Genomic DNA, 56258 nt, shown 5'->3' on the forward strand with positions numbered 1-56258 from the left:
CAGGCCGAGCCGGAGCACCGGTTCGTCCAGGCCGGCGGCCCGGCGCGTGTCCTTCAGCGCCAGGCCGGCCGCCTGGATGGTCTCCCGGGCGCGGGCCAGGAAGACCTGCCCGGCCGGGGTCAGTTCGACGCCGCGGCTGTGCCTGATCAGCAGGCTGGTGCCGACCTCGCGCTCGAGCTGCTTGATCTGCTGGCTGAGGGTCGGGGTGGAGATGTACAGCCGCTCGGCGGCCCGGCCGAAATGCAGCTCCTCGGCGACGCCGACGAAGTACCGCAGCTGCCGAAGCTCCACCGGACGATTCTAATCAGGGGGTCGCGACGAGCCGACCGAGATTGGCCCGGGCGTCGAGGGTTTCGTGGATCCGGGCGACGTCGGCGAGCGGGTGGGTCGCGTGCACGACCGGGCGGAGTTCGCCGGTCTGCCAGCGCCGGGTGGCCTCGGCGATGTCGGCACGCGCCTCGTCCGGCCGCGCCTGCTGCCAGCCGTAGAGGGAGACCCCGGTCACCGATCGCGACCGCAGGCCGAGCGCCGGGATCATCGGGACCTCGGTGCTGATCGCGCCGTACGACACCATCGTGCCGAGGGGTTTGACCAGGTCGAGGCCCTGCGCGAAGACGGTGCCGCCGATCGCGTCGAGGACCGTGTCGAGGCCGTCGGGGGCGATCGCGCGGACCCGGTCCGGCCACGCGGGGTCGGTCAGGTCGACGGGCTCGGCGCCGAGGTCGCGGATGAAGTCGAGGCGGGCGGGGGAGGACGCCGTACCGATGATCGTCTTCGGGTCGTAGGAGCGGGCGAGCTGGGCCGCGAGGTGGCCGACGGTGCCGGCGGCCGAATGGACCAGGACAGTGCCTCCGGCCGGGAGGCGGCCCGCTTCGAGGAGCCGGAGAGCGAGCGGGGCGGTCATCGACATCATCGTCGCCTCGGCCGCGTCGGCGTTGTCGGGGATCTGCGCGAGGAAGGCGGCGTCGGCAACCGCGTAGTCGCCGAACGCATCCTCTGACAGGGCGCTGACCCGTTGGCCGAGGAGGGCGGGCGGCGTGCCGGGCCCGAGCTTGACGACGCGGCCGACGACGTCGCCGGTCAGCGTGCCGGGGAGCGGCCGGTCCCAGGGGGAGTTGCCGCGGCGGAGCACGGTGTCGATCGCGTTCGCCCCGATCGCCTCGGCCTGGATCAGCACCTGACCGGCGGCGGGCGCGGGGACGGCGACCTCGTCGAGCTGAAGGACGTCGGGACCGCCGTGGTGGTGGAAGCGCACTGCGCGCATGGTGGGTACTCCATATCGTGGGAGTTATAAATAATGGGAAAGTCCCACGATAACGCCGCGCGTCGCCGCTGCCAATAGAGTTGGTGCGGTGAAGAAGTCGCCGAGCCACCGGCTGTCCGACCACGCGCTCTGGGCGTTGGGGCGGGCGAGTCAGCACGCGCAACGGCTGGTCCGGCAGCACATGACCGACGCCGGCGTCCGGACGCAGCACTACCACGTGCTGGCGAGCTTGGCCGACGACGGCGAGGCCGCGCAGGCGACGCTCGCGGACCGGATCGGGCTGGACCGCAGCGATCTGGTCACACTGCTCGACGAGCTCGAGGAGCTGGAGTTCCTGGCGCGGCGGGTCGACCCCGCCGACCGGCGACGCAAGATCGTCGCGATCACCCCGGCGGGCGAGCGGCAGCTCACCACGATGGACGAGCTCATCCACGCCGCCGAGACGGACCTGCTGAAGCCGCTCACCGCGGCGGAGCGCAAGACGCTGCTCGCCCTGCTCCGCCGCGTGTCAGGCGATTAGTGTGCCTCGGTCTTCAGGCGCTCGAAGGAGGCGGTGATCTCGGCCTCGGCGTCGGCGCGGCCGACCCAGGTGGCGCCCTCGACGGACTTGCCGGGCTCCAGGTCCTTGTAGACCTCGAAGAAGTGCTGGATCTCGAGGCGGTCGAACTCCGGCACGTGGTGGATGTCGCGCAGGTGCTCCTGGCGCGGGTCGCCGGCCGGGACGCAGAGGACCTTGTCGTCCGGGCCCTTCTCGTCGGTCATCCGGAACATGCCGATCGCGCGCGAGCGGATCAGGCAGCCCGGGAAGGTCGGCTCGGGGAGCAGGACGAGGGCGTCGAGCGGGTCGCCGTCCTGTCCGAGGGTGTCCTCGATGAACCCGTAGTCGGACGGATACTGGGTCGCGGTGAACAGCGTCCGGTCCAGCCGCAGACGGTTCGTCTTGTGGTCCAGCTCGTACTTGTTGCGAGTGCCCTTGGGGATCTCGATGAAGACGTCGAACTCCATACGGCAGATACTGTCACGGTTCCGACCGACCGAATGACAGGAGCAGCCCGGTGGCCCGACCTGCCCGTGCGGCATTCGTCACGCTGCTCGCCACGGCGCTCTGCGCCGGCCTGGTGAGCAGCGCGCGCGCCGTCCCCGGATCAGCGCAGACCACGCGGCAGGCCGCAGCGCAGGCACCGGCCGTTCTGGTGCCGGCGACCACCGAAGGCGCCGCACCGACCGCGGCCGGCGTCGGCACGGCGCTCGCGGCGGTCCTCAAGGACCCGTCGCTCGGCCCGCACCACGGCATCTACGTGTACGACGCGTCGCGCGGCAAGCCGGTGTTCTCGGTCGGGGCCGCCACGCCGTACACACCGGCCTCCACGCTCAAGCTGCTGACCACGGTCTCGGCGCTGGCGAACCTCGGACCGGAGCACACCTTCACGACCAAGGTGGTGAGCACGGGCCAGGGCTCGATCGTCCTGGTCGGCGGCGGCGACCCGCTGCTGGCCGCGAAGCCCTCCGCCAGCGACGGCTTCCCGGCCCGCGCCACCCTCCAGGCCTTGGCTGCGAGCACGGCGAAGGCCCTGAAGGCTCAGGGCGTCGCCTCGGTGACTCTCGGGTACGACGCGTCGCTGTTCTCCGGGCCGGCGATCAACGCGAACTGGGAGGCGAACTACGTCCCCGAGGGCATCGCTGCCCCGACTTCGGCGCTCTGGGTCAACGAGGGACGCCTGTCGCCGGGCATGGCCAAGCGGTCGACCTCCCCGGCGCAGACCGCCGCCACCTCCTTCCAGAAGCTCCTGCAGCAGTACGGCATCAAGGTCGCGGCGACCACCAAGGCCACGAAGGCACCCGCCGCTGCCAAGCCGCTCGCGCAGGTCAAGTCGCCCACGCTCGGCCAGATCGTCGAGTACGTGAACCTGCACAGCGACAACGACGGCGCCGAGGTCCTGCTGCGGCAGGTCGGCATCGCGACCGGCAACGGCGGCTCGTACGCCGGTGGCGTCCAGGGCCTCCGCGCCACGCTGACCAAGCTCGGTCTGGACGTCAGTAAGGCCCGGATCTACGACGGCAGCGGGCTGACGCGCGCCAACAAGGTCCCGCTCGACCTGCTCGCCGGTGCGGTCCGGGTAGCCGTGTCCAAGGACCACCCGGAGCTGCGGCACCTCCTGAGCGGTCTACCGGTGGCCGGCTTCAACGGGAGCCTCCGGGAGCGATTCACCACCGCGGGGACGGGCACTGGGACCGGTATGGTCCGCGCGAAGACAGGAACGCTCACAGGGGTCCACAGCCTGGCTGGTTACGCCCGTGACCGTTCCGGCACGCTCTTGGTGTTTGCGATCGCCAGTGACAGCGTGCCGGTCCCGAAGACGCTGGACGCCCGCGCCGCACTGGACCGTGCGACCGCCGCGCTGGCCAATTGCGGCTGCTGATCGGGGGCGCATGTTGGGACATACCACTAGGGTCTTTGTATGAGTACGGCGGAAGGCGGGACCACGGCCGAGATGGTCGACTGGCAGCTGGCGACCGGCGTGGCGCGGAAGTTGCTGCGCCCGGGCCCGGCGGTCAGCCGCGCGGAGGCGGACCAGGTGGTCGCCGAGCTGCGTCAGTTCGCGGCCGAGTCCGAGGGTCATGTCCGCGAGTTCACCGGGCTGCAGGCCACCTCGGCCACGGCCCCGGTGATGATCGTCGACCGGCCCGGCTGGGTGCAGGCGAACGCGGACGGTTTCCGGACCGTGCTGCAGCCGCTCGCGGACAAGCTGCGCGAGAAGGCGGACCGGACGCCCGGCCTGTCGTCTGCGGTCGGTTCCCGGGTAACGGGGATCGAGGCCGGCGCGCTGCTGGCCTTCCTGTCGTCGCGAGTGCTCGGCCAGTTCGACCCGTTCTACCCGGCGCAGCCCGACCCGGACCGTCCCGGTCTGACCGGTCGGCTGCTGCTGGTCGCGCCGAACGTGATGCACGTGGAGTCCGAGCTGGGCGTCGTACCACGGGACTTCCGGTTGTGGGTGTGTCTGCACGAGGAGACGCACCGGGTGCAGTTCACGGCGGTGCCCTGGCTGCGGGATCACCTGCGCTCGGAGATCGCCCTGTTCCTGGACCAAGCCGAGCTGGACGCCTCGGCGTACGCCGCCATGTTCCGGGAGGCGGTGCAGCGGCTGGGCAGATCGGTGCGTGGTGAGGCCGAGCTCAGCCTGGTGGACCTGATGCAGTCGCCGGAGCAGCGCGCCGTGCTCGACCGGCTGACCGCCGTCATGTCGTTGCTCGAGGGCCACGCCGACTTCGTGATGGACGGGGTCGGGCCGTCGGTCATCCCGACCGTGGACACCATCCGGTCCAAGTTCTCGTCGCGGCGCGCGAGCGGCAACCCGGTGGACCAGCTGCTGAAGCGGCTGCTCGGGCTGGACGCGAAGCTCCGGCAGTACAAGGACGGCGCCGCGTTCGTCCGCCGGGTGGTCGACCGGGTCGGGATGGAGGGCTTCAACCGGGTCTGGACCGGCCCGAACACGTTGCCGACCAAGAACGAGATCGCGAACCCCGATGCCTGGGTCGCCCGACTTCACGGCTGAGCACCTGGTCGAGCAGCGGCGGGGGAAACTGCACCCGGCCGTTGCCCGTTCCAGGGAAGCCGTCCGCGCCACGCTGGCCGAGCTGCCGCAAGGTACGACGGTCCTGGTCGCCTGCTCCGGCGGGACGGACTCGCTCGCGCTGGCGGCCGCTACCGCCTTCGAGGCGCCCAAGCTCGGTCTGAGAGCCGGGGCGGTCATCGTGGACCACGGGCTGCAGCCGGACTCGTCGCACGTCGCTGAGACGGCTGCTGAGCAGTGCCGTGGGCTCGGGCTCGACCCTGTTCTCGTCCGCGAGGTCGAGGTGGGTACCGAGGGCGGACCGGAGGGCGCGGCTCGCACGGCTCGGTACGACGCTCTGCGGGATGTGGCGGACGAGCTGGCCGCAGATGTCGTGCTGCTGGCCCACACGCGTGACGATCAGGCTGAGACCGTGCTGCTCGGGCTGGGCCGCGGGTCAGGGGCGCGGTCCTTGGCGGGGATGGCCCCGGCGGTGGGATTGTTGCGGCGGCCGTTCCTGGAGGTGCCGCGGGCCACTACGGCTGCTGCGTGTATCGCCTCGGGGCTGCGGCCGTGGCACGATCCGCACAACGACGACCCGCAGTACACGCGGGTCCGGGTGCGTCACGAGGTGCTGCCCGTGCTGGAGGAGGCGCTGGGGCCCGGTGTGGTCGAGGCGCTGGCCCGTACGGCGGGACTGCTCCGGGCGGACGCGGATGCGCTCGATCAGCTCGCCGCGGACGTGGCCGAGACCGCGCTGAGCCGGGCCGAGGGAGAGGTCCGCAGCGACGTCGGCGTACTCGAGGACCAACCCGCCGCGATCCGGACGCGGGTCCTGCGGCAGGCCGCGCTCGAAGCCGGTTGCCGCGCCACCGACCTGACCGCCGGCCATGTGGCGTCGGTCGACGCGCTGGTGACCGACTGGCGCGGCCAGCGCTGGATCGATCTGCCCCAGGGCGTCCGGGCGATCCGCAAGGGCGGATTCATCATCCTCGGCCCGGATGTGACAGGCTGAGCCGCGTGGATGCGGCGGACATCGAGAAGGACCTGACCAAGATCCATTACACCGAGGAGCAGATCCTCGCGAAGCTGCGCGAGCTGGCAGCGCGGATCGAGGCGGACTACGAGGGCAAGGACCTGCTGCTGGTCGGCGTCCTGCGCGGCGCGGTGATGGTGATGGCCGACCTGGCCCGGTCGTTCAGCCGGCACGTGGAGATGGACTGGATGGCCATCTCGTCGTACGGCTCCGGGACCAAGTCGTCGGGCGTGGTGCGGATCCAGAAGGACCTGGACACCGACATCACCAACCGGCACGTGCTGATCGTCGAGGACATCATCGACACCGGTCTCACGCTGAGCTGGCTGGTCAGCAACCTGGAGTCACGCAAGCCGGCCTCGCTGGAGCTGTGCACGGCGTTCGTGAAGCCGGACGCGGCGAAGATGCGGGTCCCGGTGAAGTACGTCGGCCTGGAGCTGCCGGACGAGTTCGTCGTCGGCTACGGGCTGGACTACGCCGAGAAGTACCGGAACCTGCGCTGCGTGGGCACACTCGCCCCGCACGTCTATTCCTGAGCTCCCCAGATACCTTCCCCACCCCACCGCCCCGGTCTAGGCTTCTGGGCAGACTTGGTGACGGCCTGTACAACGGGTCGTACTGTCCTTTGGTGACCCTAGTGCTGTGTTGTCTTGTGCGGCACGAGACACTTGGACTGGTATTACCGTCACAAGCCCGCGACACCCGGGCCTGCCGAGCTAGGAGGGACGGGGCCTAGGCCCCGATCATGGACGTGAAGCGCATCTTCCGCGGACCCCTGTTCTGGATCGTCGTCGCCTTCCTCGGCGTGCTGGTGATCGGGCAGCTCCTGACCGGCTCGACCGGGTACAAGACCGAGCCGACCGGCCAGGTCGTGCAGCTGATCCAGCAGGCCAAGTCGTCGAGCGACAAGACGATCAAGACGGTGACGCTGATCGACCCGGACCAGGAGATCCGGGTCGAGAAGACCGACGGCACCAAGCTCCGGGCGCACTGGGTCGACGGCCAGGGCAACTCGCTCGGGAACGACCTGCAGACGCTGTTCCAGGACGGCAAGATCGAGCGGTACGACGTCGAGAACCCGAAGCCGAGCTTCATCGGCCAGGTGTTCTCCACGCTGATCCCGTTCCTGTTGATCGCGGTCGTGTTCATCTTCTTGATGAACTCGATGCAGGGCGGCGGCTCGCGGGTGATGAGCTTCGCCAAGTCGAAGGCCAAGCTGGTCACCAAGGACACCCCGAAGACCACGTTCGCCGACGTCGCGGGCGTCGACGAGGCGATCGAGGAGCTCCAGGAGATCAAGGAGTTCCTGCAGGAGCCGGGCAAGTTCCAGGCCGTCGGCGCCAAGATCCCGAAGGGCGTGCTGCTCTACGGCCAGCCCGGTACCGGTAAGACCCTGCTGGCCCGTGCGGTCGCGGGCGAGGCCGGCGTGCCGTTCTACTCGATCTCCGGTTCGGACTTCGTCGAGATGTTCGTCGGTGTCGGCGCCTCCCGGGTCCGGGACCTGTTCGAGCAGGCCAAGACCAACGCGCCGGCGATCGTGTTCATCGACGAGATCGACGCCGTCGGCCGGCACCGCGGCGCGGGCCTCGGCGGCGGTCACGACGAGCGCGAGCAGACGCTGAACCAGCTGCTGGTCGAGATGGACGGCTTCGACGTCCGCGGCGGTGTGATCCTGATCGCGGCCACCAACCGGCCCGACGTGCTCGACCCGGCGCTGCTGCGGCCCGGCCGGTTCGACCGGCAGATCGCCGTCGACGCGCCGGACCTGCCCGGCCGGCAGAAGATCCTCAAGGTGCACGCCCGCGGCAAGCCGATGGCGCAGGACGTCGACCTCACCGCGGTCGCCCGCCGGACGCCCGGTATGACCGGCGCCGACCTGGCCAACGTGCTGAACGAAGCGGCCCTGCTGACCGCCCGCTCGAACGCGCAGATGATCGACAACCGCGCGCTGGACGAGGCCATCGACCGGGTCATCGCCGGCCCGCAGCGCCGGACCCGCCTGATGTCGGACAAGGAGAAGGTGCTCACCGCGTACCACGAGGGCGGTCACGCCCTGGTCGCCGCGGCGCTGCCGCACTCCGACCCGGTGCAGAAGGTGACGATCCTGCCGCGCGGCCGCGCGCTCGGCTACACGATGGTGATGCCGGACGAGGACAAGTACTCGACCACCCGCTCCGAGATGCTCGACAAGCTGGCCTACATGCTCGGCGGCCGGGCGGCCGAGGAGATGGTCTTCCACGACCCGACCACGGGCGCCAGCAACGACATCGAGAAGGCCACTGCGCTGGCCCGGGCGATGGTCACGCAGTACGGCATGACCGAGCGGCTCGGCGCGATCAAGTTCGGTCAGGAGAGCAGCGAGCCGTTCCTTGGCCGCGACCTGGGCAGCCAGCGGAACTACTCCGAGGAGATCGCGGCCGCGGTCGACGAGGAGGTCGGCAAGCTGATCCTGAACGCGCACCAGGAGGCCTTCGACATCCTGGTCGAGAACCGGGCGGTCCTGGACCACCTGGTCGAGGAGCTGCTGGAGAAGGAGACCCTGGACAAGCACCAGATCGCCCGCGTGTTCGAGCCGGTGATCAAGCGGGAGCGGCGGCCGGCCTGGACCGGCTCGTCCACCCGGGTGCCGTCCGACCAGCCGCCGGTGATGCCGGTCAACGGGTCGCGCGCCGAGCAGAACGGTTCGCTGTCCGACGTGCTGCCGGGCGGTTCGGTCGGCCCCGACGAGGCGATCCGCCCGCCGGAGTACGGCAGCGGCCCGACCCCGCCGTCCAGCAAGTGACCAGCAAGCAGTGAGCTGAACGCCGCCACCCGTCCGGGTGGCGGCGTTCGCCGTTCGCGGTGCCGGTAGCGTTCCAGGGATGACGTCACCGAAGTTCGACCACCAGCGGGCGGAACGAGCCGTGCGCGAGCTGCTGCTCGCGATCGGCGAGGACCCGGACCGCGAGGGTCTGCAGGACACACCGGCCCGGGTGGCCCGCTCGTACGCCGAGATCACGGCCGGCCTCGGGCAGGGCGCCGAGGACGTGCTGACGACCACGTTCGCGCTCGAGCACGACGAGATGATCCTGGTGAAGGACATCGAGGTCTGGAGCCTGTGCGAGCACCACCTGGTGCCGTTCACCGGGGTCGCGCACGTCGGGTACATCCCGAGCCGGGACGGCCGGGTGACCGGGTTGTCGAAGCTCGCCCGGCTGGTCGACGTGTACGCGAAACGGCCGCAGGTCCAGGAACGGCTGACCACGCAGATCGCCGAGTCCCTGGTCGAGATCCTGCAGCCGCGCGGCGTGATCGTCGTGATCGAGTGCGAGCACCTGTGCATGACGATGCGCGGCGTCCGGAAACCGGGCGCGAAGACGATCACGTCGGCCGTCCGCGGCCAGCTCCGCAACCCGGTCACCCGCGCCGAGGCGATGAGCCTGATCGTCGGCTGACGCCCGTCGGCCCGTAGCCCCGCGACCCGGGACTTCGTTGAAGTTTGAGAGTCCGGCACTATGGACATTCTGTTGCTGAGCGTTTACTTTCCGTAGTGGCATCGTGGCCAACGGGGACCAGGTGCCGGTGTGAGGAGGACAGGATGTCGGGGCGTTTCCGGGTCGGCGCCGCATTGGCCGGGGTCGCAGTCCTGACGGCAGGCGGACTGGTCGCGGCGAACTGGGCCACCGCGGACACGCGGGCCAAGGCCGACCATCAGGCCGCGAAGCCGACCGTGGACCCGCTGATCGCCGAGACCCTGCAGTCCGAGCTCGGCTCCGACGCGGGCTTCGTGGGCAGCTACTACGACGACGGCGGCGAGCTGGTCGTCGCGGTCTCGGACCTGTCGACGGCCGAGCTGGTCCGGCAGATCGGCGCGATCCCGCGCCTGGTGAAGTACACGGCCCGCCAGCTGAACGCCGTCCAGGGCGAGCTGAACCAGCTCGCCACCAGGTCCAGCGCCGGCAAGGTCCGGTCCTGGTACGTCGATCCGGTCTCCGGGACCGTGGTGGTGTCGGTGCCGCGGACCGCGCACGACTCGATCACCAACCGCTTCCTGGCCCGCGCCGAGTCGAACGGCGATCGGGTCACGGTCCGCCGGGTGTCCGGCTCGGTCCGGCCGACCGCGGACGACTTCGGCCTGCGCGGCGGCGTCCAGGTCGACAAGAACACCGGGTACGTGTGCTCGCTCGGGTTCAACGCCAAGACCCGCAAGGGCAACCGGATCTTCCTGACCGCGGGGCACTGCACGTCCGGCCGGCCGTCGTTCTCCCGCAACGGGTACATCCTCGGCAACACCTCCACCTCGAGCTTCCCGGGCCACGACTTCGGGTCCGTCGGCGTGATCGAGGGCTGGGACCAGCAGGGGTACGTCGAGGGCTGGGGGAACGGCAACGTCGCGGTCAAGGGGATCGCGGACGCCACCGTCGGCTCGACGCTGTGCAAGTCGGGTAAGAGCACCGGGTGGACCTGCGGGCGGATCGTCGCGCGGAACGTGACGGTCAACTACGGCAACAACCGCGTGGTCCGCGGGCTGTTCCAGCACACCGCCTGCGTCGAGGCGGGCGACTCCGGCGGCGCCAGCATGACCGGGAACTACGCGCAGGGCATCACCAGCGGCGCGGCCCTGATCGACGGCAAGTGCCTGGAGAAGTATGGCCAGACCAACGAGTCGTACGCACAACCCATCACGCCCGTCCTGCAAGCAACGAAGTCCCGCCTGATCCTCGCCGACTGACGCATCCCCATTTGGCTGGCTACCCAGCGAAGTGGGGGGTTTGTCACCCGGAATGAGGGTGCAGAACCCACCAGGTGGCTGGGTAGCCAGCCAAATGGGTTGGGGAGGGGAAACGCGGCTGGTTGTCCGGTTGGGGGCGGGGGCTACTACGGTGTGTGGGTGAGAACTGAGCCGTGGGGTCACGTCGACGGGTTGCCGGTCCTGGACCGGTGCCTCGTCATGGGTGTGGTGAACGTGACACCGGACTCGTTCTCGGACGGCGGCGAGTGGTTCGAGCCGAGTGCCGCGATCAAGCACGGCCGGGAGTTGCTGGCCGAGGGCGCCGACCTGCTGGACGTGGGTGGTGAGTCCACCCGGCCGGGCGCCGTCCGGCCGTCGCCGGAGGAGGAGATCCGCCGGGTGATCCCGGTCGTGGAGACCCTCGCCGCGGAAGGCGCGATCATCTCGGTCGACACCATGCGGGCGAACGTCGCCGAGTTGGCCCTCGACGCCGGCGCCACGATGATCAACGACGTGTCCGGCGGGCAGGCCGATCCGGACATGCTCCCGCTGGTCGCCGAGCGCCGCACGCCGTACCTGTGCATGCACTGGCGCGGGCACTCGATCGACATGCAGAACAAGGCCGAGTACGCCGACGTGGTCGCGGAGGTGATCGCCGAGCTGGGTGAACGCCTCGACGTGATCAGCCGCGCGGGCATCGACCTGAACCGGGTCGCCCTCGACCCCGGCCTCGGTTTCGCGAAGAACGCGGAGCACAACTGGGAGATTCTTCGCCGGTTGCGGGAATTCGCCGTCCTGGAAAGACCGTTGCTGATCGGTGCGTCCCGGAAGACGTTCCTCGGTAGGCTGCTCGCCGACGAGCAGACCGGTGAACCCAGACCGGCCGTACGACGAGACGACGCGAGCGTGGCCGTATCCGCCCTGGCCGCCGCCGCGGGTGCCTGGTGTGTCCGGGCCCACGCGGTGGCACCGAGCGCGGACGCGGTCCGGGTGGCGAAGAGATGGGGAACGGTATGACGGACGGACCGCGGCAGGACGGCGCGCCCAAGGGGCCGGCCGGCGCCACGGTGGAGGACGTCGTGCTGCAGGCCAACACCGCCTTCTACAACGCGTTCGAGGCCGGTGACCTGGACCTGATGGCGGCCGTCTGGCTGCCGGAGCCGGACCCGGTGTGCATCCATCCCGGAAACGCGGCCATTTCCGGGTACGCCGAGATGATGCGGGCCTGGGCGATGATCTTCGCGAACACGCCGTATATCCAGTTCTTCCTCACCGACGTGCAGGTGCGGGTGGACGGCGACGTGGCCTACGTCACGTGTACGGAGAACGTGCTGTCCTCCGGCGAGGGCGCCCCGGAGGAGGGGTTCGCGGGCGGGAAGGCGCTCGCGACCAACGTTTTCCGCAGAACTTCCAGCGGCTGGCGGTTGTGGATCCACCATGCCTCACCGGTACTGTCGTCTGGGGGCCCACAGGAGGAGGCGGAATGAGCGGTCCCGTAAGCCCTCCTGACGTGATCGAGATCCGTGGCATCCGAGGGTTCGGGCGCCACGGGGTGTTCGACCACGAGCGGGCCGACGGGCAGGAGTTCGTCGTGGACGTCCGGCTGGAGCTGGACACCCGGCCCGCGGCGGCTTCCGACGACCTGGCCGACACCGTGAACTACGGGGTGGTGGCCGAGCGGGTGCACCAGGCGATCGAGACCGACCCGGTGGACCTGATCGAGACCCTCGCCCAGCGGATCGCCGATCTCTGTCTCGCCGACGAGCGGGTGACAGCGACGGCGGTCACCATCCACAAACCCTCGGCGCCGATCACGGTGCCGTTCGACGACGTTGTCCTGACCGTGCAGCGCAGAGCCGGAGAATCCTCGTGACTGAGACCCCTAGTCCCCACGTCATCGACGCGGACACCCTGAGCGGCGGCCTGAAGCCGATCCGCCAGGTGATCCTGTCGCTCGGCAGCAATCTCGGCGACCGTGAGGCGAACCTGCAGGGCGCGGTCGACGCGCTGCGGGACACCCCGGACGTCGTGGTGGTCGAGGTCTCGCCGGTGTACGAGACCGAACCCGTGGGCGGCCCGGACGAGTCCGGTTCGTACCTGAACATCGTCCTGCTCGCGGACACCACGCTGGCCGTCGACCTGCTGCTGGAGCGCGCACACGCGGTCGAGCAGGCGTTCGGCCGGGAGCGCAGCGTCCCGGGCGCGCCGCGGACCCTCGACGTCGACCTGATCACCTACGGGCAGAAGACGATCGAGACCGAGGAACTGACCATCCCGCACCCGCGGGCGCACGAGCGTGCGTTCGTGCTGGCGCCCTGGCTCGACATCGAGCGGGACGCCGTCCTGCCGGGCCACGGCCCGGTCGCGGACCTGCTCGCCAAGGTCGGAACCGACGGCGTGACCAAGCTCGACATCGAGCTGCAGTAGTGGTGTCCGGCGGTACCGAGCCCGGCCGGGCGCCCCGGGACGACAGTCAGGGCCCGCCTCCGGGTTCGGTGCGGCCGACGTCACGGCGGCTGCTGGTCGCGATCGCCGTTCTCGGCGTCGCGGTCGGCGTCACGCTGGTGAAGGCGATCGAGTCCGGCGGCGGGGTCGCGCCCGCGGTGTCGTGGCTGACGCTGATCGCCTGGGCGTTCCTGGCCGCGTTGCTGTTCGCCGCTGCGCGCAACACGCATCAGCGGATCCAGGTGCGCCGGGAGCGGATCGAACCGTCGCGTGCGGTCTTCCTGTTGATGATCGGCAAGGCGAGCGCGTTTGTCGGCGCGTTGTGCACCGGTGTGTACGCAGGGTTCGCGTTAAGCTTCCTGCAAGCGATGGGCTCTTCGGGGCCTCGTAACCGGGTGATCATGGCCGGAGCGGCGGCGGTGATCTCGGTGTTGGTCGTCACGGCCGGATTGTTGCTCGAACGCGCGTGTCGGATTCCCGAGGACCCCGACGAGACCCCTTAACATGACGACCCATGGGGTCAAGGGGTAGCCGCCGTCGAACCAGGACCACAGTTCTCACCGTTGCCAACGCATCGCTGATCGTTGTCTGCCTGGGCGTGAGTATCGCGCTCTTCTCGCAGAATGCCTGGATCCTCCGGGCCGCCGCAGTCGGTGCAGCTCTGGTCGCGATCGCTGCTGCTTTCCTGTTCCGCCACCAGTTGCTGGTCGAGCGGCTGGCCCACTCCGACGAGCGCGCACAGGTCGCGCAGGAGTACTCGCGGATCACCAGCGCGCGCGTGGTCGAGAACGCGGAGTTCGTCGACCTGATGCAGCGCCGGCTGGACAAGATCGACCAGCGGCTGGACAAGATCGACCAGGAGGTCGCGACCGTTGTGGCCGCGGGCGACAAGCACTCGCAGGCCGACGCGCCGACCGTCGTGGACCTCAAGCTCCGAGGCCTGGCCGCGTCCTGAGTCCGCCCCCATACTGCGGTGTATGGGGCTGGACGCACGCTATCCCGCTGTGACGATGAACGACCCGAACGGGCACGTCACGGTCTACAACGAGGACCATCTGCCGATCGGCCAGCTGGGGCCGACGCCGTACGAGTCGCCGTCGGTGAACGTGACGTGCCGGCGCAAGGCCTGGGACGACCTGTACTGGTACCGGCTGCTGAACCCCGAGGGCTTCCCGTTCCCGGCCGACGAGGCGTACGTCTCCGCCGACGAGACCCACGAGCTGAACCCCGGCCAGCCGTACGAAATCCCGGACTGCGCGTCCGGCTGCCCGATCCAGTTCGGCAAGGCAGCCGCTGTGGGCGCACTGGCCATCGGCGGCGCAGCGGCAGCCGCCGCCTGGCGCCGCAGGCGCCGCGCCCTCGGAATCGCCTGACCCATGACCGCGCGGTGAGTAGGCGCACGTCGCGTAGGTTCGTGGGTGTGGATCTTGCGAAGCTGTTGAAGGTTGCCCAAGCCGCCGTCGAGCGTGGGCGGGAGGTGACCGAGCGGATGGCGCCGGGAGAGCTGACGGTCAAGGGGGACCGGGACATGGCCTCCGAGGTGGATTTCGCGGTGGAGCGGGAGGTGCGGGCCTTCCTCGAGCGGGAGACGCCGGAGATCGGCGTCCTGGGCGAGGAGGAGGGCGGCGCCACCGACGGCACCCGCTGGGTGCTGGACCCGGTCGACGGCACGGTGAACTTCATCCACGGCGTGCCGCTGTGGGCGATCTCGCTCGGGCTGATCCACGAGGGCCGCGCCGTCGCGGGCGTCATCGACCACCCGGCGCTCGGTACGACGTACGCGGCCGCCGAGGGGCTGGGCGCGACCCGCGACGGGAAGCCGATCCGGGGCAGCGAGTGCGCCGATTTGTCCGACGCGTTGGTTGCCGTCGGCGACTATGCCGTCGGTCCGGACGCGGACCAGGTGAACGCTGACCGGATCGCCCTCACCCAGCGGCTGTACCCGCGCGTGCAGCGCCTCCGGATGATCGGTACGGCGGCCACCGCGCTGACCTGGACGGCGAACGGGTACTTCGACGCGCTGATCATGTTCTCCAACAAGCCCTGGGACACGATGGCGGGCGTGGCGATCTGCCGCGAGGCCGGCGTCACCGTCCTGGACCTCGACGGCACCGGCCACTCGCCCGAGTCCCGCGGCGTCTTCGCGGTCGCCGACGGCATCCGCGAACCGCTGCAGGAGCTGCTCGCCGCGCCGCGAGGTCAGTGAGGCACCGTGGCGACGCTCGGGGTCATCGGCAGCGGCAACATCGGGTCGGTGGTGGCGTGGCTCGCCGTCGGCGCGGGCCTCGACGTGGTGATGGCGAACTCGCGCGGTCCGGAGAGCCTGGCGGACAAGGCACGCAGCCTCGGCATCCGGGCCGGGACCGTCGACGAGGCCGCGCGGGCAGGGGACTGGGTCCTGGTGAGCATCCCGCTCGGACGGTACGCCGAGCTGCCGGTGGCGCCGTTCGCGGGCAAGGTCGTGCTGGACACGATGAACTACTACCCGCGGCGTGACGGCCGGATCGACCGGCTCGACCGCGAGGTGGTGACGACGGCACAGCTCCTGCAGGAACGGTTGCCCGCAGCCCACACGGTAAAGGCGTTCAACAACATCGCCGCGCGGAACATCGTGACACTGGCCAGGCCCGCCGACGCGCCGGATCGCAGCGCGTTGCCGATCGCCGGCGACGACGCGGACGCGAAGGCCGCGGCCACGGAGCTGATCCGGACGCTCGGGTTCGACGTGGTCGACGTCGGTCCGCTGAGCGAGAGCTGGCGGTTCGAGCCGGAGACGGCCGCGTACGTGACGCCGTACCTGTCCAAGGCGAAGCAGCACCCCGATCCGGGGAAGCCGCTGCCGGTGGCCCGGCTCGTGCAGTTGATCGCCGCCGCCCATCGCCCGCCGGTGGCCCGGCGCGACGTCTGACGCGCGTTACTTGTCGATGTCGCCGACGACGAAGAACATGCTGCCGAGGATCGCGATCATGTCGGGGATCATCGTGCCGGGGAGCAGGGCGGGCAGTGCGGAGATGTTGTTGAAGCTGGCCGAGCGGAGCTTCAGCCGCCACGGGGTCTTGTCGCCGCGGGAGACCAGGTAGTAGCCGTTGATGCCGAGCGGGCTCTCGGTCCAGGCGTACGTCTGGCCCTCGGGGACCTTCAGGATCTTCGGCAGCCGGACGTTGACCGGTCCGGCGGGCAGCGTCGACAGCTTGTCGAGGCAGGCGTCGACCAGGTCGAGCGAGGCCTTCACCTGGTCGAGCAGGACGGCGAAGCGCGCGAAGCAGTCGCCCTCGGGGCGGGTCACGACGCGCAGCACGTCCTGCAGTTCGCCGTACGCCAGGTAGGGCTCGTCGCGGCGCAGGTCGGCGTCCACGCCGGAGGCGCGGGCGATCGGGCCGGAGACGCCGTACTGCGCGACGAGTTCCGGCGAGAGCTTGCCGACGCCGACGGTGCGGGCGCGGAAGATCTCGTTGCCGAGGATGATCTCCTCGATGTCGGGCAGCCGGGTGCGGACCGCGGCGGAGGCGGCGGCCGCGCGGCCGAGCCAGCCGTACGGCAGGTCCTCCTTGAGGCCGCCGACCCGGTTGAACATGTAGTGCATCCGGCCGCCGGACAGCTCCTCCATCACCGCCTGGATCGTCTCCCGCTCGCGGAACGCGTAGAACACCGGCGTGATCGCGCCGAGCTCCAGCGGGTACGAGCCGAGGAACATCAGGTGGTTCAGGATCCGGTTCAGCTCGGCCAGCAGGGTCCGCAGCCAGACGGCCCGGACGGGAACTTCGAGGCCCATCATCCGCTCGACCGCGTGCACCACGCCGAGCTCGTTCGCGAACGCCGACAGCCAGTCGTGCCGGTTCGCCAGGACGATGATCTGCCGGTAGTCGCGGACCTCGAACAGCTTCTCCGCGCCGCGGTGCATGTAGCCGATGATCGGCTCGCAGCCGACGATCCGCTCACCGTCGAGGGTCAGCCGCAGGCGCAGCACGCCGTGCGTCGCCGGGTGCTGGGGCCCGATGTTGAGCACCATGTCGGTGGTGGCCAGCTCCGAACCGCTCCCGGTCCCGCCCCGCTCGTAAACAGGGTCGAATCCGGCGGCTCCCGCCCCGACTCCCACGACTCTTTCCGTACTCATGACCACTATCGTGACAGGCTTTACCTGTGGACGACCTCTTCGCACCCTCCGATGTCAGCTGGACGCCGGTCTCGCCGAAGCTGGCCACGCTGCGGCGGCTGAACGCGGCGATCGTCGCCGGGCTGACCGCGATCGCGGCACTGCTCGCGCTCGGACTGACGGTGGGCTGGCAGTACGGCCTGCTCGCGGTCGTGGTGATCGTGCTGGCCCTCGGCTGGTCGTGGGTGCTGATCGGCCGGAACCAGCGGTCCTGGAGGTACGCCGAACGCGAGGACGAGCTGCTGGTCAGCCACGGGGTGATGTTCCGCGAGCTGGTCGTCGTACCGTACGGCCGGATGCAGTTCGTGGACGTGACCGCCGGGCCGCTGGAGCGTGCGTACGGGATGGCCACCGTGGAGCTGCACACGGCGACGCCGGCGACCGACGCGAAGATCCCCGGGCTGCACCCGGACGAGGCCGGCCGGCTGCGTGACCGCTTGTCCGCCCTCGGCCAGGCGCAGGCGTGGGGCCTGTGACCGAGCAGACCGCCGAGGTCGTCGGACAACGGCTTCACCCGCTCACCCCCTTCGTCAAGGGCTGGGGGTACTTCGTCGTCGCGGCCTTCGCGCTGGTCAACAACGAGGGCCTGCGGACCAACCTGACGATCGCGGGCATCGGCCTGGCAGCGGTCCTCGTCGGCGGCATCCTGCTCGGCGCACTGTCCTGGTGGTTCACCAAGTGGCAGCTGACCGCCGACGCGATCCGGGTCGACAGCGGGTTCCTGTTCCGCCGGACCCGGATCATCCGCTTCGACCGGATCCAGGCGATCGACGTGGCGCAGCCGTTCGTCGCCCGGTTGTTCGGCATGGCCGAGCTGCGGATGGACGTGGCCGGCGGCGGCAAGAGCGACGGGAAGCTGAGCTTCTTCCGGTACGAGGAGGCGCAGCAGCTCCGCACGATCCTGCTGGTCCGGGCCAAGGGCGAGCAGGCCGCCGAGCAGCAGGCCCACGAGCAGCAGGCCGAGGCGGTGGCTCCGCCGCTGCTGACCGTTCCGACGAGCCGCCTGCTCGGTGCGACGCTGTTGTCGTCCACGGTCGTCGCCAGTGCCGGTGCACTGATCTGGCTGATCGTCGCGACGATGGTGCTGGACTTCCACATCGGTCTGTGGGCCGGTCTACCGCTGCTGCTGGGTGTCGTGCAGCCGATCTGGAAGCAGGTCGTGGGGAACCACGGGTTCACGCTGTCGGAGTCCAGCCACGGACTGCGGACCAAGCGCGGCCTGTTCGACGTCCAGCGGCAGACCGTTCCGCCTGGCCGGGTGCAGGGCCTGCTGATCACCGAGCCGCTGATCTGGCGGTTGCTCGGCTGGTCGCGCGTCGAGCTGGACATCGCCGGCGTCGCCGGCCAGCGGGAGGACGGCGACGACCTGCTCGAGGGCGCACAGTTGCTGCCGGTGGGTGAGCGCGCCGAGGTGGCGTACGTGCTCGCCCGCGTACTGCCTGGCCTCGATCTGAGCCGCATCCAGATGCACCCGGCTCCGGAGCGCGCAAAATGGCTGCGGCCGATCGGCTGGCGGTTCTTGGCGTACGGCGTCGACGGGCAGGTCATGGTCACCACGCGTGGCTGGGTGAGCCGCCGTACGTCGATCGTGCTGCACCACAAGACGCAGTCGGTCCGGCTGGAGCAGGGGCCGCTGCAGCGGCGTCTTGGACTCGCCAACGTTCACGTCGACACGCCGGTGGGGCCGACCGACGCCACGGCGCTGCACCGCGATCAGGTGGAAGCTGCGGCGCTTGTGGAGGCTCAGGCGGACAGGGCGCGCGAGGCACGCCGTACGGTGGCCGCGTCCGCCGCGGTCCAGACCCAGCCGAACCCGCCGAGTCCAGACGGGTCGAGCAACTCGGCCGCCTCACCTGCTGACGACAGCTCGGACAGGTAGCGCCTGGCATCCGTCTGAGCCAGCTCCAGGCTCGGGCGGGCCCCGCTGACACCCAGCGCGCGCAGGGCGTCACGCTGGCTCAGGATGGTGCCGCCGAGCGAGTCGAGCGCCACGTGCGCGGTGATGTCGCAGGTCCCGTCGGGTGCCGGGTCGCATTCCCGTCCGTCGCGGAAGCCGGTCAGGGTCCCATACGGCGGTCTGGACGCCTTGACGTGCCCGTAGTCGATGGCGATCGCGAGACTTCCCGCAGTGAGGCGACTGACCACGTCGGCCCAGGACCGATCGCGACGGACCCCGACCTCGGCCCGATCACCAGGCTCGCCTGGCCACCACTTCTCGAGCCAGCGGAGATCGTTGCCTTCTACAACCGGCCCTGGGGTCAGGTCGGGGAGGAGGTAGCGGGGACGGCCCTCGTCATCCCACTCGACGACCTCGCACGGGACGTTGTCGAGCCACTCGTTCGCGACCACCAGGCCGTGCAGGCGGTCGGGCAGCGCGTCGTCGAGCTCGATGTCCAGGACCTTCAGGCCCTGGGCACGCAGGACCTGGCCCAGTTCGCCGGAGCCGGCGCCGATGTCGACGACCGTGGTGACCTCCAGCTGACGGGCCAGCCGTGCGATCGCCTGTCCGAAGAGCGCGGACGCGTGCACCGACGTACGGAAATGGGCGGACGGGCGCTCCCGGCGGTAGAAGCCGTCAGGTCCGTAGAGCGCCCGTTCCCAGGCCGCGCGGTACGTCTCGGTCATCAGGAACCCAGCGGCACGGCACCGATCTGGCCCCACACACCGGCAGCGTCCTCCCGCCACAGCCCCAGCTCCGTCAACTGCACGGTCGGCGCCGGGGCCGCGGCCAGCGCGGCGTTCGCCTCGGCGACCACGGCCGGGCCGCCCTGGGCGGACGACGAGATCGTCAGGTGCGGATGCGGGTCCGGGAACTCACCGCCGTACGGCGGGCACTCGGGGAACGCGGCGACCACGGACAGCAGGATCGAGCGCACCGTGTCGAACGGCTCCGGCCGCAGCCACGCCGTACCGTTCGGGAACTGGCCGGCCGTCGGGAAGCTGAGCTCGAACGGTTCGATGGCCGCCACGGCCGACCGGAGCCGGTCCACATCGGTGTCGGTGGGCTCGGCGACCCACGGCACCAGCACGGTCACGTGCGGCGGGATGAGCTCGGTCAGCGGGACCTGCGGCCGCGCCGTCGACCGGGACACCGAGCGCCAGCGGTCCGTGGCCGCCGCGAGCTCCGGGACTGTGATCAGAATCGCCGTCAATTCGGTGCCAGCTGCCCATGCATCACTCACCGCGCCATGCTCTCATCACCTACGCTGACAAGTAGATCGTCTGGTACCCCGCCGCGGGACTGGAACGAGAAGAGAGTGAGTGATGGAACGGATCGGCTTGATCGGAGCCGGCCGGGCCGGGACCGCCCTGGGAGCAGCCATGGCGGCAGCCGGACATCGGTTGGTCGGAGTCACCGCGCGGTCGGACGCGTCCAGGGAACGCGCCGCCCGCCTTCTGCCCGCTGTGCCCGTGCTGACCCCTGACGAGGTCACCAGGAGCGCGGACGTCGTCTTGGTCGCCGTACCGGACGACCTGATCCGCGACGTGGCGCAGACACTGCCGCTGACCAGCGCGCAGTACGTCGTTCATCTGTCCGGGGCGCACGGTCTGGCCCCACTGGCCGGCCTCGCCGCGACACCGGTCGCGCTGCACCCCTCGATGACCTTTCCGGGCGGCCCGGTGCAGCTGGACGGGGTCATGTTCACCGCGACCGCCCCGGACGCCGCCCGGTCGCTCGTCGAGCGACTGGTGAAGGCGCTGGGCGCGCAGGTGCAGTGGGTCGCCGACGAGCAGCGTGCGCGGTACCACGCGGGTCTCGTCCACGGCGCGAACCACCTGACCACGCTGGTCACGCAGGCGGTCGCCGTACTGCGGGAGGCGGGCGTGTCGGATCCGGCGGCGACACTGCGCCCGCTGCTGGCCGCAACCCTCGACAACACGCTGCGATCCGGTCATCATGCGCTCACCGGGCCGATCGCCCGGGGCGATGCCGACACGGTGGCAGCACATCTGGAAGCACTGCGAGGCAGTACCGGGAGCAGCACGCAGCGCAGGATCGCCAGCACGTACGCCGAGCTGGCCCGCGCGACGGTCGAGCTGGCCGCGGCGGACGGCCGGCTGGACGCGGACACAGTCCGCCGATTGACCGAGGTACTGGACGGGCACCAGGCAGATCCGACAGGGGAGGCACCTCGATGAGACTCACCCAGACCAAGGCCGAGCTGCGGGCGGCAGCCGCGATCCGGCCGCGCGCGGTCGTGATGACCATGGGGGCTCTGCACGACGGCCATGCCGCGTTGCTGGCCGAGGCACGCGAACGGGTCGGACCGGACGGCAGCGTGGTCCTGACGATCTTCGTGAACCCGTTGCAGTTCGGGCCGACCGAGGACTTCGACCGGTACCCGCGGACGCTGGCCAGCGACCTGGCGATCGCGAAGAACGAGGGCGTCGACCTGGTCTTCAACCCGTCCCGCGACGAGCTGTACCCGAACGAGCCGTCGATCACCGTGCACCCCGGTCCGTTGGCGGACGAGCTGGAAGGCGTGTTCCGGCCCGGTCACTTCTCCGGCGTACTGACCGTGGTGTCGAAGCTGCTGCACCTCACGGCACCGGACCTGGCGCTGTTCGGCGAGAAGGACTACCAGCAGCTGACGCTGATCCGCGAGATGGTCTGCGACCTCGACATGGACGTGGACATCGTGCCGGTGCCGACCGTGCGGGAGGCGGACGGTCTCGCGCTGTCCTCACGCAACCGGTACCTGAGCGAGACCGAGCGTGACGAGGCCCTGGTGCTGTACCGGGCGCTGAGCGCCGGCGCGAAGGCCGGGATGAACGGGCCGGACGCGGTGATGGCCGCCGCACAGGCCGAGCTCGAGGCGGTGCCGTCGGTGAAGATCGACTATCTCGCGTTGCGAGCCCCCGATCTCGGCCCGGTGATCGGCCCCGGCGAGGCCCGGATGCTGATCGCCGCCCGCGTCGGCCTGACCCGTCTCATCGACAACATTTCCATCACCCTGCGATGAAATCGATTGATACCGTCGCGGGATGACTGTGCTGATGCCACGCCTCCGGCGCGGCGGGTCACGGGGCCGTAACTCCCGCCCTTCCCTCGTCGCTTCGGTCGCTGTGCTGAATGTCGCGACTCCGTCGCGACGGGCCCTGGGGCTGGAACTCCCGGTCTTCCCTCGTCGCTCCGGTCGCTGCGCTCCCTCCGCTCCTCAGTCCAGACCGGGAGGCCCCAGGACCGGGCTCCCTGCGCTCCTCAGTCCAGGGCGGGAGGCCCCGTGACCGGACCCGCGGTCCCGCAACGGCTCGCCGCGCCCGAACCTGGCTGGACGGACACCGTCGACGTGGTGGTGATCGGTTCCGGGGTCGCCGGACTGACCGCCGCGCTCAAGGCTCGCGAGCTGGGTTCCGTGCTGGTGGTGACGAAGGACGTCGTCGCCTCCGGCTCCACGCAGTGGGCGCAGGGCGGCATCGCCGCCGCCCTCGACCCGGAGGACTCACCCGAGGAGCACTTGCAGGACACGCTCGTGGCGGGCGCCGGGCTGAGCGACCCGGAGGCCGTCCGGGTGCTCGTCACCGAGGGACCGGACGCCGTCCGCGACCTGATCGAGCTGGGCGCGCGCTTCGACACGATGGCCGACGGCGAGATCTCGCTCGGTCGCGAGGGCGGCCACCACCGCAACCGGATCGCGCACGCCGGCGGCGACGCGACCGGCGCCGAGATCGAGCGCGCCCTGGTCGCCGCGGTCAAGCGCGCCAAGGACATCCGGCTGATCGAGCACGCCCTCGTCCTCGACCTGCTGACCGCGGCCGACGGAGCGATCGCCGGCGTCACGTTGCACGTGATGGGCGAAGGCCAGCTCGACGGTGTCGGCGCGATCCGGACCAGAGTGGTCATCCTCGCCTCCGGCGGACTCGGGCAGTTGTACGCGGCAACGACCAATCCGAGCGTGTCCACCGGCGACGGCATGGCACTCGCGCTGCGGGCCGGCGCGAAGGTGCGGGACCTGGAGTTCGTGCAGTTCCACCCGACCGTGCTCTGGCTGGGCAAGAGCGCGAAAGGCCAGCAGCCGCTGGTGTCCGAGGCGGTCCGCGGTGAAGGCGCGTTCCTCGTCGACCACACCGGCAAGCGGTTCATGCAGGGCCAGCACGAGCTCGCCGACCTCGCGCCGCGCGACATCGTGGCGAAGGCGATCATGCGCCAGATGCTTGCCACCGGCAAGGATCATGTGTACCTGGACGCCCGGCACTTCGGCGACGAGAAGTGGCGGGTGCGGTTCCCGACCATTCTCGCGTCCTGCCGGTCGCACGGTATCGACCCGGTCCGCGAACTGATCCCGGTCGCGCCCGCCTGCCACTACTCGTCCGGCGGCGTGTGGACCGACCTGAACGGCCTGACCTCGGTGCCCGGCCTGTACGCCTGCGGTGAGGTCGCTTGCACCGGCGTCCACGGCGCCAACCGGCTGGCCTCGAACTCGTTGCTCGAAGGGCTCGTCTTCGCCCGCCGGATCGCCGCGCACCTCGCCGACGGCCTGCCCGCGCGGCGCGAGCCGGTCGTGGACCGCCGTACGGCGGGGCTCGTCGACGCGGACGCCGTCCCCGAGGTGCAGCGGGCGATGACCGTCGGCGCCGGCGTGATCCGGAGCGCGTCCGGCCTCTCCGAGGCGGGTGCGGTGATCGGCAAGCTGATCGAGCAGCCGGCCGGCGAGCCCGGGACCCCGGGCTGGGAGGCGACGAACCTGGTGACGGTCGCCTCCGCCCTGATCGCCGCCGCGACCGCGCGCGAAGAAAGCCGCGGCGCGCACTGGCGGGAGGACCACCCGGACCGCGATGATCTGCACTGGTCCGGAAGCCTGGACCTGACCCTGCCGGCGGTGGCCGAGCAGGCTGTGCCGCGGACCACGTTTGTTCCGCGCGAATCCGAGGAGAATGACCGGCATGGATGAGACAGTCGACCGCCAGTGGGTCGGTGACCTCGTGCGGGCCACCATCGAGGAGGACCTGGCCGGAGGCGTCGACGTGACGACCACCGCCACGGTCGACCCGGATCAGGTCTCGGTCGCCGAGCTGGTCGCCCGTGCCGACGGTGTGGTGGCCGGTCTGGAGATCGCGGAGCTGGTGCTGCGTCAGGTCGCCGCGCCGGACGAGATCGAGCTCGAGTTCACGGTCCGCGACGGCGCCTCGGTACGGCGCGGTGACGTGCTGATGACGGTGCGTGGCAAGACCCGGCAGCTGCTCACCGCCGAGCGCACCACGCTGAACCTGCTCTGCCACCTGAGCGGCGTCGCGACGCTGACCCGGCGCTGGGTGGACGAGGTCGACGGCACCGGCGCGGTGATCCGCGACACCCGCAAGACGATGCCGCTGCTGCGGTCCCTGGAGAAGTACGCCGTCCGCTGCGGCGGCGGGAAGAACCACCGGATGGGCCTGTCCGACGCCGCGCTGATCAAGGACAACCACGTGATCGCGGCCGGCGGCGTCGCGGAGGCGTTCCGGCTGGTCCGCAAGGCGTACCCGGAGATCTCGATCGAGGTCGAGGTGGACTCGGTCGAGGACGCCCTGATCGCGGTCGAGTCCGGCGCCGAGCTGATCCTGCTGGACAACATGGACGTCCCGCTGCTGCGGGAGGCGGTCGAGAAGGTGGCCGGCCGGTCGAAGCTCGAGGCCTCCGGCGGGCTGACGCTGGACAAGGCGCGCGCGGTCGCCGGGACCGGCGTCGACTACCTCGCGATCGGCGCGCTGACGCACTCCGCGCCGGTGCTCGACATCGCGTTGGACCTGAAGGAGTCCTGATGTTGCTGGCCGTGGCCGTCGAGAACACCAGGACGCTGGTCGGCCTGGTGTTCGAGGGCACGGTCAAGCGGCACTGGTGGGTCGGGACCGATCCGCGGCGGACGGCGGACGAGTGGGCCGTGCTGCTGCAGGGCCTGCTCACGGGTGAGTTGCCGGTGTCCGGGATCGCCGTGTCCTCCGCCGTACCGCACGTGTTGCACGAACTACGCGACGTCGTGGCGCGCTACTACCAGGGGGTGCCGAGCGTCGTCGTCGAGCCCGGCGTGAAGACCGGGCTGCCGGTGCTGGTGGACAACCCGCGCGAGGTCGGCACGGACCGGATCGCGAACGCGCTGGCGGCGGTGACGCTGTACGGCGCGCCCTGCCTGGTCGTCGACGTCGGTACGGCGATCACGATCGACGTGGTCAACCCGGCTGGCGCCTTCGTCGGCGGAGTGATTGCCCCGGGCATCGAAACCGCGACCGACGCGCTCGGCGAGGCGGCCGCGCAGTTGCGCCGCGTCGAGCTGGTCCGGCCGCGCTCGGTGGTCGCGAAGAACACCGTGGAGGCCCTGCAGTCCGGCGCGATCCACGGTTTCGCCGCGCTGGTCGACGGCCTGGTCGCGCGGATCCGGACCGAGCAGTCGCTCGACGAAGACCTCCCGGTCGTCCTCACCGGTGCGCTCGCGCCGCTGCTCGCCGGCCAACTCGGGACGCCGGTCCGCGACGAACCGTTGCTGACCCTGCGCGGCCTGTATCAGGCCTTCGCCCGCAACCACGGCTGACCCCGACAACCTCTTGTGCCCTTGACGTGACCTGGCTCACTATGAGCCCAGGGTGAGTTCAGGGGGATGGGGGAAGTATGAGGTCTGTTTACCGTGTCTTGGCCGGGCTCGTGGCGATCGGTGTGGTGGTCCAGGCGATGGCGATCGCCCTCGCGTGGTTCACGGTCATCAAGGACGTCGACGACGGCCTGGTGTTCACGAAGGACTCCGACGCCAACGCGGGGCACATGATCCACACCATCGTCGGCAGCGCGGTGATCCCGTTGCTCGCGATCCTGTTGCTGATCGTCTCGTTCTTCGCGAAGGTCGACGGCGGCGTCCGGTGGGCGCTCTACGTCTTCGGCCTGGTCGCGTTGCAGTTCGGGCTGGCCGCCGCCTCCTTCGGCGCACCGGTCATCGGCGCGCTGCACGGGCTGAACGCGTTCGCCCTGCTCGCGGTCGCGGGGCTGGCCTCGCGGCGCGCGGCCGGACCGGCCCCGGTGGCCGCCGAGGCTCCGGCCACGACCACCGAGACCACGCCGTAGATGCCGTTGGCAACTGACGGGCGGCGGCCGTGACCCTGCGGCCGCCGCCTCGGCGTGCGCTGATCGCGATCGTCGCGACGATCGTCGTGCTCGCGCCGCTCGGGTTCTTCTGGCAGCGGAGCCTGATCCCGAACGACCTCTCACCGATGGCGATGGGGTACGCCGACTACGGCGGCGGGCCGGCGACCGCGCGCGACCATCACGGCACGGACGTCCGTCAGCTGACGGGTCCCGTGGACCAGAAGCCCGACGTCGTCGTGGATCTGGTGGCGCGCCAGGAGCGCTTCGACATCCCAGGTCGCGGGTCCACGGACGGGTACACGCTGAACCACACATCGCCCGGTCCCCGGATCGTCGCGAAACAAGGCGATCTGGTGCAGGTCACGCTGCGCAACGAGAACGTTGCCGACGGCATCACCTTGCACTGGCACGGTGTCGACGTACCGAACGCCGAGGACGGTGTCGCGGGTGTCACGCAGGACGCCGTCAGACCCGGCCAGTCGTTCGTGTACCGCTTCGTGGCGAAGGACACCGGCACGTACTGGTACCACTCGCACCAGGTGTCGCACGAGCAGGTGCGGAAGGGCCTGTACGGCGTCCTGGTCGTACAGCCGACGCCGACGGACGTGGTCGCCGCGGTCCACACCTACGACAAGGTTCGCACGGTCAACGGCGAGTACGGCGAACGGCGGATGCAGGCGCCGGGCCCGATCGCACGCGTCCGGCTGATCAACACCGACAACGGGCCGCTGGCGGTCTGGGTCGATGGCGCGCCGTACAAGGTGGTCGCGGTCGACGGGACCGACGTGAACGGACCGACCGAGGTGAGCGGGAAGTCGGTGCTAGTCACGGCGGGCGGCCGGATCGACCTCGAGGTGCCGACGGCGAAAGCGGTCCGGATCGGCCTCGGCGGAGGACCGACGACGCTGGTGATCGGGGACGGCGACGCACCGGCCGGGACCGAGCCGCGCGAACGGGTCGACCTGCTGAGCTACGGATCGCCGCGACCACTCGGGTTCGATCCGGCGAAGGCCACCCGCTCGTTCCGGTACGGCATCGGCCGGCGGATCGGGTTCTTCGACGGCAAGCCCGGGCTGTGGTGGACGATCAACGGGCATCAGTTCCCGGACGTGCCGATGTTCGTGGTCAGCGAGGGCGACGTGGTCCGGATGACGATCGCGAACACCTCCGGTCAGGTCCATCCGATGCACCTGCACGGCCATCACGTCGTCGTCCTGAGCCGTGACGGGGTGCGCGCGACCGGGAGTCCGTGGTGGACGGACTCCCTCAACGTCGAGGACAAGGAGACCTACGAGGTCGCGTTCGTGGCCGACAACCCGGGGATCTGGATGGACCACTGCCACAACCTCCCGCACGCCGCGCAAGGCCTGGTGACGCACCTGATGTACGCCGGTGTCACGACCGGGTACCACCTCGGCGGCGCGCCGGACAATCAGCCCGAGTAGATCGGGCGGCCGACCGTCAGCGCCGCACGCAGCGTGTCGGGCAGGCCTTTGAAGGCCGAGTCCGGCTGGGTGCCGGTGGCGTCGAGGGTCTTGGAGAAGAAGGACCGCGCCGCGGCGGCCAGGACGACGTCGAGCACGTCGGCGTCCGACAGGCCGAGCGCCCGCAGCTCGTCGACATCGGCCTGCGTGACCGTGTCGGCGGCGAGCGCGACCTTCCGCGCGAACGCCATCACCGCGCGGTCGACCGGGTCGTTCGGAGGCTCCTCCACCAGCGCCACGACTTCCTCGGCGGTGTAGAACTTGTCGGCCAGCACCTGCCCGTGCGCGAGGCTGCAGTAGCTCGACTTCAGCGCGGTCGCGGCGGCCAGCGTGGCGAGCTCGTAGCGGCGCAGGTCCATGGACTCCTTGATCGCGCCGTTGAGCTGTTTCCAGGCCTCGTAGACCGCGGGCCGTGCCGCGAACGCGTGGACGTAGTTGGGCACGTGCCCGGCCGGCGCCCGGTTCGCCTCGAACAGCTCCGGATCGCTCGGCGTCTCGATGAATGCCATCGTGGTTCCCCCTCAGTGGCTCACCTCACGGTAAATGGGGGGTACCGATCCGGCAACGGTCCTGGGGAAAGGGCACCTGGGACTGGGTATGGTTCACCCGGTCGGTCGTGAGGAGACGAGGGATGGGCGGAATGCGGCGGGTGCTCGCCGTGGCGCTGGCGATGGTGGCCGGGGCCGTCTCGCTGACGGCCTGCGCCTCGGACCCGGCGCCGACCGACGTCGCCGTCGCCTGGGCGCCGAACGGGCGGCCGGCGGTGGTGGTGACCTGGAAGGACACCGCCCAGCCGAACCGGATCACGATCGAGGGCGTGCTCAGCGAGAGCCCGTCGTACGTGAAGTACATCCCGGCCGGCGATCCGAACCGGTGGGAGATCCCGACCTCGGCGTTCCCGCCGGACGGGAACTACAAGATCGCCGTGGCGACCGGGACGTCGCAGGGCGGGGTGACGAGCGATCTGACCAGGTCGCCGGTGTTCGACACCGACGGGCCGGTGCTGCCGACCGCGGCCGCGGTGGCGCCGCAGGGTCGCGGGATCCTGGTCAGGTGGTCGGTGCCGGCCGCGCCGCAGGACTTCACCCCGAACGATCCGCTGGACGTGAAGGGCAACAAGACCCAGCGGTACGTGCCGATGATCGGGCGGCCCGGTCAGATGCTCAAGGTGATCGGCCCGGCGACGACCTCGAACCGGCAGGTGGTCAAGAGCGTCAAACCGCCGTACGTCTTCCAGCTGCGCACCCAGAACGAGTGGAGCACCCGGGCCGGCGGGCAGGTGCTCGGGCTGACCAGTTCGATCAACGCGGCCGTCCCGGCGCTGGCCCAGTTCAGTGTGCCGATCCGGATCCGCGGGCGGGTCATCCTGCACCAGGTCGGCTGCGACCTCGAGTCGCCGTGCACGAGCAAGCGCGCGACGCCGGCCGGCGTACCGGTCGTGGTGCTGACCCAGGTCGCGCCCGGTGCCCGGTGGACGCCGGCCGCGCGCGGGTCGACGACGGGCGGCGGGTACTACGACATCGCGGTGCCGACCGGCGGCAGCCGCCCGTACAAGATCATCGTTCCGGAGTACGTCAAGGGCGGGATGCTGACCGGGACGTCGACCAGCAGGCCGGCGTACACGAAGAGCGTCGTCCGGGTCGCGTCGGCCGGTTTCGCCGGCGGCGACACCGCGGTCGCGCGCGGCTCGACGGTGACCGTGTCGGTGGCGGTGAAGCCGGCCATGAACACGACCGTGATGCTCCAGGCGTGGAACCGGCAGACCCGGCGGTGGGTGGACTCCAAGGCGCTGCCGATGCGCCGCGGCCAGGCGGCGCTGGCGTTCAAGGCGGCGCAGCCGGGCGACTTCGTCTACCGGTTCGTGATTCCCGGCGCGATGATGTTCGGCCGGCCGATGGACGGGACCACCACGCCGCAGCTGGCGCTACACGTCCGCTGACTCGACCGCCGGGGCGACGTCGAGCGCCTCGGTCTGCTCCCGGCGGCGCTTGCGGACCTTGCGGACGACGTACAGCACGACCACCGCGACGCCGACCGCGATCAGCGCGGCGACCGAGACCCGGCCGAAGATCCGGTCGGCGTTGTCGCCGATCTTGTACGCGACGACGCCGATCGTGGTCGCCCAGACGATGCCGCCGGCGGCGTTCGCGGCCAGGAACCGCGGGTAGTGCATCCGCAGCATGCCGGCCATCGGGCCCGCGAAGATCCGCAGCAGGGCGACGAAGCGGCCGAAGAACACCGTCCAGACGCCGTACTTGTGGAAGTACTTCTCGGCCCGCACGATCCGGTCCTCGGAGAAGTGGTGGAAGCGGCGGCCGAGCCGTTCGAACAGCCGGCGGCCGGCCTTGCGCCCGATGAAGTAGCCGATCGAGTCGCCGACGATCGCGCCCACCGCCGCGGCCAGGATCACGAACTCGATCTTCAGATGGTGCTGCTGCGACGCGAGCAGCGCGGCGGCGATCAGCGTGGTCTCACCGGGCAGCGGCACCCCCATGCTCTCCACGCCGATGACAAGTCCGACCACCAGGTACGCCAGGACGGCCACCCCGGACGGGATGGCGATCGCCTGCGCGATCAGCAGAGGTTCCCCCATGCACCCATAGTGACATCGTGGGACAACCGATTTGGTGACCGGGCAACTATCCCCGGGAGATTTCAGGGTTGTGGCCGTTGTCCGACGGCACCTCGGACGGCACCTGGGGCGGCACCTGGGGCGGCACCTGCGGCGCCACCATGGGGACCTCGCCGTTGAACGCCTTGGTGACGTTCTGCAGTGCGGTCGTGACCTCGGAGGGGATCACCCAGAACGTGTTGCCGGGCCCCTTGGCGAGTTCGGGGAGCATCTGCAGGTACTGGTACGCGAGCAGCTTCGGGTCCGGGTCGTTGCGGTGGATCGCCTCGAACACCGTGTCGATCGCCTTTGCCTGCCCCTCTGCGCGCAGGATCGCGGCCTGCCGCTCGCCCTCCGCGGTGAGGATCTTGGACTGCCGCTGGCCTTCGGCGGCCAGGATCGCGGCCCGCTTCTCGCGCTCGGCCCGCATCTGCTTCTCCATCGACTCCTTGATCGACGCCGGCGGCTCGATGCCCTTCAGCTCGACCCGGTTCACCCGGATGCCCCACTTGCCGGACGCCTCGTCGAGGACGCCGCGCAGTGTCGAGTTGATGTGCTCGCGCGAGGTCAGCACCTTCTCCAGGTCCAGCGACCCGATGACGTTGCGCAACGTGGTCACGGTGAGCTGCTCGATCGCCTGGATGTAGTCGAAGATCTCGTACGCCGCCGCGCGCGGATCGGTCACCTGGAAGTACAGCACCGTGTCGATGTGGACGACCAGGTTGTCCTCGGTGATCACCGACCGCGGCTCGAACGAGACCACCTGCTCGCGCAGATCGATCAGATGCCGGGGGCGGTCGACGAACGGGATCACGATGTTCAGCCCGGGTTCGAGCGTGCGCAGGTACCGGCCGAGGCGCTCGACGTTGCTGGCCCGGGCCTGCGGCACGATCCGTACCGTCCGCAGGACCAGGACGACGGCGAGCAGCGCGGCGACCAGTCCGATGATCAGTTCGGCCATGGTTCCTCCTGGGGATGCACGAGGGCGGTGGCCCCCTCGATCGCGAAGACGTCGACCCGGGTGCCCGCGGGGATGTGCAGGTGCGGGTCGTAGGAGCGTGCGCTCCACTCCTCGCCGCCGATCCGGACCAGCCCGGCGTCCCGGTCGCAGGCGGCGAGCACGACGGCCTCCCGGCCGATCAGCGCGGCGACGCCGGTGCGCAGCTTCGGGTGACCGGTCAGGTGCCGGCGCGCGATCGGGCGGACCAGCGTGACCATCGCGGCGGCGGTGACGGTGAACGCCAGCACCTGGAAGCCGATGCCGAGTCCGAGCGCCCCGATTCCGGCCGCGGCGAGCGCGGCGATCGCGAGCAGGAGCAGGTCGAAGGTCGCTGTCATCAACTCGGCCGAGCCGAGGACGGCGGCGACGATCAACCACAGGACCCAGGACTGCATGACGACCACCCGGCGGAGATAACCCTCTGCTTCGAAGGTACTCCTGGATACGCCCGGAGGCAGCTAACGGTTCAGTCGCCCTTCGGGGCCTTCCCGATCGGTACGACGGCGATCAGCGAGCTGACCTGGCGCGCACCGGCCGGATGATCGGCCTGCGTCCGGTTCTCCTTGTACCGGTCGACCAGGTCGTTGAGTTCCTTGCCGAACCGCTGGGCTTCCTCGTGGGTCAGCCACAACCGGGAGCGGCTCAGCGAGCTGACGTCGTCCCACGGATCGTCCTCGGCCATCTCCGCGAACTGCTCGAGGACCCCGTCCACGGCGGTCCGCATGATCGCCTGGCCCGCCAGTCGCCCGGCGCCGCCGCTCTGCGAGTCGATCCGCAGGCTCGCCGCCCGGGCCCGCCACGGCCGTTCGCGGCCGTCGGCGGTCTCTTCGGCGCGCTCGATGATGCCCCACTTCTCCAGCGCGCGGAGGTGGTAGCTCATCGCCGACGGCGTCAGCCCGGCGATCTCGGCGCACTCGGTCGCGGTCAGCACCTGGCCGTTGTAGAGCTCGTCGATGACCCGCTGCCGCGCCGGGTGCGCCAGGGCGCGGATCGCGTGCGGATCGGTGATCACCACCGCGGGCTTCTGCTTGGCCACGACGTCAGCGTAGCGAACCCCTTGACGGATGAAAACGTGAAGCATTAACTTCATAACTATGAAGCAAATACTTCAGACCTCGATCTGGTCGCACCGGGACATCCGGCTCGTACTGCCCGCCCGCGCGCTGTCGTTCGCGGGCGACTCCATCGCGCTGATCGCGCTGATGCTGCGCGTCTCCGAAGGTCACGGCCCGGCCGCGATCACCGCCCTGCTGCTCGCGTTCGCCGTGCCGACCGTCGCGATGATTCCGTTCGCCGGGCGGATCGTGGACGGCTTCGACTCGCGGACGGTTCTGGTCTGGTCAGGGCTGCTGCAGGTGGTCGCCGGGGTCGGGCTTGCCCTCGTGCACGACCTGGTCCACACGCTGGCGCTGGTCTGTGTGCTGCAGGTCGGCCAAGCTGTCGCCGGGCCTGCCTGGGGGGCGCTGATCCCGCGGATCGTCGGCGAGGATCTCGTCGGTCGCGCCACCGGGACGAGTCAGGCCCTGATCGGGGTCGCGATGCTGGCGGGTTCGGCGGCCGGTGGTGTGTTGGTGGGCTGGGCCGGGACCCGTGGCGCCCTGCTCGTCGACGCCGGGACCTTCCTGGTCCTGGTGCTCGTCGCCCAACTGGTCCAGACCCGTCGGCGGCCGGAGCCAGGCAGCGCCGACGAGGGCGGCGGGGTGTCGGCCGGCCTGCGCGCGATCTTCGGTGACGACCTGCTGCGCGTTCTCGTGCCGGCGATCTGGCTGTTCGTGGTCGCCGGCGAGGCGGTCAACGTCGTGGAGGTCTTCCTGATCACCGGCGAACTCGGTCTCGGTCCTTCCCTGTACGGCGCGGCGGGCGCGGCGACCGGTGCCGGGGCGATTCTCGGCGCCTGGTATAGCGGCCGGCTGAACGGTGACCGGTCCAGGGCCGCCGGAGTCGTCGTGGGGATGGCGGCCATCGGCGGGTCGAGTGTGCTGATGGGGCTGGCCGGGAACCTCGTCACGCTGATGATCGGCGCCACCGCGATCGGCGTCGGCAGCGGGCTGCTGAACGCGGCCGCCAACGCGCTGGTGGTGACCAGGTCGGCGGAGACGGTCCGCGGCCGGGTGATCGCGGCCCTGAACGGCACGGTCCGGTCGTTCAGCATTCTCGCGATGCTGCTGGGCGGTCTGGCAGGTGCGGTGCTCGGTCCGCGAGGCACGTTCGTGACCTGTGGACTGGCGTGCGCGGCGGCCGCCGCGGTGATCGGCGCCCTCGTCGCCCGGAGCACGGCCGGAACAAAGGATTCGGAGCTGGAGGCGGTCAGTCACTAGCCTTTGGGGCATGACTGATGCACACGTGGACCCGGTGAACCCCGACAGCGGGCAGGACGACCTGCCCGAGCAGATGCGGGTCCGCCGGGAGAAGCGTGACCGGCTGCTGGCCGAAGGAGTGCCGCCGTACCCGATCTCGGTGCCGCGGACGCACCTGCTGAAGGACCTTCGGGCCAAGTACGACGCGCAGGACCTGGAGCCCGACACGCGGACCGGTGAGCAGGTCTCGGTGGCCGGCCGGGTGATCTTCCTGCGCAACACCGGCAAGCTCTGCTTCGTCCGGCTCCGCGAGGGTGACGGGACCGAGCTGCAGGTGATGCTGTCGCTGGCCGACCTCGGCGAGGAGGAGCTGGCCCGGTTCAAGCAGCTCGTCGACATCGGCGACCTGCTGTCGGTCCAGGGGGAGGTGATCACCAGCCGGCGCGGTGAGCTGTCCGTGCAGGCGACCACGTGGCAGATGGCCGCGAAGACGCTCCGCCCGCTGCCGAACGAGCACAAGCCGCTCAGCGAAGAGGCCCGTGTCCGGATGCGGTACGTCGACCTGATCGTGCGGCCCGAGGCGCGCGAGATGGTCCGCGCGAAGGCGGCCGTCCTGAAGGCGCTGCGGGCGACGTACGACGAGCGCGGCTTCGTCGAGGTCGAGACGCCGGTGCTGCAGCTGACCAACGGCGGCGCCGCGGCCCGGCCGTTCTCGACCCACCTGAACGCGTTCGACCAGGAGATGAAGCTGCGGATCGCGCTCGAGCTCGATCTCAAGCGGGCGATGATCGGCGGCGTCGACCGGGTCTACGAGATCGGCCGCACGTTCCGCAACGAGGGGCTGGACTCCACGCACTCGGCGGAATTCTCGATGATCGAGGCGTACGAGGCGTACGGCGATTACGACACGATGGCCGAGCTGATCCAGGAGCTGATCCGGAACGCCGGCCGCGCGATCGGCCGGACGACGGTCACCGGGCGCGACGGATCGGTCATCGACATCGAGCAGCCGTTCCAGCACGCGACGCTTTTCGGGCTGCTCTCGGAAGCGGTCGGGGAGAGTGTCGACGCGAGCACCGACCTGGCGAGTCTGACGAAGTTGGCCGAGCAGCACGACGTCGAGCTGCAGCCGGGCCGGAATGCCGGGGAGATCGCCGTCGACTTGTTCGAGAAGCTCTGCGAGCACACGCTGATCCAGCCCACCTTTGTCCGCGACTATCCGGAGTCGGCGCGGCCGCTGGCGAAGCCGCACCGGGAAATTCCGGGGTTGGTCGAGGCCTGGGACCTGTTCTTCAACGGGGTCGAGCTCGGGGTCGCGTACTCGGAGCTGAACGACCCAGTGATCCAGCGCGATCGCCTGGTGGAGCAGTCGTTGCTGGCCGCCGCGGGCGACCCGGAGGCGATGGATCTCGACGAGGACTTCCTGCGCGCGATGGAATTCGGGATGCCGCCGGCCGGCGGGATGGGGATGGGCCTGGACCGCTTGGTGATGTTGCTCACCGGGACGGGTATCCGGGAGACGATTCTGTTCCCGTTGCTCCGTCCGGAGTGATTCCGGCAATCCCCGTGCAGGTCGTTGCGTAGCACAACGGACGGCCTTCGCAAATCCAGGGTCCGAATTCATTCCGGACGGGCCGGTTCGAACCGGGCGAATACTCAAGGTAACCGAGGATGCGCAGCGTCGATGAATGACAAGTGCCTGGTTTGTGCGGTACAAATCAGGTGCTAACAATTCGGCAGGGGGATTGTGCCCGATGGCGGGCGCGGAAAGGTTGTCATCGATGGCGCAAAGGGTGCAGGTGGTTCTCGAGGACGATCTCGACGGCGGTAAGGCCGACGAGACCGTGACCTTCGGGCTGGATGGAACGACGTACGAGATCGACCTGTCCAAGAAGAATGCCGCCAAACTGCGCGACGCCCTCGCCGCGTATGTCGGCTCCGGCCGCCGGGTGGCCGGCCGCCGCGGCGCGACCGGCCGGGCGCGGGGCCGTGGCCGGTCGGCCTCGGACTCCGCGGACATCCGGGCCTGGGCGAAGGAGAACGGCTACGAGGTCAGCGAGCGCGGCCGGATCTCGGCCGAGGTGCGCGCGGCGTACAACGAAGCCAAGTAATTTCCAGCTGCCGCCGGTCCCGGCACCCGCTTCGGGTGTCGGGACCGTCCGCATTCCGGTTGTTTCACAGAGTGGGACACGGCGTGTCGGATGCGATTGCTGAGTCGGCAGGTAGTTCGGCGGAATTCGCTGGTGGCGAACAAGCTGTCGGATCGCGGTGAACCGGGAACACGCTGGTGATCAGTGCGGTTGTTCCCTTGTGATGCCGACCTGAGGGCCGATGGACGCGTGATCGGGTGTTCGCCGAGAGCGAGCCTGTCGGCACCGGGGACTAGCATGCATGTACGGGGGTCGGCCACCACGGCACGTCCGACTCCTCTGAGGCAAGGAGCGCTTTGGCGATGTTTGAACGATTTACGGACCGCGCCCGTCGGGTAGTCGTCCTGGCACAGGAAGAGGCCAGGATGCTCAGCCACAACTACATCGGGACCGAGCACATCCTGCTCGGCCTGATCCACGAGGGTGAGGGTGTCGCCGCCAAGGCTCTCGAGAGCCTGGGTATCTCGCTCGAGGCCGTTCGTTCCCAGGTCGAGGAGATCATCGGCCAGGGGCAGCAGGCACCGAGCGGGCACATCCCGTTCACCCCCCGCGCCAAGAAGGTGCTGGAGCTCTCCCTGCGTGAGGCCCTGCAGTTGGGCCACAACTACATCGGCACCGAGCACATCCTGCTCGGCCTCATCCGCGAGGGTGAGGGTGTCGCCGCGCAGGTCCTGGTCAAGCTCGGTGCGGACCTGAACAAGGTCCGGCAGCAGGTCATCCAGCTGCTGAGCGGATACCAGGGCAAGGAGACCACCGCCGCCGGCGGTGCGCCCACCGAGGGCGCGCCCAGCAGCTCCCTGGTGCTCGACCAGTTCGGCCGGAACTACACCCAGTCCGCTCGTGAGGCGAAGCTCGACCCGGTGATCGGGCGCGAGACCGAGATCGAGCGGGTCATGCAGGTGCTGTCCCGGCGGACCAAGAACAACCCTGTCCTGATCGGTGAGCCGGGCGTCGGCAAGACCGCCATCGTGGAGGGTCTGGCCCAGCAGATCGTCCGCGGTGATGTCCCGGAGACGCTGAAGGACAAGCAGATCTACTCCCTCGACCTGGGCGCCCTGGTGGCCGGTTCGCGCTACCGCGGCGATTTCGAGGAGCGCCTGAAGAAGGTGCTGAAGGAGATCCGCACCCGCGGCGACATCGTGCTGTTCATCGACGAGATCCACACCCTCGTCGGGGCCGGTGCGGCCGAGGGCGCGATCGACGCGGCGAGCATCCTGAAGCCGATGCTGGCCCGCGGTGAGCTGCAGACCATCGGCGCCACCACCCTCGACGAGTACCGCAAGTACGTCGAGAAGGACGCCGCGCTGGAGCGCCGTTTCCAGCCGATCCAGGTGGCCGAGCCCTCGATCGCGCACACGATCGAGATCCTCAAGGGCCTCCGCGACCGGTACGAGGCGCACCACCGGGTGACGATCACCGACGCCGCGCTGGTGAACGCCGCGCAGATGGCCGACCGGTACATCTCGGACCGGTTCCTGCCGGACAAGGCGATCGACCTGATCGACGAGGCCGGCGCCCGGCTCCGGATCCGCCGGATGACCGCGCCGCCGGACCTGCGCGAGTTCGACGAGAAGATCGCGACCGTGCGCCGGGAGAAGGAATCGGCGATCGACGCGCAGGACTTCGAGCGCGCCGCGCGGCTGCGCGACGACGAGAAGAAGCTGATCAACGCGAAGTCCGAGCGTGAGAAGCAGTGGAAGGCCGGCGACATGGACGTCGTCGCCGAGGTCGACGAGGAGCTGATCGCCGAGGTGCTCAGCACCGCGACCGGCATCCCGGTGTTCAAGCTGACCGAGGAGGAGTCCTCGCGGCTGCTGGACATGGAGAAGGAGCTGCACAAGCGCTACATCGGCCAGGAAGACGCGGTCAAGGCGCTGTCCCGCTCGATCCGGCGGACTCGCGCCGGCCTGAAGGACCCGCGTCGCCCGAGCGGCTCGTTCATCTTCGCCGGCCCGTCCGGTGTCGGTAAGACCGAGCTGTCGAAGGCGCTGACCGAGTTCCTGTTCGGCGACGAGAACGCGCTGATCAGCCTCGACATGTCGGAGTACTCGGAGAAGCACACGGCCTCCCGGCTGTTCGGTTCGCCTCCTGGCTACGTCGGCTACGAAGAGGGTGGCCAGCTGACCGAGAAGGTGCGCCGCAAGCCGTTCAGCGTGGTGCTGTTCGACGAGGTCGAGAAGGCCCACCCGGACATCTTCAACTCGCTGCTGCAGATCCTGGACGAGGGTCGTCTGACCGACGCCCAGGGCCGCGTGGTCGACTTCAAGAACACCGTGATCATCATGACCACCAACCTGGGCACGAAGGACATCGCGAAGTCGGTCTCCCTCGGCTTCTCCCAGGCGAACGACGTCGCGGGTTCGTACGAGAAGATGAAGGCGAAGGTCACCGAGGAGCTGAAGCAGCACTTCCGGCCGGAGTTCCTGAACCGCGTGGACGAGATCGTCGTCTTCCACCAGCACACGATGGACGACATCGTCCGGATCGTGGACCTGATGGTGGCGCAGATCGAGCAGCGCCTGAAGGACAAGGACATGGGCATCGAGCTCACGCCGGCGGCGAAGGAACTCGTCGCGAAGCGCGGCTTCGACCCGGTCCTGGGCGCCCGCCCGCTGCGCCGCGCACTGCAGCGCGACGTGGAGGACGTGCTGGCCGAGAAGATCCTGTTCGGGGACCTGCGTCCCGGCCAGATCGTGCTCGTCGATGCCGCGCCGGAAGGTACGGTCAACGACGACGGCCTGACCGAGTACTTCACCTTCACCGGTAACCAGAAGTCCTCGACGTCCGACCTGGAGCTCACCGACCTGACCACCGGCGGCTCCACCGGCAGCACCGGTCTCCAGGACACCTAACCCCACACCGACCACCACACGAGACGCTCGGACGGCACCCCCGCCCGAGCGTCTCGCACGTCCACACCCGCTCGCCGAGGCGTGGCGAATGGCTCGGCGGCGCGGGGGGTCGCCGATTGCCACGACTCGGCGAGCGCGGGGCGGGGGCGGGGGTGAGTGGGGGCGGAGCGGTGGTGGAGTACTGCGGTGGGGTCCGGCGTACGGAAGACACGCCTGAGTTGCGTGGATGCTACTGATTGGTCGTATCGTCCTGCGGAGCGTGATCATTTCGGTGCCCAGATGGCTTCCGTCTGCCTTCGGTTCGATGGGAAGATCGCGCGACTGCTGATGAAGCAGTTACCTACCGCCTGTCTACCGCGTTGTTAACCCTGTGAGCACGCTGTTCGGACCCGGACTGTCGGAAAGGGGGCCGGGAATGGAATCATCTCGTCGCATGGACGCGCCGCGTCTGCCGCTGACCCAGGAACCGGTCGCCGACACCGGTTCCTTTGGCGTGCGGCAGGCGGGCGGGGTGCTCGAGCGGGCCCAGCGGATCGCCGACACACTCCGCGAGCAGGCCGAGCACGAGAACGATCTCGCCCGCGACGAGGCGAGCCGGACCCGCACCGAGACCGAGCGGCTGAAGGCCGACGCCGAGGCCGCCGCGAAGAAGCTCCGGACCGACGCGATGACGGCCGCCCAGCGCGTCCTGAACGACGCCGAGCGGGCCGCCGAGCAACTCCGTGCCGAGTCCACCACCGACGCCGAGCGGGTCCGCTCCGAGGCCGAGGAAGCCGCGGACCGGCTCCGCGCCGAGTCCACCGCCGACGCCGAGCGGGTCCGGCGGGATGCCGCCGCCGCGGCCGAGAAGCTGACCTCCGAGGCGACCGCCGAGGCCGAGCGGGTGCGCCGGGAGGCGGCCGCGATCGCGGAGCGGCTGAAGGTCGAGTCGGAGTCCGCCGCCGAGCAGCTCCGGGCGATGGTCGCCGACGAGGTGGCCCGGCGCCGCGCCGACTCGGAGCAGGCGGCCGACCGGCTGCGCGCCGAGAGCGAGGCGACCGCCGAGAAGCTGCGGGTCGAGTCCCAGGCGGCGGCGGACCGGCGGCTCGCGGCCGCCGAGAGCGAGGCCGCCCGGCTGCGGGAGGAGGCCGACGACCTGCTCGAAGAGGCCCAGCTGGCCCGCGAGTCGGCGCAGGCGATGGTCGACCGGGCCGGTCGGGAGGCGCAGCAACTGGTCGCCGACGCCGGTGAGCAGGCCGCCCTGGTGTCCCAGGCCGCCGTCCGCAACGAGGCCGATCTGATCGCCCGGGCCGAGACCGAGGCGAGCGAGCTGCGGGCCGCGGTCGAGCGCGAGGTCGAGACGGCTCGCGAGCGGTCCCGCGTCGAGATCGCCGAGGCCCATGCCGAGCTCGAGCGGCTGCGCGGCGAGAACCGCACCGAGCTGGAACGCCGGACGGCGGAGCTGGAGGAGACCGAGCGGGCCAAGCTGGCCGCGATCTCGCTGGAGATCGACAAGCTGCGGGCCGAGGCGGTCGCGGAGATCGCCGAGCGCAAGGCCGAGACCGAGGCCGGCAACGAGCGGCTGATGGCCGACGCCCGGGCCCAGGCCAAGCTCGTCGTGGACTCGATCGAGGCGGACCGCCGGACGGCCGCGGCCGAGGCGCACCGGATCGTCGAGGAGGCGAACAAGGCGGCCGAGGCGGCGCTGGCCGAGGCCGAGAAGCAGACGCTGTGGAGCCGGAAGACCGTCGACGATCTGATCGCCGCCGCGGAGTCCGAGGCGCAGTCGATCCGCGGGCAGGCCGCCGCCGACGCGGACAAGTACCTGAAGCAGAAGCGCGCGCACCTGCGGCGCGTGGTCGGCCGGTCGACCAGCCGGCTCAAGCAGACCCAGGAAGCGATCGCCCGGGAGAACGCCGAGCTGACCCAGCTCGCCGAGACCACGCTGTACTCGGCCGGCGAGCAGGCCGAGTCGACGCTGGCCTCGGCCAAGCAGGAGGCCGAGAAGGTCACTTCCCAGGCGCAGGCCCGGGCGGACCGGCTGCGGACGTCCGCCGCGCAGGACGCGCAGGAGATCATCGAGCGGGCGAACCGCCGTGAGGCCGAGGCGGAGGCGAGCACCCAGGTCCTGCGGGAGCGCGCCGCCAACGACCTGTCCGCGGCGCAGCGCCAGTCGCACGAGCTGATCCGCAAGTCCCGCGCCGAGGCCCAGCAGCTCGAGGCCCAGGCCCGCGAGCACGCCGACACCCTGCGTGCCCAGGCCCGAAAACTTCTCGCCGACGCCGAGGCGAGGGTCGCGGCGCTGAACCAGCGCCGTGATGAGATCACCAAGGAGCTCACCCAGCTTTCGGGTGTGATCGAGGCACTCGCTGTACCGGGGTTCCGCCCAGGTGGTGGAATGTCTTCCAGTGAGGGTTCCACGGGGGAATCAGGATGAGGACGTGACAGTCAGATCCTTGTCAGTGACAATGTGTGATCCACCCACCCATCGAAGTGAGCATCGGAAAACATGAGCAGTGAAAGCCCAACCCCGTTCCGTACCGTTCTGCGTGGCTACGAGCCTGCCCAGGTGGATCAGCACATCCGTGAGCTGACCACCTCCCTGACCGCGTTGCAGCAGCAGTCCGAGCAGCTGCAGCGGCACGTCCAGGAGCTGCAGTCCCGCACGGACGCTGCGGAGGCGGCCGTCATCTCCGCCCAGGAGGACTCCAAGGACCGCACGCCGACGTTCACCGAGTTCGGCGAGCGGGTCGCGAAGATCCTGTCGCTGGCCGACGACGAGGCCCGCGACCTGGTGACCCGCGCCCGCACCGACGCGGAGGCGATCGTCGCCGACGGTGAGGCGCACGCGAAGAAGGTCCGCAAGGAGGCCGAGCAGTACTCCCTGGACTGGAAGAGCGAGGTCGACGCCGAGGCTGCCCGCATCCTCGAGGAAGCCCGGACCCAGGCCGACGACATGCGCGACGAGGCCGAGCGCGACGCGACCGCGCGCCGCAGCGAGGCCCAGGCGCTGTACGAGCAGGAGCGGGCCAAGTCCGCTCAGGCCGCGGCCGCCTTCGAGACCACCCTGGCCGAGCGCCGGGGCAAGGTCGAGCAGGAGTTCGCCGCCCGCACGGCGCTGGCCGAGCAGCAGCTGGCCGCCGTCACCGACCGCGCCGCGCAGGTGCAGCGGGAGGCCGACCGGTCGCGTTCCGAGGCCGAGCGGCTGTCCCAGCAGCAGCTGGCCGACGCGAACCGGCAGGCCCAGGAGATCGTCGCCGCCGCGAAGGACAAGGCCGAGCGGATCCGTGCCGAGTCCGAGCGTGAGCTCGCGGCCGCGACGCAGCGCCGGGACAGCATCAACGCGCAGCTGACCAACGTCCGCCAGATGCTGGCGACGCTGTCCGGCCAGCCGGCGATGCCGCTCGACCTGCTGGCCGACGACGAGCAGGACGCCACCACCGGCAGCAAGAAGAACTGAAGTACCACCATTCAAGAAGCCGGCTCGAGACCTTCGAGCCGGCTTCTTGGTGTGTCAGCCCGGCAGGCGGTAGCGACCGCGTGCGAGGGGCTCGACGAGGCCGTCGGCAACCAGTCCGTCGAGGGCGCGTTCGCGCTGGGCGGCGTCGGGCCAGGAAGCGTCCAGGTTGGACTTCGGTACCGGCGCCGACGCGGACCGCAGGACGGCCAGGAGCCGGCCGCGGGCCTGGCGGTCGGTGCCTTCGTACGTCTGGCCGCGCCGCGGCGGGCCGTCGTACGGCGGGCTTCCGGCGAGGACCCAGGCGCACCGGGACCGGATCGGGCAGTCGGCACAGCGCGGCGTCCGGGCGGTGCAGACGAGAGCGCCGAGCTCCATCGACGCCACCGCCCACCGGGCTGCTGTGGTCCGGTCGGCGGGCAGGGCGCTGACGGCGAGCCGCTGGTCGGCCGCGGTGGGGGAGATGCTCGGCTGGGCGACGCCGGTCAGGGCCCGGGCGAGGACCCGGCGGACGTTCGTGTCGACGACCGCGTGCCGTTGACCGAACGCGAAGGACGCGATCGCGGCGGCCGTGTAGGTCCCGACTCCGGGCAGTGCGAGCAGGGCGTCGTGGTCGTCCGGCACTTCACCGCCGTGACGCTCCACAATCGCCTGAGCGGCCGCGTGCAGGCGCAGGGCGCGCCTGGGGTACCCGAGCCGGTCCCAGGCCCGCACAGCCTCACCAGGAGCCTCTGCGGCCAGGTCCACCGGCTTCGGCCACCGCTCCAGCCAGCGCCGGTACGCCGGCAGCACCCGGTTCACCGGTGTCTGCTGCAGCATGAACTCGCTGACCATCACGGCCCACGCGCCGGCGCTGGGCTCCCGCCACGGCAGATCCCGCGCGTTCGCGTCGTACCAGCTCAGCACTGGGTCATGGATGGCCAACGGCGAGCCTGAGTGGTCCTGCACAAGGCCGATATTAGAGTGCGCTTATGAGCAGCCTGCTCCGTCCGGTCGGGCACCTGCCCGCCAGCGTCTACTGGTTCCGGCGCGGACTTGTGCTCGCGGTCGTCGTCGTCCTTGTCATCCTGATCTCCCGGCTGTTCGCCGGCGGTGGCGACGACACCAAGAACGCCGCCTCGTCGGACCCGCAACCGAACCCGACCGGCGCCGCGCCGGTCTCCACCCCGACGCCGACCCCGAGCACCGGGCAGAGCACCGGGCAGAGCACGGGGTCCGGGACGACGACGGCGTCCCCGACGCCGAAGCCGACGAAGACCACGCCGCGCGGCGACCAGCCCTGTGAGGGCTCGGACCTGACCGTCGCGGCCCTGCCCGCGAACCGGAAGATCGTCTCCGGCTCGGTGCTGAACTTCGTCGTCCAGCTGAACCCGGTCGACGAGGGCTGCAAGGCGACCGTCAACGCCGACAAGCTGACGGTCACGGTGACGTCCGGCCAGGACCTGATCTGGAGCACAACCCAGTGCGACAAGGTGATCCAGACCGCCACCCTCGTCGTTGCCAAGGGCAAACAAGCGGCCGTCACCGTGCCCTGGAACGGACGTCGGTCCAGGCCTGGCTGTCTGCCGGGTCAACCGGTCGCCAAGCCCGGAACCTATGTCGTCAAGGCCGAGTACGACGGCCGCTTGTCGAGCCTGCAGGCGTTTCAGGTGGTCTGATCAGCCGGCTGGGCCGACTCGGCGGGCTGCTTCTTCAGGTGGCTGGGCGCGGTGAACATCAATGCGGCGGCCAGGCCGATCAGCAGCACGAGTGCCGGCAGCACCAGTGACTGTGCCATCGCGTCGCTGAACCCGGGCCGGATGATCGCGGGCAGCTGTCCGGCCGAGAACCCTTCGCCCGCGGGTGTCCCGCCGACCGCCGCCGGCAGGTTGTGCGCCAGCCGCGACTCCATCAGTACGGCGATGCTCGCGCTGCCCAGCACCGCGCCGACCTGCCGGGTCGTGTTGTAGACGCCGGCCCCGGCGCCGGCCTGGTGCAGCGGGAGGTTCCGCGTGGCCGTCGTACCGATCGGCGCCCACATGAAGCCGTTGGCGACACCCAGCAGCGCGATCGGCAGCAGCAGTTCCCAGATCGGCATGTCGGGCTCGATCACCTGGCTCATCCAGAACAGCGACGTCGAGCAGCACAGCAGCCCGAACCCGGCGATGAACCGCGGCGGCGTCCGGTCGACCAGCCGCCCGACGAACGGCGCCAGCGCACCCGAGATGACCGCCATCGGGACCAGCAGCAGCGCCGACCGGGTGGGGGTCAGGCCGCGAACCGCCTGTGCCCACAGCATCAACGGGAACGCCATCGCCGTGATCGCGAACCCGACCGTGGTGATCGCGACGTTCGCCAGCGAGAAGTTCCGGTCCTTGAAGAGGCCGAGCGGGAGCAGCGGCTCGCCCCGGGTGCGGGACTGCCAGAACACGAAGGCCGCCAGGACGACCAGCCCGGCGATGATCAGCGACCACACCGTGATCGGGCCCTTGATCTGGCCCCAGTCGTACTTCTGCCCCTCCTGGATGCCGAACACCAGCAGGAACAACCCGACCGCGCTGAGCACGACGCCGATCAGGTCGAACTTGTGCTCGTGCGTCGGCAGGTCCGGCACCAGGCGCATCGCCAGCACGAACCCGACCACACCGACCGGCGCGTTGATGAAGAAGATCCACTGCCAGCCGAGGCTGTCGACGAGTACGCCGCCGAGGATCGGGCCGACCAGGGTGGCGACGCCGGCGGTCGCGCCCCACAGGCTCATCGCCCGGCCGCGCTGGTCCGGCGGGAAGATCCGGGTGATCACCGCCATCGTCTGCGGCGTCATCATCGAGGCGCCGAGGCCCTGGAACACGCGGGCCACGATCAGCAGCTCGATGGTGTTCGTCAGGCCGCACCACACCGACGCCAGCGTGAACAGCGCCAGCCCGGTCAGGTACAGCTTCTTCGGGCCGACCCGGTCGCCCAGCCGGCCGGTGATCAGCAGCGGTACGGCGTACGCGAGCAGGTACGCGCTGGTGACCCAGACGACCGTGCCGACGTCGGAGCCGAAGTCCTCGAGGATCGCCGGGGTCGCGACCGAGACGATGGTGGAGTCGACCAGGATCATGAAGAAGCCGAGCACCAGCGCCCACAACGCCGGCCACGGCCGGATTTCGGGCTTCACTGAGTCTTGCGGGATAGCCATTCCAAGTCCTTGCTCTCGATGCGTTCGACGGTGCCGGCGAGCCACTCGCGCTCGGCCGCGATCTGGCCCCGGACGTAGTCCGCGGCCATCCAGTACCGCTCCGGTACGCCGGAGGACCGCGCGAGGCCGATCGCCTCGTCGACATCGGCCAGCCAGCGGTCCAGGTCCTCGACCCGCCGGCGCAGCCGCAGCACCGCGTCGTCGGCCTCCAGGTTGTGTGCCTCGCTCAGTACCACCGGGAACAGCGGGTATTCGTAGACGAAGCTCTCCAGCCCGCTCTCCACCCGGCGGGTGAGCGCCGCGTTCCCCTCCGGGGTGATCTCGTACGTCGTCCGTTCCGGGCGGTTCCCGGCGCGCTCGGTGCCGGTCGCGCGGACGTACTGCTGCCCGGCCAGCCGCTCGACCGTGTGGTAGAGCGAGCCGGGCCGGACCTTGACGATCCGGTTGTTGTGGCGGCTCAGCAGCAGTTGGTACATCTCGTACGCGTGCATCGGCCGCTCGTTCAGCAGCGCCAGCACGGAGATCGCCAACGGAGTCAGCTCGGGCATTATCCTCCAAACGGAATGTTCCATGTGGAGTATTCGCCGCCGCGGGCAGGAATGCAAGACGCCCCCGGTTCTTCACGAACCGGAGGCGTCGAGTGACCGTCAGTGGCTAGGACCTAAACGTAGCGCTCCAAGATGCTGGACTCGGCCAGCCGGGACAGGCCCTCGCGGACCGTGCGGGCCCGGTTCTCGCCGACGCCCTCGACCGTCTGCAGGTCGTCGATGCTTGCCGCGAGCAACTTCTGGAGGTGGCCGAAGTGGTCGATCAGCCGGTCGATCACGGCGCCCGGCAGCCGCGGCACCTTGGCCAGCAGGCGGTAGCCGCGCGGGGTGACCGCCGCGTCCAGCTGCTCGGCGCCGCCGAGCTGCAGCGCCCGGGCGACCTGGCCGATGTCCAGCAGGTCGGTCGGGCTCACGGCGTCCAGCTCGAGCAGGACGTCGTCCGCGGTCTTCGGCCGGCGACCCGTGGCCGGCGGCAGGTAGTCGCGGACGACCAGCTCACGTTCACCGGCCACGCCCGCCACGAGTTCGTTGAGCTGCAGGGTGAGCAGCCGGCCGTCGGTGCCGAGCTCGACGACGTACCCGTCGATCTCGGTGGCGATCCGGCGGACCATCTCCAGCCGCTGCGCGACCGCGGCCACGTCCCGGACCGTGACCAGGTCCTCGATCTCGAGCGCGGACAGGGTGCCGGACACCTCGTCGAGGCGCAGCTTGTAGCGCTCGAGGGTGGCCAGGGCCTGGTTGGCGCGGGACAGGATCGCGCCGGAGTCCTCGAGCACGTACCGCTGGTCGTCGACGTACAGCGCGATGATGTGCATCGACTGCGACACCGAGATCACCGGGAACCCGGTCTGCCGCGCGACGCGGTCCGCGGTGCGGTGCCGGGTGCCGGTCTCCTGGGTGACGATCGACGGGTCCGGCATCAGGTGCACGGCCGCCTGGATCAGCCGGGTGGCGTCCCGGTCCAGGACGATCGCGCCGTCCATCTTGCTGAGCTCGCGCAACCCGGTCGCGGTGAACTCGACGTCGATCTCGAAGCCGCCGGTGGAGATCGCGTCCACGGCCTTGTCGTGTCCGAGCACGATCAGCGCGCCGGTCCGGCCGCGCAGGATCCGTTCCAGGCCTTCGCGTAGTTCGGTACCGGGCGCCACTGCCGCGAGCGTCGCGCGGAGCCGGGCGCCGGTGCTGTTCTTGTCCGTGTTCGCCGCCACGGAACCTGAGTCTATGCGGTCCGGCGCGTGCCGACGCGCCGATATCCGCAGGCTCGTCCGGTCCGGCCGCCGCCGATCGGCGAGCGGCCGCGAATGCGCGTGCACCCGCCCGTGCATCGGACCGTGCAGTCCCTGTTTCCCGCGTGGACCGGGCGTCGGAGGGCCGACGCCTGTCACGTCAGGGGCAGCGGATGACCTGACCGGCGTACGACAGGCCGCCGCCGAATCCGAACAGCAGTACCGGCGCGCCGGACGGGATCTCGCGCTTCTCGACCAGTTTCGACAACGCGATCGGGATGCTCGCGGCCGAGGTGTTGCCGGACTCCACGACGTCCTTGGCGACCACCGCGTTGACCGCGCCGAGGCGCTTGGCGAGCGGCTCGATGATCCGCAGGTTGGCCTGGTGCAGGACGACGCCGCCGAGCTCCTCCGGCTTCAGGCCGGCCTTCTCGCAGACCTGCTTGGCGATCTCCGGCAGCTGCGTGGTGGCCCAGCGGAAGACGCTCAGACCCTCCTGCTGGAACGGGCCCTCGCGCCCTTCGATGCGGACCGCGTCGGACATCTCCGGGACCGAACCCCAGACCACCGGACCGACGCCCGGGTCCTCGTCGGCGACCAGGACCGCGGCGCCCGCGCCGTCGCCGATCAGCACGCAGGTGGTGCGGTCGGTCCAGTCGGTCCAGTCGCTGAGCTTCTCGACGCCGATCACCAGCGCCTTCGAGGCGGCGCCGGCCCGGATCGCCTGGTCGGCGGTGGCCAGCGCGTACGCGAAGCCCGAGCACGCGGTGTTCACGTCGATGGCGGCCGGGTTGCCGAGGCCGAGCCGGGCGGCGACCCGGGCCGCGATGTTCGGCGACCGGTCGATCGCGGTGCAGGTGGCGACCACGACGTAGTCGATCTCGGCGACGTCCAGGCCGGCGTTCGCGATCGCCTTGTCGGCGGCGCGCCAGGCCATCTCGTCGACCTGCTCGTCCGGGGCCGCGATCCGGCGCTCGCGGATGCCGACCCGGCTCTGGATCCACTCGTCGTTGGTCTCGACCATGGTCGCGAGCTCGTCGTTGGTGAGCACCCGTTCCGGCTGGTAGTGGCCGAGCGCGACAACTCTGGATCCGGTCATCAGGTCTCCTGTGGTCATCGACGTACGCCGGTGCTCCACACTGAACCCGGCGAGGGGCGCCCCCAGCGTACGTTCCCGGACCAGCGGCTGGTGATCCCCCGTCTCACCTGTGGCGCGCACCACAGGGGCGTCAGGCGAGACCCGCGGCCATCAGGGCGGAGCGGATATCCGGGGCCGCGAAGGTGCGCAGGCCGTACTTCTTCTGGATGTCCATCGGCTTCACGTCCTTGCTCCGGTTCGGGATGTCGGCGGGGACGATCGCCTTGGTGAACCCGAGCCGGGCCGCTTCCGCGAGCCGCTTCTCCAGGCCGCCGACGCGCCGCACCTCACCGGCCAGGCCGACCTCGCCGATCGCCACCAGGCCGGGATGGATCGGTTTGTCCATCACCGAGGACGCGACCGCGATCGCGACCGACAGGTCCGCGACCGGCTCGGTGATCTTCACGCCGCCGACGGTGGCCACGTAGACCTCCTGGTCGGCCAGCTTCAGGCCGGCCCGGTTGCCGAGCACGGCGAGCACCATCGCGACCCGGGACGACTCCAGCCCGGACGTGGTCCGGCGCGGCTGCGGCGCGGCGGACGGGCCGACCAGGGCCTGCACCTCGGCCAGCAGCGGCCGGCGGCCCTCCATCATCACCGTCACGCAGGTGCCGGCCACCGGCTCGGCATGCTCGGAGACGAACAACCCGGTCGGGTCGGTGACCTCGACGATGCCGGTGTCGACCATGTCGAAGCAGCCGACCTCGTCCGACGGGCCGAACCGGTTCTTGGTGGCGCGCACCATCCGGAACCCGGAGTGCCGGTCGCCGTCGAACGCGAGCACCACGTCGACCAGGTGCTCGAGCATCCGCGGGCCGGCGATCGCGCCCTCCTTCGTGACGTGGCCGACCAGCACGACCGCGATGTGCCGCTCCTTCGCGAGCCGGACGAGCGCGCCGGTGACCTCGCGGACCTGCGTCACGCCGCCCGGTGCGCCGTCGACCTCCGGGTGCGCCATGGTCTGCACCGAGTCGATCACCAGGAACGACGGCTCGACCGCGTCGACCTGGCCGACCACCGCACCCAGGTCGGTCTCGGCGGCCAGGAACAGGTCGTCGACGAGCGCGTCGGTCCGCCCGGCCCGGAGCCGCACCTGCGCGGCCGACTCCTCGCCGGACACGTAGAGCGTGCGCTGGCCGCCGCGGGCCGACTGCGCCGCGACCTCCAGCAGCAGGGTGGACTTGCCGACGCCCGGCTCACCGGCGAGCAGGATCACGGCGCCCGGCACGACACCGCCGCCGAGCACCCGGTCGAGCTCGCCGATCCCGGTCGGCCGGGACTCGGCCTCGATCGCGGACACCTTGGCGATCGGCATCGCCGGCGACGTCACCGGGCCGGCGGTGATCCGGGCGGCCTTCGGCGCACCGATCTCGGCGACCGTGCCCCAGGCCTGGCACTCGCCGCACCGGCCGATCCAGCGCGCCGAGGTCCAACCGCACTCGGAGCACGCGTACGCCGCCTTGCTCTTCGCCTGAGTCGCCGCCTTCGCCATGCGACCAACCTATTTGAGCCCGCCGACAAAACGTCTCAGGGCGCGGCGCAACCAGGTGCGCGGCGTCCGGCGGGGCGGGTCGTCGGGGACGACCGGCAGCTCCGAGGTACGGCGGGCCGCGTCGAGGTACTTGGTCAGGATCTCGCTCTCCGACGTCCGCAGCATCGAGCTCTGTTCGAGCAGGTCGAGGGCCGTGTCCAGGTCGCCCGCGATCACGGCCGCGGAGCCGAGGTGCTGCAGGCAGCGGGCGTGGCCGTCGCGCTCGTCGACCTCGGCGTACAGGTGGGCGGCGTGCTCCCACCGACTGCCGGCCTCGTGCGGGTTGCGCCGCATCCACGCGACCACGCCCATCAGCTCCAGCGCGTGCGCCTGGCCGCTCAGGTCGCCGGCCGCGGTCGCGCGCGCGAGGGCCGGCCGCAGCTGTTCCAGGGCGCCCTCGCCGTGGTACTGGTACAGGTGGACGACGGCGAGGTTGATGGCGATCGCCACGTCTGCCGCGAGGTCCGGACCGGGTCGGGTCAGCCGTGCGTCGTCGAGCCGGTCGCGGGCGTTCAGGACGGCTTCGTCGCGGTCGCTCCCGGCCGGTGCGCGATCGGCGCGCGCCAGGTGCAGCAGGGCTCGTTCGACCTGGCGTCGCATCTTCAGCGCGGCCGCCGTACGGCCGTGGGCGGCGATGTTGCTCGAGACGCCCAGGCGGGTGGTGGCCGCGTCCAGGTCGCCCAGCATCCGGTACGCCGTCGCGGCGCGCGCCGCTGCCAGCTCGGCGAGACCGCGGCGACCACTCGACTCGGCGGTCGTGGTCAGGAGCTCGCTCAGTTGGAGCAGCGCGTCCGGATCGGGACGTCGTACGTACCAGGCCTCGAGGGCGTCGCAGATCCGGGCGAAGTCGTCGACGGCCGCGTTCTGCGCCTTCTCGTTGGCGAGCAGCTCACGCAGCCCGTCCTCGTGCAGCGTGAACCACTCGGCCGCGGCCATGCCGCCGGCGTCGGCCCCGAGCGCGATCATCCACTGCTCGGCCTCTTCGGCGGCCGCGTGCAGCGGGGTCACACCCTGCAAACGCCGTCGAACGATCCGGGACCGCCAGCGCCACAGAGCGAAGGCGACGAGCACGAGCAGGCCGGCCACGGAGTAGCCGACCCACTGCACGATGCCGCGCTGGCCGAAGCTCTGGCTGAGCAGTTGTGAGACGAGATCGGTCAGTACGCCGGACACGACACCGCCGACGAACAGGAAGAACACCTGGATCCGCGACGGCTCCTCGTCCCGCTGGTCCGGAGCCTTCTCCTCCTCGCTCATGGCCGGCTCCCTGTCGTCAGCCCGCGGACGACGATCCGCCAGAACGTCAGCATCAGCACCACAGGCACTACCGACGCGACGACAGCCGCTGCGGCGACCGGTCCGCTCGACGTGGAGAACTGTCGCGCCTCACCCCACAGCACCAGCGACAGCGGCGTCGTGCCCGGGCCGCTGATCAGGAACCCGACGATGAAGTCGTTCCACACCAGCGCGAACTCCAGCACCGCAACAGCAACCAGTGCGGGGCGGTACGTCCGCTGCACAGTCGCCAGTACCGCGCTTTGACGCGCAGGACCCTGCAACGCCTCCGACACCAGTGCGGGTGGTGCAGACGCGAAGGCGGACCTCAACAGCAGTACGGCGAACGGCAGACCAGCAGCCGCATGTACCAGGGCCAGCGCGACCCGGGACCCAGCCAGGCCGGCCGTGTCGATCGCGTCCCGCAGCGGTGCGGCGTACATCTGCACCGGTGTCACGGCCAGTACGACGAACACGCCCATCGCGATCCGCCCAAGCCGCGTCGGCAGACCGCCCCACGCGACCAGATAGGCCGTCGGTACGGCGATCACGAGCAGGACCGCAGTCGCCGCGGCCGCGATGACCAGCGTGGACAGCAGTGCCCGGAACAGCCCGACGTTCGCCGCTGCTCCGAACGACGAGAACCCGAGCCCCGAGAACGACCACCAGCCGTGGAGCCCTGCCTCCCGTGGCGAGTGCAACGCCGTGGCGACGAGCACGACGGCCGGAAAGATCCACACCAGCGCGACAGCGAACCCGATGAACCACCCGAACCGCCGTACCACCCTGGTGGGCTTGGGACGCCCCAGCGACGGATCCGGCCGTACGACGGTCACCGGCATCGCCCACCGGCGCCGCCGCAGCCCGCGGACGCCGATCAGCCCGACCGCCGCGACGATCGCGAACAGGACGACGCCGAGGGCCGCCGTACGCCCGGAATCGCCGCCTGTCGTGGTGGCCCGCCACCAGTTCAGCCCCAGCACGTCGGCCGACCTCTGCATGGAACCCGGTACGACGATGAGCACGAGGTCGAACACCCGCACCGCCGCGATGACCAGCGTCAGCGTGATCACCCCGGTGATGGGACGCAGCAGCGGAATCTCCAACGCCCGGACCCGTCGCCAGCCGCGCACGCCTTCAGCGGTGATCGCGCGGGTCACGTCGTCGGGGATCGCGTCCAGGCCGGCGCGAAACAGCGAGACGACGTACCCGAGCCATGTCCAGCCGAACGCCGACACCAGGACCAGCCAGAACAGACCGGGGCCCAACCACACCGGGCTGGAGCCGAACAGCCGGGTCGCGACGGCCGTGATGGTCCCGCGCTCCGGAGTCGGGTCGAAGATCAGCCGGAAGGTCGCACCGGACACCAGGATCGACACGGCGAACGGAATGACCAGCGCGGGCTGGAGGAACGTCGTGACCGCCGGGAGCCGATAGCTCAACAAGGCCAGGAGGAACCCGACGCCCACCGTCCCGAACGCGACCAGCATCCACAACAGGCTGTTGCCCACGGCATGCAAAGCGGACGGGTCACCCATCACCGCGAAGTTGCCGAGGCCGAACCCGCCGTCGGTTCGGAACGCCGTCACCACGGTCACGCCGATCGGTATCAGCAGCAGACAGCTCAGCAACAACGCCGGCAGCCCCAAGAGGTACGGGCCGGCGGGACGGCGCGGCTTGCCTTGGACCGGCCGGCCGGTGATCTCCCGGCCGACGACCTCGAGTGACAGGCCGTTGGTGTGCAGGCCCATCAGCTCTCCTCCACCTTCCGCAGCTCGGCCATCGCGTCGTCCACCGCGTCCGGTACGACGGCCCCGGGCCGGCCGACCGCGATCAGGAAGTCGGTCAGGACGCGCCACAGACCGTTGATGTCGCCGATGCGCCCGAGCTGGTCGGACAGGTCGAACCGCAGTTGCTCGCCGGGCTTGGTCAGCTGCTCTGCCAGCCGAGTGAGCTCGGGGGAGTACCCGCTGGTGCGGCCGTCGACCAGGAACCCGCCCTCCGCGATCCAGGGGTCTGCCGCGGTCGGCGCGGACAGCCGGCGGACCAGGTCGCGGGCGTCCTCCGTGGTCGGCTTCGGCAGCACCATCACGTCACCTCCGACGACCACAGGGGCGGCAGCTCCTGCAGTCATGGGAGGGAACGTGAAAAGCCCTATGTCGTCAGGGTCTGCGGCGAACGAGCGCACCACCGGCTCGGCGAAGTCAGATGCGAGCACCATGGCGGCCCTGCGATGCCCGAAGACCTCCACCAGCGCATCCGGGAACTGCTGGACGAGCGACTCCTTCACACCGCCGGCCAGGACACCGGGTGCCGACCACATCGTGCCCAGCAACCGAAGCGCCGCTGCGACCTCCGGGTGTTGCGACGGACGCGGGTCGGTAGCTGTCGCGAGTCCGGCGTACACGGACGGCGCGATACCCAACAGGATGTTTTCCAAGAAGTCCGTCAGCACCCATCCGTCACCTGCGGCCAGCGACAACGGTGTGACACCGGCCTTGGTCAGTGTCTGGTTCAGCGTCAGCCACTCGCTCCACAGCCGCGGCGGTTCGACGCCTGCCCGGCGGAACACCGACGGCCGGTACCAGACCGCTGACTTGTGCGCCGTCTTGAACGGCACGCCGTACGTCGTTCCCTCATGGACCAGGAGCTCTTTCCAGAGGCGTGCGCGGCCGAGCTGTGCGATGTCGTCGGGGACCGGCTCCAGGTCGGCCAGGTGCCGCGGGACCAGACCTGGCTGCGGCAGCATGACGATGTCCGGCCTGCGGGTGGAGCGGGCGCCGAAGGCGGTGGAGATGTCGTCGCCGAGCGGCACGACCTCGACCGGGTAGTCCAACGCACCCAGGCCGTCCAGCACCGTGTGAAACGCGCGCAGCTCCTCGCCGCTCCAGCTGACCGCGACCCGGACCGCGCGCCGCAGTCCCAGTACGTCGCTCGAACATCCGGTCAGCAGAAGCGTTGCCGCTGCCCCCAGGAACACTCTGCGGCTACTCGGCATCGATGAATCCCGCCGTACGGGCCGCGCTGGTCGTGATGAGCAGCAGAGCGGCTGAGGCGAGGTCGGGGTTGGGCCGCAGCGACAGCAGGGATCCCCAGGTAGGCAGGCCGTTCGCGTCCTCCAGCACGATCGCGCGGGGGTACGCGCCGAGCGCGCGGGCCACTCCGGCCAGTCGGCGACGGCCGGGCGTGATCTCGTACGGGTAGCGGTCCAGCACGTCCTCGAGACCGCAGCCGACGGCCTTGACCAGACTCGCTTCCCGGGCAGCTTGTTTGGTGACCTGCTGCGAGGTGCGGTGTCCGTGCATCACGTTGTCGAGCACTGTGAGGTGGGGGAGCAGACCGCCTTCCGCGGGCACCAGCCGGACCGCCCCGCCGGCCAGGACCAGCGCTCCGGGCGGTGGTTCGTCCAGTCCGGACACGACGTCGGCCAGCCTGCGACGGTCGGTTGCCTGAGGCACCACCACCGCACGCTGCTCACCGACGTCGACCCGGAGCCTTTCCGGCAACCCAGGCACCCGTTCGAGCAGCAGTCCGTCCATCCGTGCCTGGCGCCTCCCCAGAAAGCCCCGTCGAGTGGTTCGTCAACCCTATGAGGCTGCGAGGTCCGTGCGCAGGCGCCCGAGTGTCGTCAGAAGCTCCGGCTCCAGAGGTTGATCGCGTAGTCGACCTCGACGCCCGTGTGCGACGCGAGGATCCGCCGGGCGTCCTTCGGGGTGAACTCGATCTTCACCACCGCCTCCAGGTCGGCGCGGGTCTCGAACCGCCAGCCCATGTCGAGCGCCGTCCGGTGCCAGCCGCGGTCCGCCCAGAAGCGCTCCACCTCCGGCGGCTTGATCATCGGATACGACGTCCTGAACCACTCGCCGAACGTCGAACGGCTCCCGTCGTTGTCGATCACGAACGCGGTCCCGCCGCGGCGCATCACCCGGTCCAGCTCGGCCAGCCCGGGCTCGCAGCCCGGCCCGAAGAAGTACGCCCAGCGCGCGTGCATCACGTCGATCGACGAGTCCGGCACCGGCAGGCGTTGCGCCGTACCCTGCCGTACGTCGACGTTCGGCAGCGCGTTCGTCCGCCGCCGGGCCGCGTCGGCGAGTGCTCCGTGCGGCTCGACGCCGATCACGCGTGCGGCGGTCGCCGCGAACATCGGCAGGTGGAAGCCCGTGCCGCAGCCGATGTCGAGCACGGTCGCGCCGGCCCAGTCGCGGATCGCCCGCATCGCCGGTTCGATCACGCCGTTCGGGTCGACCGCGCGGTTCTCGACCTCGTACACCTTCGGGTGGTGCCAGATGTTCGGGCTCGGGATCCCGCCTTCCGCGATGCTCACACCGCTAGACCCTAGCCATTGCCTGTTTGGTGGTCGCGGCGAGCACGGCGGCGGGAACGAGCAGGATGCCGCAGAAGACCGCCAGCCAGTGGAAGCCGAGATAGGCGAGGACCGGGCCGGCAGCCGTGCCCGAAAGGGAAGCCAGGACGCCCATGGTGAGGTCCGACAGGCCCTGTGCCGACGTACGGATGTCGTCCGGGACCGACCGCGACAGCAGCGTCGACCCGGCGACCAGGCAGGCCGACCAGCCGAGGCCCAGCGTGAACAACGCGAGTCCGGTCAGCGCATGCGCATCGTCCGGCGCGACCGCGGCCAGCATCATCGCCACGGCCAGTACGCCGAGGCCGATGCCGATCGTGGGGATCCGGCCGAGCCGGTCCGCCAGCCAGCCGGTCAGCGGCGACAGGGCGTACATGCCGGCCACGTGACCGCTGATGACGAAGCCGACGATGGTCAGCGAGGCGCCGTGGTGCCGCAGGTGCACCGAGGTCATCGACATCACGCCGACCATCACCGCATGCGCCGTCGCGATCGCCAGCAGGCCCAGCCGCGCGTGCGGGATGCTCAACACCTGGCGGAACGTGTCCCCGAGGGGCTGACGCTCCACCTTGGCGGGCCGCACCTGGCTGCGCAGCCCGACCCACACCGTGGCTGAGCTGAGGCCGAAGGCGACGACCGAGAACACGTACGGCCCGGCCAGCGCCAGGATGCCGAGCGACGTCCCGACCGAGCCGCCGACACCGGTCAGGTTCGGTCCGACGATGACTCCGATCGTGGTTGCCCACACGACCAGTCCGAGCGACCTGGCGATCCGGCTGGGCTCCGCGTTGTCGGTTGCGGCGTACCGGGACTGCAGGTTGGAAGCCGAGCCGCTGCCGAACAGACAGCCGGCGGCCAGCAGCAGCGCGAGCGAACCGATCTGCGCGGCGACGATCGTGAGCGCGGCGCCGACGAACGCGATGAGGTAGCCGAGCGACAGCGAGACCCTTCGACCGGAGGTGCGGGCAAGGCCGG

56 protein-coding genes and 1 pseudogene (2 of these 57 running past the window's edge) are annotated in these 56258 nt (G+C 70.4%); 34 read left to right on the forward strand and 23 right to left on the reverse strand.

Annotation, left to right across the window (positions count from 1 at the left end):
- Together ACWEOO_RS16600 and ACWEOO_RS16605 are read right to left on the reverse strand one after the other, a co-directional pair.
- A protein-coding gene (locus ACWEOO_RS16600) for a LysR family transcriptional regulator (protein ID WP_452143696.1) crosses the window boundary here: on the reverse strand, positions 1–291 show its 5' end (the start). Its footprint begins 600 nt before the window's first position; 291 of the gene's 891 nt are visible here — the first part of the coding sequence; the start codon lies at positions 289–291; the stop codon falls past the left edge of the window.
- Between the two features lie 13 nt (positions 292–304).
- Entirely contained in the window at positions 305–1264 is a 960-nt protein-coding gene (locus ACWEOO_RS16605) for a quinone oxidoreductase family protein (protein ID WP_452143697.1), read from the reverse strand.
- 88 nt (positions 1265–1352) lie between these two features.
- On the opposite strand from ACWEOO_RS16605, the gene ACWEOO_RS16610 reads away from it, so the two are divergent.
- Positions 1353–1784, forward strand: coding sequence for a MarR family winged helix-turn-helix transcriptional regulator (locus ACWEOO_RS16610; protein WP_452143698.1), 432 nt, complete (start codon positions 1353–1355; stop codon positions 1782–1784).
- Here the strand turns inward: ACWEOO_RS16610 and ACWEOO_RS16615 are convergent.
- Positions 1781–2269 (reverse strand): inorganic diphosphatase, encoded by a 489-nt coding sequence (locus ACWEOO_RS16615; protein ID WP_452143699.1) that lies wholly within the window; start codon positions 2267–2269, stop codon positions 1781–1783. The genes ACWEOO_RS16610 and ACWEOO_RS16615 overlap by 4 nt on opposite strands.
- 50 nt (positions 2270–2319) lie before the next feature.
- On the opposite strand from ACWEOO_RS16615, the gene dacB reads away from it, so the two are divergent.
- The 16 genes from dacB to ACWEOO_RS16695 all read left to right on the forward strand — a co-directional run bounded on the left by dacB (position 2320) and on the right by ACWEOO_RS16695 (position 15915).
- Positions 2320–3684, forward strand: coding sequence for a D-alanyl-D-alanine carboxypeptidase/D-alanyl-D-alanine endopeptidase (dacB, locus tag ACWEOO_RS16620; RefSeq protein ID WP_452143700.1), 1365 nt, complete (start codon positions 2320–2322; stop codon positions 3682–3684).
- A gap of 39 nt (positions 3685–3723) precedes the next feature.
- Positions 3724–4818, forward strand: a complete 1095-nt coding sequence (locus ACWEOO_RS16625) for a zinc-dependent metalloprotease (RefSeq protein ID WP_355481899.1) — start codon at positions 3724–3726, stop codon at positions 4816–4818.
- Positions 4790–5830: a tRNA lysidine(34) synthetase TilS gene (gene tilS, locus ACWEOO_RS16630; protein WP_363712540.1), complete on the forward strand. Its 1041-nt coding sequence runs from the start codon at positions 4790–4792 to the stop codon at positions 5828–5830. Before ACWEOO_RS16625 ends, tilS begins: the two co-directional genes overlap by 29 nt.
- Before the next feature lie 5 nt (positions 5831–5835).
- Complete coding sequence (gene hpt, locus ACWEOO_RS16635; RefSeq protein WP_355481903.1) at positions 5836–6387, forward strand: hypoxanthine phosphoribosyltransferase; 552 nt, start codon at positions 5836–5838, stop codon at positions 6385–6387.
- Between the two features lie 209 nt (positions 6388–6596).
- Complete coding sequence (ftsH, locus tag ACWEOO_RS16640; RefSeq protein ID WP_452143701.1) at positions 6597–8633, forward strand: ATP-dependent zinc metalloprotease FtsH; 2037 nt, start codon at positions 6597–6599, stop codon at positions 8631–8633.
- A 79-nt stretch (positions 8634–8712) separates the two neighbouring features.
- Positions 8713–9285, forward strand: coding sequence for a GTP cyclohydrolase I FolE (folE, locus tag ACWEOO_RS16645; RefSeq protein ID WP_363712543.1), 573 nt, complete (start codon positions 8713–8715; stop codon positions 9283–9285).
- Positions 9286–9428: 143 nt separating this feature from the next.
- Positions 9429–10562: a S1 family peptidase gene (locus tag ACWEOO_RS16650; protein ID WP_452143702.1), complete on the forward strand. Its 1134-nt coding sequence runs from the start codon at positions 9429–9431 to the stop codon at positions 10560–10562.
- A gap of 219 nt (positions 10563–10781) precedes the next feature.
- On the forward strand, positions 10782–11579 hold the full coding sequence (gene folP, locus ACWEOO_RS16655; protein ID WP_359932138.1) for a dihydropteroate synthase: 798 nt from the start codon (positions 10782–10784) through the stop codon (positions 11577–11579).
- The gene (locus ACWEOO_RS16660; protein ID WP_452143703.1) at positions 11576–12049 is read left to right on the forward strand and encodes a nuclear transport factor 2 family protein; all 474 of its coding nucleotides are present in this window, start codon (positions 11576–11578) and stop codon (positions 12047–12049) included. Before folP ends, ACWEOO_RS16660 begins: the two co-directional genes overlap by 4 nt.
- Positions 12046–12435: a dihydroneopterin aldolase gene (folB, locus tag ACWEOO_RS16665; RefSeq protein ID WP_344197435.1), complete on the forward strand. Its 390-nt coding sequence runs from the start codon at positions 12046–12048 to the stop codon at positions 12433–12435. The genes ACWEOO_RS16660 and folB overlap by 4 nt, the downstream gene beginning before the upstream one ends.
- Positions 12432–12989: a 2-amino-4-hydroxy-6-hydroxymethyldihydropteridine diphosphokinase gene (gene folK / locus ACWEOO_RS16670; RefSeq protein ID WP_452143704.1), complete on the forward strand. Its 558-nt coding sequence runs from the start codon at positions 12432–12434 to the stop codon at positions 12987–12989. Before folB ends, folK begins: the two co-directional genes overlap by 4 nt.
- Positions 12990–12991: 2 nt before the next feature.
- Positions 12992–13510, forward strand: coding sequence for a DUF3180 domain-containing protein (locus ACWEOO_RS16675; RefSeq protein WP_355694800.1), 519 nt, complete (start codon positions 12992–12994; stop codon positions 13508–13510).
- Positions 13511–13605: 95 nt separating this feature from the next.
- Complete coding sequence (locus tag ACWEOO_RS16680) at positions 13606–13962, forward strand: hypothetical protein (RefSeq protein ID WP_355694798.1); 357 nt, start codon at positions 13606–13608, stop codon at positions 13960–13962.
- A gap of 22 nt (positions 13963–13984) precedes the next feature.
- Complete coding sequence (locus ACWEOO_RS16685) at positions 13985–14380, forward strand: hypothetical protein (RefSeq protein WP_359931921.1); 396 nt, start codon at positions 13985–13987, stop codon at positions 14378–14380.
- Between the two features lie 47 nt (positions 14381–14427).
- Positions 14428–15213: an inositol monophosphatase family protein gene (locus ACWEOO_RS16690; RefSeq protein ID WP_452143705.1), complete on the forward strand. Its 786-nt coding sequence runs from the start codon at positions 14428–14430 to the stop codon at positions 15211–15213.
- A 6-nt stretch (positions 15214–15219) separates the two neighbouring features.
- Entirely contained in the window at positions 15220–15915 is a 696-nt protein-coding gene (locus ACWEOO_RS16695) for an NADPH-dependent F420 reductase (protein WP_452143706.1), read from the forward strand.
- A 6-nt stretch (positions 15916–15921) separates the two neighbouring features.
- On the opposite strand, the gene ACWEOO_RS16700 is transcribed toward ACWEOO_RS16695, so the two are convergent.
- A complete protein-coding gene (locus ACWEOO_RS16700; RefSeq protein WP_452143707.1) occupies positions 15922–17121 on the reverse strand; it encodes an NADH-quinone oxidoreductase subunit D in 1200 nt (399 codons plus the stop codon).
- A 26-nt stretch (positions 17122–17147) separates the two neighbouring features.
- Here ACWEOO_RS16700 and ACWEOO_RS16705 point away from each other — a divergent pair, with 26 nt between their 5' ends.
- Together ACWEOO_RS16705 and ACWEOO_RS16710 are read left to right on the forward strand one after the other, a co-directional pair.
- Entirely contained in the window at positions 17148–17636 is a 489-nt protein-coding gene (locus ACWEOO_RS16705) for a PH domain-containing protein (protein WP_359931932.1), read from the forward strand.
- Complete coding sequence (locus ACWEOO_RS16710; protein WP_452143708.1) at positions 17633–19039, forward strand: PH domain-containing protein; 1407 nt, start codon at positions 17633–17635, stop codon at positions 19037–19039. Before ACWEOO_RS16705 ends, ACWEOO_RS16710 begins: the two co-directional genes overlap by 4 nt.
- Before the next feature lie 107 nt (positions 19040–19146).
- Here ACWEOO_RS16710 and ACWEOO_RS16715 read toward each other — a convergent pair.
- A pseudogene (locus tag ACWEOO_RS16715) lies at positions 19147–19785 on the reverse strand (SAM-dependent methyltransferase); the annotation flags it as partial.
- A complete protein-coding gene (locus ACWEOO_RS16720) occupies positions 19785–20342 on the reverse strand; it encodes a 2'-5' RNA ligase family protein (protein ID WP_452143709.1) in 558 nt (185 codons plus the stop codon). The gene ACWEOO_RS16720 and the pseudogene ACWEOO_RS16715, both read right to left, overlap by 1 nt.
- 82 nt (positions 20343–20424) lie before the next feature.
- Between ACWEOO_RS16720 and ACWEOO_RS16725 the strand changes: the two genes are divergently transcribed.
- From ACWEOO_RS16725 to ACWEOO_RS16755, 7 genes are all read left to right on the forward strand, one after another.
- On the forward strand, positions 20425–21300 hold the full coding sequence (locus ACWEOO_RS16725; protein WP_452143710.1) for a Rossmann-like and DUF2520 domain-containing protein: 876 nt from the start codon (positions 20425–20427) through the stop codon (positions 21298–21300).
- Entirely contained in the window at positions 21297–22124 is an 828-nt protein-coding gene (gene panC, locus ACWEOO_RS16730; RefSeq protein WP_355481933.1) for a pantoate--beta-alanine ligase, read from the forward strand. Before ACWEOO_RS16725 ends, panC begins: the two co-directional genes overlap by 4 nt.
- Positions 22125–22385: 261 nt before the next feature.
- Positions 22386–24053 (forward strand): L-aspartate oxidase, encoded by a 1668-nt coding sequence (locus ACWEOO_RS16735; RefSeq protein ID WP_452143711.1) that lies wholly within the window; start codon positions 22386–22388, stop codon positions 24051–24053.
- Positions 24046–24900, forward strand: coding sequence for a carboxylating nicotinate-nucleotide diphosphorylase (nadC, locus tag ACWEOO_RS16740; RefSeq protein ID WP_452143712.1), 855 nt, complete (start codon positions 24046–24048; stop codon positions 24898–24900). The genes ACWEOO_RS16735 and nadC overlap by 8 nt, the downstream gene beginning before the upstream one ends.
- On the forward strand, positions 24900–25664 hold the full coding sequence (locus tag ACWEOO_RS16745; protein ID WP_452143713.1) for a type III pantothenate kinase: 765 nt from the start codon (positions 24900–24902) through the stop codon (positions 25662–25664). The genes nadC and ACWEOO_RS16745 overlap by 1 nt, the downstream gene beginning before the upstream one ends.
- 77 nt (positions 25665–25741) lie before the next feature.
- Positions 25742–26188 (forward strand): hypothetical protein, encoded by a 447-nt coding sequence (locus ACWEOO_RS16750; RefSeq protein WP_452143714.1) that lies wholly within the window; start codon positions 25742–25744, stop codon positions 26186–26188.
- A 29-nt stretch (positions 26189–26217) separates the two neighbouring features.
- Positions 26218–27654, forward strand: a complete 1437-nt coding sequence (locus ACWEOO_RS16755) for a multicopper oxidase family protein (protein WP_452143715.1) — start codon at positions 26218–26220, stop codon at positions 27652–27654.
- Here the strand turns inward: ACWEOO_RS16755 and ACWEOO_RS16760 are convergent.
- Positions 27642–28202: a carboxymuconolactone decarboxylase family protein gene (locus ACWEOO_RS16760; RefSeq protein WP_452143716.1), complete on the reverse strand. Its 561-nt coding sequence runs from the start codon at positions 28200–28202 to the stop codon at positions 27642–27644. The genes ACWEOO_RS16755 and ACWEOO_RS16760 overlap by 13 nt on opposite strands.
- Positions 28203–28324: 122 nt before the next feature.
- Here ACWEOO_RS16760 and ACWEOO_RS16765 point away from each other — a divergent pair, with 122 nt between their 5' ends.
- A complete protein-coding gene (locus ACWEOO_RS16765) occupies positions 28325–29632 on the forward strand; it encodes a hypothetical protein (RefSeq protein ID WP_452143717.1) in 1308 nt (435 codons plus the stop codon).
- On the opposite strand, the gene ACWEOO_RS16770 is transcribed toward ACWEOO_RS16765, so the two are convergent.
- From ACWEOO_RS16770 to ACWEOO_RS16785, 4 genes are all read right to left on the reverse strand, one after another.
- Entirely contained in the window at positions 29618–30286 is a 669-nt protein-coding gene (locus tag ACWEOO_RS16770; RefSeq protein ID WP_452143718.1) for a DedA family protein, read from the reverse strand. The genes ACWEOO_RS16765 and ACWEOO_RS16770 overlap by 15 nt on opposite strands.
- Positions 30287–30332: 46 nt before the next feature.
- Positions 30333–31265, reverse strand: coding sequence for an SPFH domain-containing protein (locus tag ACWEOO_RS16775; RefSeq protein WP_452143719.1), 933 nt, complete (start codon positions 31263–31265; stop codon positions 30333–30335).
- Complete coding sequence (locus ACWEOO_RS16780; RefSeq protein ID WP_452143720.1) at positions 31253–31699, reverse strand: NfeD family protein; 447 nt, start codon at positions 31697–31699, stop codon at positions 31253–31255. The genes ACWEOO_RS16775 and ACWEOO_RS16780 overlap by 13 nt, the downstream gene beginning before the upstream one ends.
- Positions 31700–31770: 71 nt before the next feature.
- On the reverse strand, positions 31771–32340 hold the full coding sequence (locus ACWEOO_RS16785) for a helix-turn-helix domain-containing protein (protein ID WP_452143721.1): 570 nt from the start codon (positions 32338–32340) through the stop codon (positions 31771–31773).
- Between the two features lie 58 nt (positions 32341–32398).
- Here ACWEOO_RS16785 and ACWEOO_RS16790 point away from each other — a divergent pair, with 58 nt between their 5' ends.
- From ACWEOO_RS16790 to ACWEOO_RS16815, 6 genes are all read left to right on the forward strand, one after another.
- Positions 32399–33622 (forward strand): MFS transporter, encoded by a 1224-nt coding sequence (locus tag ACWEOO_RS16790; RefSeq protein WP_452143722.1) that lies wholly within the window; start codon positions 32399–32401, stop codon positions 33620–33622.
- Positions 33623–33632: 10 nt separating this feature from the next.
- Complete coding sequence (lysS, locus tag ACWEOO_RS16795) at positions 33633–35153, forward strand: lysine--tRNA ligase (RefSeq protein ID WP_452143723.1); 1521 nt, start codon at positions 33633–33635, stop codon at positions 35151–35153.
- Positions 35154–35382: 229 nt separating this feature from the next.
- On the forward strand, positions 35383–35712 hold the full coding sequence (locus tag ACWEOO_RS16800) for a histone-like nucleoid-structuring protein Lsr2 (RefSeq protein WP_355694755.1): 330 nt from the start codon (positions 35383–35385) through the stop codon (positions 35710–35712).
- Between the two features lie 341 nt (positions 35713–36053).
- Positions 36054–38603 (forward strand): ATP-dependent Clp protease ATP-binding subunit, encoded by a 2550-nt coding sequence (locus ACWEOO_RS16805; RefSeq protein WP_359931982.1) that lies wholly within the window; start codon positions 36054–36056, stop codon positions 38601–38603.
- Between the two features lie 433 nt (positions 38604–39036).
- A complete protein-coding gene (locus ACWEOO_RS16810) occupies positions 39037–41019 on the forward strand; it encodes a kinetoplast-associated-like protein (protein WP_452143724.1) in 1983 nt (660 codons plus the stop codon).
- A gap of 72 nt (positions 41020–41091) precedes the next feature.
- A complete protein-coding gene (locus ACWEOO_RS16815; RefSeq protein WP_452143725.1) occupies positions 41092–42042 on the forward strand; it encodes a DivIVA domain-containing protein in 951 nt (316 codons plus the stop codon).
- Between the two features lie 54 nt (positions 42043–42096).
- Here ACWEOO_RS16815 and ACWEOO_RS16820 read toward each other — a convergent pair whose 3' ends face one another.
- Entirely contained in the window at positions 42097–42987 is an 891-nt protein-coding gene (locus ACWEOO_RS16820; protein ID WP_452143726.1) for an A/G-specific adenine glycosylase, read from the reverse strand.
- Between the two features lie 23 nt (positions 42988–43010).
- Between ACWEOO_RS16820 and ACWEOO_RS16825 the strand changes: the two genes are divergently transcribed.
- On the forward strand, positions 43011–43697 hold the full coding sequence (locus tag ACWEOO_RS16825; protein ID WP_452143727.1) for a hypothetical protein: 687 nt from the start codon (positions 43011–43013) through the stop codon (positions 43695–43697).
- Here ACWEOO_RS16825 and ACWEOO_RS16830 read toward each other — a convergent pair.
- The 11 genes from ACWEOO_RS16830 to ACWEOO_RS16880 form a co-directional block, all read right to left on the reverse strand.
- Positions 43685–45202, reverse strand: coding sequence for a DHA2 family efflux MFS transporter permease subunit (locus ACWEOO_RS16830; protein WP_452143728.1), 1518 nt, complete (start codon positions 45200–45202; stop codon positions 43685–43687). The two genes, ACWEOO_RS16825 and ACWEOO_RS16830, sit on opposite strands and share 13 nt — an antisense overlap.
- Positions 45178–45750 (reverse strand): PadR family transcriptional regulator, encoded by a 573-nt coding sequence (locus tag ACWEOO_RS16835; RefSeq protein ID WP_452143729.1) that lies wholly within the window; start codon positions 45748–45750, stop codon positions 45178–45180. Before ACWEOO_RS16835 ends, ACWEOO_RS16830 begins: the two co-directional genes overlap by 25 nt.
- Positions 45751–45863: 113 nt before the next feature.
- Entirely contained in the window at positions 45864–46958 is a 1095-nt protein-coding gene (gene disA, locus ACWEOO_RS16840) for a DNA integrity scanning diadenylate cyclase DisA (RefSeq protein WP_355694744.1), read from the reverse strand.
- 178 nt (positions 46959–47136) lie between these two features.
- A complete protein-coding gene (locus ACWEOO_RS16845; protein ID WP_452143730.1) occupies positions 47137–48075 on the reverse strand; it encodes a beta-ketoacyl-ACP synthase III in 939 nt (312 codons plus the stop codon).
- 130 nt (positions 48076–48205) lie between these two features.
- Positions 48206–49606, reverse strand: coding sequence for a DNA repair protein RadA (gene radA / locus ACWEOO_RS16850; protein WP_359932006.1), 1401 nt, complete (start codon positions 49604–49606; stop codon positions 48206–48208).
- A gap of 9 nt (positions 49607–49615) precedes the next feature.
- Positions 49616–50902 carry a hypothetical protein gene (locus tag ACWEOO_RS16855; protein ID WP_452143731.1) on the reverse strand — a complete coding sequence of 429 codons (1287 nt, stop codon included), beginning with the start codon at positions 50900–50902 and terminating at the stop codon, positions 49616–49618.
- Positions 50899–52671, reverse strand: a complete 1773-nt coding sequence (locus ACWEOO_RS16860) for an ABC transporter permease subunit (RefSeq protein ID WP_452143732.1) — start codon at positions 52669–52671, stop codon at positions 50899–50901. The genes ACWEOO_RS16855 and ACWEOO_RS16860 overlap by 4 nt, the downstream gene beginning before the upstream one ends.
- Positions 52671–53918: an ABC transporter substrate-binding protein gene (locus ACWEOO_RS16865; RefSeq protein ID WP_452143733.1), complete on the reverse strand. Its 1248-nt coding sequence runs from the start codon at positions 53916–53918 to the stop codon at positions 52671–52673. The genes ACWEOO_RS16860 and ACWEOO_RS16865 overlap by 1 nt, the downstream gene beginning before the upstream one ends.
- Positions 53908–54459 (reverse strand): hypothetical protein, encoded by a 552-nt coding sequence (locus ACWEOO_RS16870; RefSeq protein WP_452143734.1) that lies wholly within the window; start codon positions 54457–54459, stop codon positions 53908–53910. The genes ACWEOO_RS16865 and ACWEOO_RS16870 overlap by 11 nt, the downstream gene beginning before the upstream one ends.
- An 89-nt stretch (positions 54460–54548) precedes the next feature.
- The gene (locus ACWEOO_RS16875; RefSeq protein WP_452143735.1) at positions 54549–55244 is read right to left on the reverse strand and encodes a class I SAM-dependent methyltransferase; all 696 of its coding nucleotides are present in this window, start codon (positions 55242–55244) and stop codon (positions 54549–54551) included.
- Positions 55245–55248: 4 nt separating this feature from the next.
- Positions 55249–56258 carry the 3' portion of an MFS transporter gene (locus tag ACWEOO_RS16880; RefSeq protein ID WP_452143736.1) on the reverse strand. 190 nt of this gene lie beyond the right edge of the window, so the window shows 1010 of its 1200 coding nt (coding positions 191–1200); the start codon falls outside the window, past its right edge — the gene reads right to left on this strand; it ends in the stop codon at positions 55249–55251.

The organism is Kribbella sp. NPDC004138 (assembly GCF_053603655.1).

Coding starts and splice junctions, on each gene's coding strand:
- ACWEOO_RS16760 (WP_452143716.1), bottom strand. CDS start 28,202: ATGGCATTCATCGAGACGCCGAGCGATCCGGAGCTGTTCGAGGCGAAC.
- nadC (WP_452143712.1), top strand. CDS start 24,046: ATGGATGAGACAGTCGACCGCCAGTGGGTCGGTGACCTCGTGCGGGCC.
- ACWEOO_RS16660 (WP_452143703.1), top strand. CDS start 11,576: ATGACGGACGGACCGCGGCAGGACGGCGCGCCCAAGGGGCCGGCCGGC.
- panC (WP_355481933.1), top strand. CDS start 21,297: ATGAGACTCACCCAGACCAAGGCCGAGCTGCGGGCGGCAGCCGCGATC.
- lysS (WP_452143723.1), top strand. CDS start 33,633: ATGACTGATGCACACGTGGACCCGGTGAACCCCGACAGCGGGCAGGAC.
- ACWEOO_RS16845 (WP_452143730.1), bottom strand. CDS start 48,075: ATGACCGGATCCAGAGTTGTCGCGCTCGGCCACTACCAGCCGGAACGG.
- ACWEOO_RS16835 (WP_452143729.1), bottom strand. CDS start 45,750: ATGCCCGAGCTGACTCCGTTGGCGATCTCCGTGCTGGCGCTGCTGAAC.
- ACWEOO_RS16815 (WP_452143725.1), top strand. CDS start 41,092: ATGAGCAGTGAAAGCCCAACCCCGTTCCGTACCGTTCTGCGTGGCTAC.
- ACWEOO_RS16855 (WP_452143731.1), bottom strand. CDS start 50,902: ATGAGCGAGGAGGAGAAGGCTCCGGACCAGCGGGACGAGGAGCCGTCG.
- ACWEOO_RS16805 (WP_359931982.1), top strand. CDS start 36,054: ATGTTTGAACGATTTACGGACCGCGCCCGTCGGGTAGTCGTCCTGGCA.
- ACWEOO_RS16865 (WP_452143733.1), bottom strand. CDS start 53,918: ATGCCGAGTAGCCGCAGAGTGTTCCTGGGGGCAGCGGCAACGCTTCTG.
- ACWEOO_RS16605 (WP_452143697.1), bottom strand. CDS start 1,264: ATGCGCGCAGTGCGCTTCCACCACCACGGCGGTCCCGACGTCCTTCAG.
- ftsH (WP_452143701.1), top strand. CDS start 6,597: ATGGACGTGAAGCGCATCTTCCGCGGACCCCTGTTCTGGATCGTCGTC.
- ACWEOO_RS16745 (WP_452143713.1), top strand. CDS start 24,900: ATGTTGCTGGCCGTGGCCGTCGAGAACACCAGGACGCTGGTCGGCCTG.
- ACWEOO_RS16825 (WP_452143727.1), top strand. CDS start 43,011: ATGAGCAGCCTGCTCCGTCCGGTCGGGCACCTGCCCGCCAGCGTCTAC.
- ACWEOO_RS16810 (WP_452143724.1), top strand. CDS start 39,037: ATGGACGCGCCGCGTCTGCCGCTGACCCAGGAACCGGTCGCCGACACC.
- ACWEOO_RS16700 (WP_452143707.1), bottom strand. CDS start 17,121: ATGAGTACGGAAAGAGTCGTGGGAGTCGGGGCGGGAGCCGCCGGATTC.
- ACWEOO_RS16790 (WP_452143722.1), top strand. CDS start 32,399: ATGAAGCAAATACTTCAGACCTCGATCTGGTCGCACCGGGACATCCGG.
- folP (WP_359932138.1), top strand. CDS start 10,782: ATGGGTGTGGTGAACGTGACACCGGACTCGTTCTCGGACGGCGGCGAG.
- ACWEOO_RS16725 (WP_452143710.1), top strand. CDS start 20,425: ATGGAACGGATCGGCTTGATCGGAGCCGGCCGGGCCGGGACCGCCCTG.
- ACWEOO_RS16650 (WP_452143702.1), top strand. CDS start 9,429: ATGTCGGGGCGTTTCCGGGTCGGCGCCGCATTGGCCGGGGTCGCAGTC.
- ACWEOO_RS16770 (WP_452143718.1), bottom strand. CDS start 30,286: ATGGGGGAACCTCTGCTGATCGCGCAGGCGATCGCCATCCCGTCCGGG.
- ACWEOO_RS16615 (WP_452143699.1), bottom strand. CDS start 2,269: ATGGAGTTCGACGTCTTCATCGAGATCCCCAAGGGCACTCGCAACAAG.
- folE (WP_363712543.1), top strand. CDS start 8,713: ATGACGTCACCGAAGTTCGACCACCAGCGGGCGGAACGAGCCGTGCGC.
- ACWEOO_RS16800 (WP_355694755.1), top strand. CDS start 35,383: ATGGCGCAAAGGGTGCAGGTGGTTCTCGAGGACGATCTCGACGGCGGT.
- ACWEOO_RS16775 (WP_452143719.1), bottom strand. CDS start 31,265: ATGGCCGAACTGATCATCGGACTGGTCGCCGCGCTGCTCGCCGTCGTC.
- ACWEOO_RS16765 (WP_452143717.1), top strand. CDS start 28,325: ATGGGCGGAATGCGGCGGGTGCTCGCCGTGGCGCTGGCGATGGTGGCC.
- ACWEOO_RS16625 (WP_355481899.1), top strand. CDS start 3,724: ATGAGTACGGCGGAAGGCGGGACCACGGCCGAGATGGTCGACTGGCAG.
- ACWEOO_RS16685 (WP_359931921.1), top strand. CDS start 13,985: ATGGGGCTGGACGCACGCTATCCCGCTGTGACGATGAACGACCCGAAC.
- ACWEOO_RS16870 (WP_452143734.1), bottom strand. CDS start 54,459: ATGGACGGACTGCTGCTCGAACGGGTGCCTGGGTTGCCGGAAAGGCTC.
- ACWEOO_RS16750 (WP_452143714.1), top strand. CDS start 25,742: ATGAGGTCTGTTTACCGTGTCTTGGCCGGGCTCGTGGCGATCGGTGTG.
- ACWEOO_RS16830 (WP_452143728.1), bottom strand. CDS start 45,202: ATGGCTATCCCGCAAGACTCAGTGAAGCCCGAAATCCGGCCGTGGCCG.
- folB (WP_344197435.1), top strand. CDS start 12,046: ATGAGCGGTCCCGTAAGCCCTCCTGACGTGATCGAGATCCGTGGCATC.
- tilS (WP_363712540.1), top strand. CDS start 4,790: ATGCCTGGGTCGCCCGACTTCACGGCTGAGCACCTGGTCGAGCAGCGG.
- ACWEOO_RS16860 (WP_452143732.1), bottom strand. CDS start 52,671: ATGGGCCTGCACACCAACGGCCTGTCACTCGAGGTCGTCGGCCGGGAG.
- ACWEOO_RS16780 (WP_452143720.1), bottom strand. CDS start 31,699: ATGCAGTCCTGGGTCCTGTGGTTGATCGTCGCCGCCGTCCTCGGCTCG.
- radA (WP_359932006.1), bottom strand. CDS start 49,606: ATGGCGAAGGCGGCGACTCAGGCGAAGAGCAAGGCGGCGTACGCGTGC.